The organism is Streptomyces shenzhenensis (genome assembly GCF_021462265.1).
Classification (GTDB): Bacteria; Actinomycetota; Actinomycetes; order Streptomycetales; family Streptomycetaceae; genus Streptomyces; species Streptomyces shenzhenensis.
The window spans coordinates 1-57,176 of the sequence record NZ_JAJONF010000056.1; the positions used below are offsets into that span (position 1 = coordinate 1).

47 protein-coding genes are annotated in these 57,176 nt (G+C 71.9%); 24 read left to right on the forward strand and 23 right to left on the reverse strand.

Annotated features, from left to right (window positions below):
• Positions 1-10: 10 nt before the first annotated feature.
• A complete protein-coding gene (locus tag LQ326_RS41175; protein WP_234544200.1) occupies positions 11-1,381 on the reverse strand; it encodes a 6-phospho-beta-glucosidase in 1,371 nt (456 codons plus the stop codon).
• A complete protein-coding gene (locus LQ326_RS41180; RefSeq protein WP_181805806.1) occupies positions 1,378-2,163 on the reverse strand; it encodes a DeoR/GlpR family DNA-binding transcription regulator in 786 nt (261 codons plus the stop codon). Before LQ326_RS41180 ends, LQ326_RS41175 begins: the two co-directional genes overlap by 4 nt.
• 136 nt (positions 2,164-2,299) lie before the next feature.
• On the opposite strand from LQ326_RS41180, the gene LQ326_RS41185 reads away from it, so the two are divergent.
• The 4 genes from LQ326_RS41185 to LQ326_RS41200 all read left to right on the forward strand — a co-directional run bounded on the left by LQ326_RS41185 (position 2,300) and on the right by LQ326_RS41200 (position 6,577).
• Complete coding sequence (locus LQ326_RS41185; protein ID WP_234544201.1) at positions 2,300-3,253, forward strand: carbohydrate kinase family protein; 954 nt, start codon at positions 2,300-2,302, stop codon at positions 3,251-3,253.
• A 156-nt stretch (positions 3,254-3,409) separates the two neighbouring features.
• Positions 3,410-4,798 carry an extracellular solute-binding protein gene (locus LQ326_RS41190; RefSeq protein ID WP_234544202.1) on the forward strand — a complete coding sequence of 463 codons (1,389 nt, stop codon included), beginning with the start codon at positions 3,410-3,412 and terminating at the stop codon, positions 4,796-4,798.
• 13 nt (positions 4,799-4,811) lie between these two features.
• Positions 4,812-5,759, forward strand: coding sequence for a carbohydrate ABC transporter permease (locus LQ326_RS41195; RefSeq protein WP_234544203.1), 948 nt, complete (start codon positions 4,812-4,814; stop codon positions 5,757-5,759).
• Positions 5,756-6,577 carry a carbohydrate ABC transporter permease gene (locus LQ326_RS41200; RefSeq protein ID WP_234544204.1) on the forward strand — a complete coding sequence of 274 codons (822 nt, stop codon included), beginning with the start codon at positions 5,756-5,758 and terminating at the stop codon, positions 6,575-6,577. Before LQ326_RS41195 ends, LQ326_RS41200 begins: the two co-directional genes overlap by 4 nt.
• Positions 6,578-6,682: 105 nt before the next feature.
• On the opposite strand, the gene LQ326_RS41205 is transcribed toward LQ326_RS41200, so the two are convergent.
• Complete coding sequence (locus LQ326_RS41205) at positions 6,683-8,314, reverse strand: MFS transporter (RefSeq protein ID WP_234544205.1); 1,632 nt, start codon at positions 8,312-8,314, stop codon at positions 6,683-6,685.
• Between the two features lie 213 nt (positions 8,315-8,527).
• Positions 8,528-9,304 (reverse strand): IclR family transcriptional regulator, encoded by a 777-nt coding sequence (locus LQ326_RS41210; protein WP_234544206.1) that lies wholly within the window; start codon positions 9,302-9,304, stop codon positions 8,528-8,530.
• 65 nt (positions 9,305-9,369) lie between these two features.
• Here LQ326_RS41210 and LQ326_RS41215 point away from each other — a divergent pair, with 65 nt between their 5' ends.
• Genes LQ326_RS41215 through LQ326_RS41230 form a run of 4 tightly spaced genes read left to right on the forward strand, consistent with a single transcriptional unit; the run spans position 9,370 to position 13,297 of the window.
• A complete protein-coding gene (locus LQ326_RS41215; protein WP_234544207.1) occupies positions 9,370-10,530 on the forward strand; it encodes a cupin domain-containing protein in 1,161 nt (386 codons plus the stop codon).
• Positions 10,531-10,532: 2 nt separating this feature from the next.
• Positions 10,533-11,360, forward strand: a complete 828-nt coding sequence (locus LQ326_RS41220) for a fumarylacetoacetate hydrolase family protein (protein WP_234544208.1) — start codon at positions 10,533-10,535, stop codon at positions 11,358-11,360.
• Positions 11,357-11,992 carry a maleylpyruvate isomerase N-terminal domain-containing protein gene (locus LQ326_RS41225; RefSeq protein ID WP_234544209.1) on the forward strand — a complete coding sequence of 212 codons (636 nt, stop codon included), beginning with the start codon at positions 11,357-11,359 and terminating at the stop codon, positions 11,990-11,992. The genes LQ326_RS41220 and LQ326_RS41225 overlap by 4 nt, the downstream gene beginning before the upstream one ends.
• Positions 11,993-12,046: 54 nt before the next feature.
• Positions 12,047-13,297: an FAD-dependent oxidoreductase gene (locus LQ326_RS41230; RefSeq protein ID WP_234544241.1), complete on the forward strand. Its 1,251-nt coding sequence runs from the start codon at positions 12,047-12,049 to the stop codon at positions 13,295-13,297.
• Positions 13,298-13,420: 123 nt separating this feature from the next.
• On the opposite strand, the gene LQ326_RS41235 is transcribed toward LQ326_RS41230, so the two are convergent.
• A complete protein-coding gene (locus tag LQ326_RS41235) occupies positions 13,421-13,609 on the reverse strand; it encodes a hypothetical protein (protein WP_234544243.1) in 189 nt (62 codons plus the stop codon).
• Here LQ326_RS41235 and LQ326_RS41240 point away from each other — a divergent pair.
• Positions 13,608-14,216: a TetR/AcrR family transcriptional regulator gene (locus LQ326_RS41240; protein ID WP_181809320.1), complete on the forward strand. Its 609-nt coding sequence runs from the start codon at positions 13,608-13,610 to the stop codon at positions 14,214-14,216. The two genes, LQ326_RS41235 and LQ326_RS41240, sit on opposite strands and share 2 nt — an antisense overlap.
• 24 nt (positions 14,217-14,240) lie before the next feature.
• On the opposite strand, the gene LQ326_RS41245 is transcribed toward LQ326_RS41240, so the two are convergent.
• Genes LQ326_RS41245 through LQ326_RS41260 form a run of 4 tightly spaced genes read right to left on the reverse strand, consistent with a single transcriptional unit; the run spans position 14,241 to position 17,668 of the window.
• A complete protein-coding gene (locus LQ326_RS41245; protein WP_234544210.1) occupies positions 14,241-15,161 on the reverse strand; it encodes a LysR family transcriptional regulator in 921 nt (306 codons plus the stop codon).
• A gap of 10 nt (positions 15,162-15,171) precedes the next feature.
• Positions 15,172-16,314, reverse strand: coding sequence for an NAD(P)/FAD-dependent oxidoreductase (locus tag LQ326_RS41250; RefSeq protein ID WP_234544211.1), 1,143 nt, complete (start codon positions 16,312-16,314; stop codon positions 15,172-15,174).
• A complete protein-coding gene (locus tag LQ326_RS41255) occupies positions 16,311-16,499 on the reverse strand; it encodes a ferredoxin (RefSeq protein ID WP_234544212.1) in 189 nt (62 codons plus the stop codon). The genes LQ326_RS41250 and LQ326_RS41255 overlap by 4 nt, the downstream gene beginning before the upstream one ends.
• Positions 16,496-17,668 carry a cytochrome P450 gene (locus LQ326_RS41260; protein ID WP_234544213.1) on the reverse strand — a complete coding sequence of 391 codons (1,173 nt, stop codon included), beginning with the start codon at positions 17,666-17,668 and terminating at the stop codon, positions 16,496-16,498. Before LQ326_RS41260 ends, LQ326_RS41255 begins: the two co-directional genes overlap by 4 nt.
• A 242-nt stretch (positions 17,669-17,910) precedes the next feature.
• On the opposite strand from LQ326_RS41260, the gene LQ326_RS41265 reads away from it, so the two are divergent.
• Genes LQ326_RS41265 through LQ326_RS41290 form a run of 6 tightly spaced genes read left to right on the forward strand, consistent with a single transcriptional unit; the run spans position 17,911 to position 24,710 of the window.
• Positions 17,911-18,885, forward strand: a complete 975-nt coding sequence (locus LQ326_RS41265; protein WP_234544214.1) for a phosphotriesterase family protein — start codon at positions 17,911-17,913, stop codon at positions 18,883-18,885.
• Between the two features lie 49 nt (positions 18,886-18,934).
• A complete protein-coding gene (locus tag LQ326_RS41270) occupies positions 18,935-19,888 on the forward strand; it encodes a phosphotriesterase family protein (protein WP_234544215.1) in 954 nt (317 codons plus the stop codon).
• A gap of 12 nt (positions 19,889-19,900) precedes the next feature.
• Entirely contained in the window at positions 19,901-21,016 is a 1,116-nt protein-coding gene (locus LQ326_RS41275) for an FAD-dependent oxidoreductase (protein ID WP_234544216.1), read from the forward strand.
• A 5-nt stretch (positions 21,017-21,021) separates the two neighbouring features.
• Complete coding sequence (locus LQ326_RS41280) at positions 21,022-21,942, forward strand: alpha/beta hydrolase (RefSeq protein WP_234544217.1); 921 nt, start codon at positions 21,022-21,024, stop codon at positions 21,940-21,942.
• 47 nt (positions 21,943-21,989) lie between these two features.
• Positions 21,990-22,928, forward strand: a complete 939-nt coding sequence (locus tag LQ326_RS41285) for an MBL fold metallo-hydrolase (protein ID WP_234544218.1) — start codon at positions 21,990-21,992, stop codon at positions 22,926-22,928.
• Positions 22,929-22,946: 18 nt separating this feature from the next.
• Entirely contained in the window at positions 22,947-24,710 is a 1,764-nt protein-coding gene (locus LQ326_RS41290; protein WP_234544219.1) for a CocE/NonD family hydrolase, read from the forward strand.
• Here LQ326_RS41290 and LQ326_RS41295 read toward each other — a convergent pair.
• Positions 24,652-25,392, reverse strand: coding sequence for a FadR/GntR family transcriptional regulator (locus tag LQ326_RS41295; protein ID WP_234544220.1), 741 nt, complete (start codon positions 25,390-25,392; stop codon positions 24,652-24,654). The genes LQ326_RS41290 and LQ326_RS41295 overlap by 59 nt on opposite strands.
• A gap of 105 nt (positions 25,393-25,497) precedes the next feature.
• Here LQ326_RS41295 and LQ326_RS41300 point away from each other — a divergent pair, with 105 nt between their 5' ends.
• The gene (locus tag LQ326_RS41300) at positions 25,498-27,243 is read left to right on the forward strand and encodes an IlvD/Edd family dehydratase (RefSeq protein WP_234544221.1); all 1,746 of its coding nucleotides are present in this window, start codon (positions 25,498-25,500) and stop codon (positions 27,241-27,243) included.
• Between the two features lie 46 nt (positions 27,244-27,289).
• Positions 27,290-28,477 (forward strand): fumarylacetoacetate hydrolase family protein, encoded by a 1,188-nt coding sequence (locus LQ326_RS41305; RefSeq protein ID WP_234544222.1) that lies wholly within the window; start codon positions 27,290-27,292, stop codon positions 28,475-28,477.
• 112 nt (positions 28,478-28,589) lie between these two features.
• Here LQ326_RS41305 and LQ326_RS41310 read toward each other — a convergent pair whose 3' ends face one another.
• From LQ326_RS41310 to LQ326_RS41325, 4 genes are all read right to left on the reverse strand, one after another.
• Positions 28,590-30,971: a beta-xylosidase/alpha-l-arabinosidase gene (locus LQ326_RS41310; protein WP_234544223.1), complete on the reverse strand. Its 2,382-nt coding sequence runs from the start codon at positions 30,969-30,971 to the stop codon at positions 28,590-28,592.
• A 279-nt stretch (positions 30,972-31,250) separates the two neighbouring features.
• Positions 31,251-32,147 carry a carbohydrate ABC transporter permease gene (locus tag LQ326_RS41315; RefSeq protein ID WP_234544224.1) on the reverse strand — a complete coding sequence of 299 codons (897 nt, stop codon included), beginning with the start codon at positions 32,145-32,147 and terminating at the stop codon, positions 31,251-31,253.
• Between the two features lies 1 nt (position 32,148).
• Positions 32,149-33,051, reverse strand: coding sequence for a carbohydrate ABC transporter permease (locus LQ326_RS41320; RefSeq protein ID WP_234544225.1), 903 nt, complete (start codon positions 33,049-33,051; stop codon positions 32,149-32,151).
• The gene (locus tag LQ326_RS41325; protein ID WP_234544226.1) at positions 33,048-34,358 is read right to left on the reverse strand and encodes an extracellular solute-binding protein; all 1,311 of its coding nucleotides are present in this window, start codon (positions 34,356-34,358) and stop codon (positions 33,048-33,050) included. Before LQ326_RS41325 ends, LQ326_RS41320 begins: the two co-directional genes overlap by 4 nt.
• A 601-nt stretch (positions 34,359-34,959) precedes the next feature.
• Here LQ326_RS41325 and LQ326_RS41330 point away from each other — a divergent pair.
• The 4 genes from LQ326_RS41330 (at position 34,960) to LQ326_RS41345 (ending at position 38,367) form a co-directional block, all read left to right on the forward strand.
• Positions 34,960-35,988, forward strand: coding sequence for a LacI family DNA-binding transcriptional regulator (locus LQ326_RS41330; protein WP_234544227.1), 1,029 nt, complete (start codon positions 34,960-34,962; stop codon positions 35,986-35,988).
• A 795-nt stretch (positions 35,989-36,783) separates the two neighbouring features.
• Positions 36,784-37,359: a DUF6529 family protein gene (locus LQ326_RS41335; RefSeq protein WP_234544228.1), complete on the forward strand. Its 576-nt coding sequence runs from the start codon at positions 36,784-36,786 to the stop codon at positions 37,357-37,359.
• On the forward strand, positions 37,356-37,673 hold the full coding sequence (locus LQ326_RS48960) for a Tn3 family transposase (protein ID WP_372497090.1): 318 nt from the start codon (positions 37,356-37,358) through the stop codon (positions 37,671-37,673). The genes LQ326_RS41335 and LQ326_RS48960 overlap by 4 nt, the downstream gene beginning before the upstream one ends.
• Before the next feature lie 121 nt (positions 37,674-37,794).
• The gene (locus tag LQ326_RS41345; RefSeq protein ID WP_372497091.1) at positions 37,795-38,367 is read left to right on the forward strand and encodes a GNAT family N-acetyltransferase; all 573 of its coding nucleotides are present in this window, start codon (positions 37,795-37,797) and stop codon (positions 38,365-38,367) included.
• 101 nt (positions 38,368-38,468) lie between these two features.
• Here LQ326_RS41345 and LQ326_RS41350 read toward each other — a convergent pair whose 3' ends face one another.
• Together LQ326_RS41350 and LQ326_RS41355 are read right to left on the reverse strand one after the other, a co-directional pair.
• Positions 38,469-39,743, reverse strand: a complete 1,275-nt coding sequence (locus LQ326_RS41350) for a cytochrome P450 (RefSeq protein WP_234544229.1) — start codon at positions 39,741-39,743, stop codon at positions 38,469-38,471.
• An 869-nt stretch (positions 39,744-40,612) separates the two neighbouring features.
• Positions 40,613-41,059, reverse strand: a complete 447-nt coding sequence (locus LQ326_RS41355; RefSeq protein ID WP_234544230.1) for a nuclear transport factor 2 family protein — start codon at positions 41,057-41,059, stop codon at positions 40,613-40,615.
• A 379-nt stretch (positions 41,060-41,438) separates the two neighbouring features.
• Between LQ326_RS41355 and LQ326_RS41360 the strand changes: the two genes are divergently transcribed.
• The 3 genes from LQ326_RS41360 to LQ326_RS41370 all read left to right on the forward strand — a co-directional run bounded on the left by LQ326_RS41360 (position 41,439) and on the right by LQ326_RS41370 (position 46,549).
• Positions 41,439-44,471: an AfsR/SARP family transcriptional regulator gene (locus tag LQ326_RS41360; RefSeq protein WP_234544231.1), complete on the forward strand. Its 3,033-nt coding sequence runs from the start codon at positions 41,439-41,441 to the stop codon at positions 44,469-44,471.
• A gap of 404 nt (positions 44,472-44,875) precedes the next feature.
• The gene (locus LQ326_RS41365) at positions 44,876-45,049 is read left to right on the forward strand and encodes a hypothetical protein (RefSeq protein WP_234544232.1); all 174 of its coding nucleotides are present in this window, start codon (positions 44,876-44,878) and stop codon (positions 45,047-45,049) included.
• A 195-nt stretch (positions 45,050-45,244) separates the two neighbouring features.
• Positions 45,245-46,549: a helix-turn-helix domain-containing protein gene (locus LQ326_RS41370; RefSeq protein ID WP_234544233.1), complete on the forward strand. Its 1,305-nt coding sequence runs from the start codon at positions 45,245-45,247 to the stop codon at positions 46,547-46,549.
• Between the two features lie 186 nt (positions 46,550-46,735).
• On the opposite strand, the gene LQ326_RS41375 is transcribed toward LQ326_RS41370, so the two are convergent.
• The 7 genes from LQ326_RS41375 to LQ326_RS41405 form a co-directional block, all read right to left on the reverse strand.
• Entirely contained in the window at positions 46,736-46,936 is a 201-nt protein-coding gene (locus LQ326_RS41375; RefSeq protein ID WP_234544234.1) for an MbtH family protein, read from the reverse strand.
• Positions 46,937-47,066: 130 nt separating this feature from the next.
• Entirely contained in the window at positions 47,067-48,149 is a 1,083-nt protein-coding gene (locus LQ326_RS41380) for a GntG family PLP-dependent aldolase (RefSeq protein ID WP_234544235.1), read from the reverse strand.
• Positions 48,136-49,659, reverse strand: coding sequence for an argininosuccinate lyase (gene argH, locus LQ326_RS41385; protein ID WP_234544236.1), 1,524 nt, complete (start codon positions 49,657-49,659; stop codon positions 48,136-48,138). The genes LQ326_RS41380 and argH overlap by 14 nt, the downstream gene beginning before the upstream one ends.
• A complete protein-coding gene (locus tag LQ326_RS41390) occupies positions 49,656-50,888 on the reverse strand; it encodes an ATP-grasp domain-containing protein (RefSeq protein WP_234544237.1) in 1,233 nt (410 codons plus the stop codon). The genes argH and LQ326_RS41390 overlap by 4 nt, the downstream gene beginning before the upstream one ends.
• Positions 50,885-51,946, reverse strand: coding sequence for a pyridoxal-phosphate dependent enzyme (locus tag LQ326_RS41395; protein ID WP_234544238.1), 1,062 nt, complete (start codon positions 51,944-51,946; stop codon positions 50,885-50,887). The genes LQ326_RS41390 and LQ326_RS41395 overlap by 4 nt, the downstream gene beginning before the upstream one ends.
• On the reverse strand, positions 51,921-52,928 hold the full coding sequence (locus LQ326_RS41400) for a GHMP family kinase ATP-binding protein (RefSeq protein ID WP_234544239.1): 1,008 nt from the start codon (positions 52,926-52,928) through the stop codon (positions 51,921-51,923). The genes LQ326_RS41395 and LQ326_RS41400 overlap by 26 nt, the downstream gene beginning before the upstream one ends.
• Before the next feature lie 124 nt (positions 52,929-53,052).
• A complete protein-coding gene (locus LQ326_RS41405; protein WP_234544240.1) occupies positions 53,053-57,066 on the reverse strand; it encodes a non-ribosomal peptide synthetase in 4,014 nt (1,337 codons plus the stop codon).
• Positions 57,067-57,176 lie beyond the last annotated feature (110 nt).

Here is a 57,176-nt window from a genome sequence, read left to right on the forward strand (position 1 = left end):
GACCTCCACGCTAGTCCCGCCCGCCCGCGAACACGGCCGCCACCTCGGGGATGCGGTCGACATAGCCGTCGAGGAGCTGACGGCCGACGTTGACCGAGTCGACCAGGGGGTGCAGCGAGAACGCCTTGAGCGCATCCGTGCGGGAGCCGGTCACGGCCGCGCTGATCGTGAGCCGCTCGACCGCCTTGACCTGCTGCATCAGACCGGCCTGGTGGAGGTCGGGCTGGGTGACGGTGAGCGGGTGCACGCCGTTGGCGTCGACCGTGACGGGGACCTCGACGACCGCGTCCTCGGGAAGCGCGGACACGGTCGTGCCGTTGCGCACGTTGAGGATCATCGTCGCGCGCTCGTTGCGGCTGACCGCGGCCATCACGGCGAGGGCGACACCGGCGTAGCCCTGGTGCGCGGGATCGGGCCGGAAGTCCGCGTCGGCCTCGGCCTCGCCCTGCACGGCTCCCTTGGCCTCGGCCATGTAGTTGGCGCTGCGGTTGGCCACGGTCTCCCGCCACAACTGCACCGCCGACCCCCCGGCCGCCTCGGTCACCCGCGCGTAGAACTCCCGCTGCTGACGGGCGAGGAACTCACCCCGGGTCTGCGGGGCGTCGAGGATGGAGCGTACGGCGTCCCGGTTGAAGTAGTAGTAGTACAGGTACTCGTTGGGGATCAGTCCGAGGTCGCGCAGCCACTCCTTGCCGAAGACGACCCCCTCCTCCAGGCCGCCGAGCCGCTCGTCGTCGGCGAGCAGGCGGGGCAGTACGTCCTCGCCGTCGTGCAGCACCCGGCGCATCCAGCCCAGGTGGTTGAGGCCGACGTAGTCGAACTGGGCCCGGGACGGGTCCAGCCCGAGCGTCGTGGCGATACGGCGGCCGAGGCCCGAGGGGGTGTCGCAGATGCCGAGGACGCGGTCGCCGAGGACACTCTGCATCGCCTCGGTGATCATCCCGGCCGGGTTGGTGAAGTTGATGACGTACGCCTGGGGCGCGAGCCGGCGTACGCGGTGCGCGATGTCGAGCATCACCGGGATCGTGCGCAGACCGTAGGCGAGGCCGCCGGGGCCGGTGGTCTCCTGGCCGAGGACGTTCAGGTCAAGGGCGACCCGTTCGTCGCACATCCGGCCCGTCAGTCCGCCCACCCGGATCGCCGCGAACACGAAGTCGCTGCCTTCCAGGGCGTCGTCGAGCGATGTGCTGACCGTCACCCTGGGGGCGTCGGGCCGGCCGTCGGCGAACCGGGCGAGGACCTCGGCCATCGCCTTGAGGCGGGCGGGATCGGTGTCGTACAGCCAGACGTCGTCGATGCGAGGGGTGCCCTGGTCGTGCAGCAGGGCCTGGTAGACGTACGGCACGCGGAATCCGCCGCCGCCGAGGACCGTCAACTTCATGCGAGTATCACCTTTCCACCCGCCTCGCGGCAGAGCTGGAGAGTGTCGGGATCGGCACCGCCGGTGGTGATCAGGACGTCGATGTCCGACAGCGGGCACACCCGCAGCGACCCGGTGCCCGGGAACTTGGTCTCCGCGGCGACCAGGACGACCTTGCCGGCCGTCTCGATCATGGCCTGCTTCAGGGGTGCCTCGACCGCCATGTTGTCGACCACGTGACCGCTCGGGCGGACCCCGGTGCAGCTGAGGAAGAGCAGGTCGGCGCTGACCTGGCGCAGTGCCTGTTCGGTCAGCGAACCGACCAGGGACTGGTAGTTGCGGCGCAGCACACCGCCGAGCATCACCAGGCGTACTGCCTCGTCGTGACGGAGTTCGTCGAGCACGGCCAGGCTGCTGGTGATGACGGTGACCGGACGACCGCGCAGCCGTCGCGCGATCGCCTGGGGTGTGGTTCCGATGTCCAGAACGACCACGCTGTCGTCCTCGACGAGCTTCACGGCCTCCTCCGCGATGGCCTCCTTCAGCGCCTGGTCGACGGTGGCGACGACGTCGAAGGGAATCTCGTCCACGGGCCCCCGCCCGGTGGCGTCCACCGTGGCGTGCGGGGACAGGGCGGCGCCCCCGTAGGTGCGCACCAACTCGCCGTTGCGGTCCAGTTCGATCAGGTCCCGGCGGATCGTGGACTCGCTCACCTGGAGCCGCTCGGCGAGCTCGCGCACCGAGGCCACCCCCGTCGTGCGCAGGGATTCCACGATCTTCGCGTGTCGATTGCGTGAAGTCACGCAGCGAAGATAGCACCGGATGACTGACTTCAGTCATCCGGGAGGGGAAACTTTCTCGTAACTGACTGACTCTTGTCATCTTGGCCAAGCGGTGCTCATAGTTGAGCACTTCCTGTGGCGGCACCAGACGGAGGCAGTGACCGTGCTCGATGTGCTCTTCGCCGGCGAAGTCTTCTGCGACCTCGTATTCGCCGGTATCCCGCACCTGCCCACCCAGGGCGGCGAGGTGTTCGCGGACCGGTTCGCCGTGGTCCCCGGCGGCACCGCCACCCGCGGTGTGGCCGCCGCCCGGCTGGGGCTGCGGACCGGCCTGTGTGCCGTGATCGGCACCGACTTCCTCGGCGACCACATCGTCGCCGAACTCGCCCGCGAGGAGAACCTGCGCCTCGCCTGGCTGCGCCGTGATCCGGCCGTACAGACCCCCGTCACGGTCGCGGCGGCCAACGAGCACGACCGCACCTTCATCACCTACGAGGAGGAGGGCGCCCGGCGCCCGGAGGTGTGGGACGGCGAGCTGCCCGACACCCGCTTCGTACAGCTCACCCTCGGCAAGCCGTTGCCCGGCTGGGTGGCCCGGCTGCGCGGCCGCGGCACCCGGGTCGTCGGCGGTGTCGGCTGGGATCCCACCGGCCGCTGGTCGCCCGACGTGCTCACCCGCCTGGGCGAGGTCGACGTATTCGTCTGCAACGCGGTCGAGGCCACCAGCTACACCCGCACGGACACGGTCGAGGAGGCCGTCAAGGTCCTGGACGGCCTGGTGGCCGACGTCGTCGTGACGGACGGACCGCGCGGCGCGGTCGCGGTGGCCGGTGACACCGGTGAACTCGTCCGGATCCCCGCTCCCCAGGTGCCCGCCGTCGACCCCACCGGTGCCGGCGACGTGTTCACCGCCGCCCTCATCACCGGCCTGAGTCACGGCTGGCCGCTGCCCACCCGCCTCCGCTTCGCCGGACTGTGCGCCGCCCTGTCGGTGCAGAGCCTCGGCGGCGCGGGCAGCGCGCCGCACCGGGCGGCCGTCGACGCGTTCCTCGCCGAGATCTCCGGCATCCCCGACGACGACATCGCCCGGATACGGGCGATCCTGCGCTGACGTGCGCCGGATCCGCTGTCCGGTGCCCCGGCAGCCGGCGCCACGCCGGGACTGCCCCCGAAACCCCACCGGCCGCCGCCTGGCGGCCACCTGGTTCCCGCCTCTCCGGGAACACCGCACCGCCCGCCGCTCCACCAGTACCAGGAGGACCACTCCATGATTGAGAGAACCCAGGGCCGTTCCGCCCGGCGCGTTGTCGCCGCGACCGCCCTCGCCACCGGCCTGCTGACGGCTGTCGCGGCCTGCTCACCCGGCCCCAGCGGCACCTCGTCCGCCGGCGGGGCGAACAAGACCGCCGGCCCGGTGTCCACGGACGTCGCCAAGGCGGGCAAGGTCACTCTCACCGAGTGGGACCAGAACACCGACCCGGGCACCGACGCCTCCACCGAAGCACTCAACAAGGCGTTCATGGAGAAGTACCCCAACGTCACGATCAAGCGGGTGTCCCGGTCCTTCTCCGACCTCAAGACGACGCTCAAGCTCGCCCTGTCCTCGTCGAACCCCCCGGACGTCGTCCAGGCCAACCAGGGCTACCCCGACATGGGCGCATTCGTGAAGGCCGGCCTCCTCCAGCCCGAGGACAGCTATGCCAAGGTCTACGGCTGGGACACCTCCTTCCCGTCCCAGCTGCTCGACCTCAACCGCTTCTCCTCCGACGGCAAGACCTGGAAGACCGGCAACCTGTACGGCGTGTCACAGACCGGCGAAATCGTCGGCATCTACTACAACAAGGCCAAGCTCAAGTCCCTCGGGCTGCCCGTCCCCACCACCCTCGCAGGTTTCGAGACCGCCCTCGCCAAGGCCAAGTCGTCCGGACTGCGGCCCATCTCCTACGGCGACGCGGACAAAAGCCCCGGCATCCACATCTTCGGCGTCGTGCAGGCGGCCACCGCGGGCAAGGCGGAGGTCCGCAAGCTCGTCTTCGACGGGGGCGGCGCCAAGTGGACCGACGCCGGAAGCCTGAAGGCGGCCACCACCCTGCGCGGTTGGGCCGACAAGGGCTACCTGGGCTCCGGCTTCAACGGTGAGAGCAAGGACCAGGCGGTCGCCGACTTCGCCGCCGGCAAGTCGCTCTTCCTCGTCGACGGCACCTGGCAGGCCGCCGTACTCGAGCCCAAGATGAAGACGAACGTCGGCTTCACCGCGCTCAGCCCCGCCGCCGGCCAACCCCCGCTCACCCAGGGCGGCGAGGGCCTCGCCTGGTCCATGACCGCCAAGTCCAAGCACCCCGACGTGGCGGCCGCGTACATCAACTTCCTCGTGGACGGCAACGGCATGAAGGTCCTCGCCGACAAGGGCAACCTGCCCGCCCTCCCGCAGGCCGGCTACCAGCCCGCCGCGGGCACCGTCGACGCCGACATCCTCGACGAGTGGAAGGCGGTCAGCGAGAAGGACGGCCTGCTGCCGTACCTCGACTACACCACGCCGACCTTCTACGACACCCTCACCGCGGCCGTCCAGGAACTGACCGCCGGACAGCTCTCGCCCCAGGCCTTCGGGGCCCAACTCCAGTCCGACTACGCCTCGTTCCAGCAGAGCAGGTAAGGCCGCAGACCTCATGGCTGTCACCGCGCACCGCCCGACGGCACGCAAGCGCCAGGCCGACACCCCCAGCGGGCGTCCGGCCCGGCGCCGCGGCCGAGTCCAGTGGAAGGGCTACCTCTACGCCCTTCCCGCCCTGGCGGTCCTCACCGTCTTCCTTCTGATCCCGCTCGGCCAGTTGGTCCAGATCTCCCTCTTCCACTGGGACGGCATCTCCGCCTCCACCTGGGCCGGGTTGTCCAACTACACCGAGATCGCGCGCGACCCGCGGTTGCGCGCCGGCTTCCTGCACTCCCTGGTGCTGATCCTCTTCTTCTCGGTCCTGCCGATCGCGCTCGCCCTGGCGCTGGCGGCGATCACCACCCGCGCCGCACGGCTGCGCGGGGTCTCCGTCTTCCGCGCGCTGATCTTCCTGCCGCAGGTCGTCGCCATGGTCGTCACCGCGACCGCCTGGACGGCCATCTACGCACCCGACGGCGTCCTCAACACCGCCCTGCGCGCGATCGGCCTCGACGCGGTGGCCCGTCCCTGGCTCGGCGACTTCTCCACCGCCCTGCCGTCCGTCGGACTCGTCGGCACCTGGCTGGAGATCGGCCTGTGCCTGGTGCTGTTCATCGCCGGCATCGGCCAGATCCCGGGGGAGTTGTACGAGGCGGCCAAGCTGGACGGCGCGGGTCTCGTACGGGAGTTCCTCGCCGTGACGCTCCCCGGCCTGCGCGGGCAGATCACCGTGGCACTCACCCTCACCGTCATCGCCGCGCTGAAGACCTTCGACCTGGTGTACGTCGCCACGCACGGCGGTCCCGGCAACGCGACCAGCCTGCCCGCCTTCGAGGTGTACAACCGGGCCTTCGGCACCGGCCAGGTCGGGTCGGCCTGTGCCATCGCCGTGGTGCTGACCGCGGTGATCCTGCTCATCACCTTCCTGATCACCAAGCTCCAGCCCGAGGAGGACGGGACATGATCTCCGCACGTGAACGCGTGCTCAACTACGTGGTTCTGACCGTCTTCGCCGGGCTCGCCCTGATCCCGCTGATCGGCGTGGTGGCGTCCGCGCTGAGCCCGGCCGCCCAGGCGTCCCCGTCCTTCACCTGGCCGCACCACCTCGACTTCGGCAACTTCGCCGCCGCCTGGCGACAGGGCCACTTCGCCACGTATCTGGGCTCCAGCGTGCTGGTGGCGGTGTCCGTCGTCGTGCTCACCGCGGTGCTGGCGATCCTGGCCGGTTTCTCCTTCGCGCACTTCGACTACCCCGGCCGGTCGTTCCTCTTCTACGTCACGCTGATCGGCCTGATGGTGCCGCCCGAGGCGTTCGTCATCCCGCTCTACTTCAACCTGCGGGACGCCGGGCTCGCCGACTCCTACTGGGCGCTGATCCTGCCGCAGACCGCCCAGTCCCTCGCTTTCGGCGTCTTCTGGATGCGCAACTTCTTCCGCTCGGTACCGGTCAGCGTCATCGAGGCGGCACGGCTCGACGGCGCGACGGACTGGCGGCTGCTGTGGCGGATCCTGGTCCCCACCAGCCGCCCCGCCCTCCTGACCATGGCCATGCTGGTCTTCATGTGGACCTGGAACGAGTTCCTGCTCCCGCTGGTCATGATCACCGACGAGAGCAAGCGCACCGCGCCCCTGGGACTGGCCTTCTTCCAGAGCGAGCACACCACCCAGTACTCCCTCCTGGCAGCGGCCTCGATCATCGTCGCCCTGCCGGTCGTCGCGCTGTACGTCTTCCTGCAGCGGCACTTCATCTCCGGCATGCTGTCCGGCGCCGTCAAGGCGTGAGAGCAGGCCTCTTCCCCGTACCGGCCCGTCCGCCCCCTTGCGCGTGGCGGACGGGCCCGTTGCCTCCCGGTCGCGTCCTGATGCGGTGGCCGGGCCATGCCGGGATCAGGGACGGGCGGTGCCGGCAACGGGTTCGGGGCTGTCCTCGTGGCCGGTCACCTCGTGCCCGGCTCCGCCGTGGGGGTGGAGGCCGATCATGCCGAAGGCGGTGAGTGCCGCGGCGACGGCGGCTGCCACCCCGCACACCAGGTACGCGGTGGAGAAACCGCTGCCCAGGGCGTCGAGGGCAAGGCCGTGGGCAGCGGAGCCCGGGGCGGTGGGCGGCAGACTGTTCACGGCGAGGGGTCCGTCGGTCGCGGCGATCTCGCGTGCCGCCGCCCGCTGGGCGGTCGGCAGGCCGGCGCCGGAGAGGTTCGTGGCGAACGTCGATCCGGCATTGCTGAGGGCGACAGCGCCGACGACGACCGGGCCGAGGACGAAGCCGAGGTCGCGCAGCATGTTGGTGGTGGCGCTGGCCATGCCCGCCAGGTTCGGGGGCACGCTGTTCAGCGCCACCGCCGTCACCGAGCTGATGCTCAGGGCGAAACCGATGCCGATCAGCAGGGCGGGAGCGATGAAGGCGCCGAGCCCCGGGTCGTTGACGTCCAGGCGGGTGAACAGCAGGCAGCCGGCCGCCATCAGAACGAATCCGGAGGTCAGCAGCCAGGCCGGGGCGACCTGGTGCAGGAGACGCGAGACGACCGGGATGAGCACGAAGGCCGGCCCCTGCAGGAGCAGGAAGAGGATGCCGACGCGCATCGGGTCCTGGTGCTGTACGGGACCCATCCACATGCTCGTCGCGAAGCAGGCGCCGAGGAAGGCGAGCATCCCGATGACCGCGGCGGCGGACGACACGGTGAACGCCCGGTTGCGGAACAGCTTCAGGTCGAAGATCGGGGAGTCGGCTCCCAGTTCCACCACGACGAACCCGGCGAGGAAGCAGACGCCGAGCGCGAAGGAGAGCATGACGGGCAGGGTGCCCCAGCCCGACTCGGGCCCTTCGACGGCGCCGAACAGCACCAGGACGAGACCGACGGCGAAGGTGATCTGACCGGACACGTCGAACCTGCGGCTCTGCGGCGCCTTCGACTCCGTGGCCAGCACCATGGTGAGCACCATGCTGACCAGGGCGAGTCCGACGAGCACCCAGAAGGAGCCCCGCCACGACCCGATCTTGGCGAACATGCCGCCGACCAGGGGCGAGACGGCGGCGCCGGCGGACAGGAAGCCGCTCCAGAGCGCCACCGCGTGCGCCCGCTGCCGCATGCCGCGGGACAGGGCGGTGATCGCGGTGAGCGAGCCGGGGAACATGGCGCCGGCGCCGAGGCCGTTCAGACCGGCGCCGATCCACAGCACCTGGACGGTGGGTGCGAGTGCGGCGACGGTGCTGCCCACGGCGACCAGGGCCGTGCCGGCCACGACGAGCCTGCGCCGCCCGAACAGGTCACCGAGGACACCGAAGGTGAACTCGAAGCAGACCACGGCGATCATGAACGCCGCGGTGATCCAGGTCAGCTGGGATCCGTGGGTGTGCAGGTCCTCCTGGAAGAGCCCGTTCAGTGAGGCCGGCAGCGCGTTCGCGACCTGGGCCACGAAGACGGCGCCGCAGGCGGCAGCCAGTGTTGCCGCGTAGCCCGGCGTCCGGGCGGCCCCCGCGGTTGGGCCGGGGGACACGACTGTCCCGTTGTTGAGCGTCATCGCTGTTCTTTCTGGCTGGGGAAGTAGGGCGTCCCGGGACGGGAGCCACGAGAGCGTTCAAGGGCTCGGCTCTGCGTACGCGGTGGGGGGAGCGGGGGCGCGGCGCGAGTCGGGCGCGATGCCGTGGAGAATGACACTCGCTTTACGTCACGTCAATGATATATGCGATCTAGAAAGAAAGCAGAGTCACTGAAAGCTGAATGAGTGAGTTGTTCACTGGTGTCGCGGCAGGTCCCGCTCCAGCGCGTGTGCGGCGGCCTCCAGGGCCGTGACCAGGGGCTGGAGCTGGTGCGGGTCGTAGCGCACGCTGGGCATCGAGACGGAGAGGCCGGCCACCGCGGTGCCGTCCCGGTCGCGCACGGGGACACCGACGGCGACCAGACCGCGTTCGGACCGCTCCCTGTTGACGGCGAAGCCGTTGCGCCGCAGTCGCTTCAGCTCCGTCCGCAGCCGAGCGAGGTCGGGACGGTCTGCCGGGCGGTCGCGGTAGCGCTCGGGGGCGTAGACCTCCTCCAGTTCCTCGTCGGGAAGGTCGGCGAGGAGGAGCAGGCCGGCTGTGGTGCGGTGCGCCGGGAACACCATGCCCTCCCGGGAGCCCACCCGCAGGGCCTGCCGGGACTCGACGCTGGCGATGAACCGGGCGGTCTCCCCGGTCCGCACGATCAGGTTCGTGGTCTCGTCGAAGAGATCGACGATCCGGTGGAGATGCGGGAGGGCTGCCGCGCGCAGCCGTGACACGAGAGACCGGGAGTGCGCGGCCAGTTCCAGTACCGGGCCCGCCCGGTAGACGCGGTCCTCGCCCTGCACGGCGAAGTCCCGGTAGACGAGCATCGCCAGGACGCGGTGGGCCGTCGACCGGGCGACCCCCAGGCGCTCGGCGAGCTGCGCCACGGTCGCGTCGCCTTCCATCTGCAGGATGGTCGCCGCCCGCAGTGCGTGGTCCACGCTGGCGATGGGATAGGGCGGCGGCGTCTTCAGCGGCTTGTCCATGGTGGCTCCGTTCTGCTCTCCAGAATCTCCATGCTCCCTCAGCAGACGCGCGGCACGCTGAGTCCGTGACTGAGTCCTCCCTCACCCAAGACACCGCCGCGGGTTCCCCGGTCCGGCTGCAGGCCGTCGGCACGGACGGACAGCCCGAGGTCACCCCCGCCCTCGAAGCGCTGTACCGGGGCTTCGAACAGGAACTGCTCGTCCCGCTGTGGACCGAGATCGGTGACCTGATGCCGGCCCACCCGCGCTCGCGCGCCGTGCCGCACCTGTGGCGCTGGGAGCGGCTGCGGGAACTGGCCGCGCGCGCCGGCGACCTGGTCCCGGTCGGCCGCGGCGGCGAGCGCCGGGCCATCGCGCTGGCCAACCCCTCGCTCGGCGGCAGGCCCTTCGCCACGCCGACGCTGTGGGCGGCCATCCAGTACCTCATGCCCGGAGAGGACGCCCCGGAGCACCGGCACACCCAGCACGCCTTCCGCTTCGTCGTCGAGGGCTCAGGGGTGTGGACGGTCGTCGGGGGAGACCCCGTGCCCATGAACCGTGGTGACTTCCTGCCGCAGGCCGGCTGGAACTGGCACGCCCACCACAACGCCAGCAGCGAGCCGATGGCCTGGATCGACGGCCTGGACATCCCCTTCCAGTACCTCACCGAGGCGCAGTTCTTCGAGTTCGGCCGGGACGAGATCAGCGACGCCGAGCGGACCACCCCGCAGCGGTCCCGTTCCGAGAGGCTGTGGGGCCACCCGGGCCTGCGCCCGCTGTCGGCCGCCCCGGCCGCACCGGGCAGCCCGCTGCTGTCGTACAAGTGGGAGCACACCGACGCCGCCCTGCGCGACCAGCTCGCGCTGGAGAAGGCGGGCTTCGGCGGCACCGTCGAGCCAGGCCATGCCGCGGTGCGCTACTCCAACCCGCACGACGGCTCCGACGTCCTGCCGACCGTCCGCGCCGAGTTCCACCGCATCGCCCGTGGCACCGAGACCGCGCCGGTGCGCGAGACCGGCTCCTCGGTCTACCAGGTCTTCGACGGCTCAGGCGTCGTCACCGTCGGCGACAGGTCGTGGTCGGTGACGCGCGGCGACCTGTTCGTCGTCCCCTCCTGGGAGCCGTTCGCCGCCAGGTCCGAGGCCGGTACGACCGACTCCGACGAGGCCGCCCTCGACCTCTTCCGCTTCTCCGACGCGCCCGTCTTCGAGGCGCTCCACCTCCACCGCACCCAGAAGGACGCCTGACGATGAAGCTCGCCACCCTCCGCACCGCCGACGGCACCCGGGCGGTCCGCCTCGACGGCGACCTCCTGGTCGACCTCGGCTACGCCGACCTGGGGGAGTTGTTCGCCGAGGACGACTGGCAGGACAGGGCCGCCGCCGCGTCCGGCACCGCCTACCCGGTCGAGGGCGCGGACTTCGCGCCGGTCGTCCCGAACCCCTCCAAGGTCGTCTGCGTCGGCCACAACTACACCAACCACATCAAGGAGATGGGCCGCGGGCTGCCGGACTACCCGACGCTCTTCCCGAAGTTCACCGACACCCTTCTCGGCGCCGGCGACGACATCGTCAAGCCGGCCGAGACCGGCGCGCTGGACTGGGAGGTCGAACTGGCCGTCGTGATCGGCAAGGCGGTGCGCCGCGCCGACGAGCGGCAGGCCGCCGACGCCATCGCCGGTTTCACCGTCATGAACGACATCTCGGTGCGCGACTGGCAGTTCCGCACCATCGAGTGGACCCAGGGCAAGATCTGGGAGGCCACCACCCCGGTCGGCCCCTACGTCGTCACCCCCGACGAGATCGGCGGCGTCCGCCCCGCGCTCCAGGTGAGGACGACCGTCGACGGCCAGGTCATGCAGCAGGACGACACCGGCACGCTGCTGTTCGACCCGGTCTTCCTGGTCCAGTACATCTCCACCGTCATCACCCTGCGCCCGGGCGACATCATCGCCACCGGCACCCCGGCCGGCGTGGGCAACGCCCGCGACCCCAAGGTCTTCCTGCTTCCCGGCCAGACCGTGGTCACCGAGATCGCCGGCCTGGGCGCCTGCACCAACAAGGTCGTCGAGGCATGACCACCGCCACGCGGACCCTCACCGACGCGCGCGCCTGGGCCGGCGCCGGCACCGAGTTGCTGCTCGACGCCGTCGCGGGCCTGGACGAGGCCGGTTTCTCGGCCCCCAGCGTGCTGCCGGGCTGGACCCGCAAGCACCTCGTCGCGCACGTCGCCGCCAACGCCGACGCCCTGGGCAACCTCGTCCACTGGGCGGCCACCGGTGAGGAGACGCCGATGTACGCCTCTGCCGAGGAGCGCGCCGCCGGCATCGACAAGGGGCCGGCCCTGTCGGCCGACGAACTGCGCTCCTGGCTGACCGCGTCCGCGCACCGGCTCGCCGCAGGGCTCGGCCGGCTCACCGACGAGCAGTGGCGGCACCGGGTCGTCACCGCCCAGGGGCGCACCGTCCCCGCCACCGAGTTGCCCTGGATGCGCGCCCGCGAGGTATGTGTCCACGCCGTCGACCTCGGCACCGGCGTCGTCACCTTCGCCGACCTGCCCAGGGGCTTCCTGGTCGCCCTGGTCGACGAGATCCGCGCCAAGCGCGGTCTGACCGGGCTGCCCGAAGGTCCCCTGCCCGCGGTCGCCGCCTGGCTGGCCGGCCGCCCCCACTCGCTCGCCGACGCCCCTGAGCTCGGCCCGTGGCTCTGAGGAGTGAGTCCCATGTCCCATCCTGATGTGCCTGATGTACCTGATGTGCCTGATGTGATCGTCGTCGGCGGCGGCATCGGCGGCCTCGGAGCGGCGTTCTCGCTGACCCGCCGGGGCCTCGGCGTCCGCCTGCTGGAGAGTGCCCCCGCCTTCGGCGAGGTCGGCGCCGGCATCCAGCTCGCCCCCAACTGCACCCGCATCCTCGACGACTACGGACTCCTCGAGGAGGCCAAGAGCCTGGGCGTCGTCCCGGACACGATGGTCATGCGCGACGCCGTCGACGGCGGCGAACTGACCCGGCTCGACCTGCGGGACCTGGAGAAGCGCTACGGCTACCCGTACCTGGTCATCCACCGCAGCGACCTGCACGGCCTGCTGTTGCGCGCCTGCGAGCGCGCCGGTGTCGAGCTGATCAACGACGCGCACGTGACCTCGTACGAGAACACCGACGGCGGCGCCCGGGTGACCCTGGCCGCCGGCGGGACGCACGAGGCCGGTGTCGTGATCGCGGCCGACGGCCTGCACTCCGTCGCCCGCAAGCTGCTCGTCGACGACCAGCCCGTCTCCTCGGCGTACGTCGCCTACCGCGGCACCGTTCCCGCCGAGCTGGAGCGGGTGAAGTCCGTGGACCTCGGCGAGGTCGTGGTCTACGTCGGCCCCGGCTGCCACTTCGTCCACTACGGCCTGCGCGGTGGCGAGATGCTCAACCAGGTCGCGGTCTTCGAGTCGCCCAAGGCGCTGGCCGGCCAGGAGGACTGGGGCACCCCGGACGAGCTCGACGCCGCCTTCGCCAGGACCTGCGGTTTCGTGCGGGACGGCCTGCCGTTCATGTGGCGCGACAAGTGGTGGCGGATGTTCGACCGCGACCCGGTCATGAACTGGGTCCACGGCCGGATCGCCCTGCTCGGCGACTCCGCGCACCCGCCGCTGCAGTACATCGCGCAGGGCGCGATCATGGCCATCGAGGACGGCTGGGTCCTGAGCGAGCACGTCGCCCGCCACCGCGCCGAGGACGGCACGGTCGACTGGGACGCCGCTCTCGCCGCCTACCAGGCGGTCCGCCCGGAGCACTGCCGCCGTGTGCTGAGCACCTCCCGCAAGTGGGGCGAGCTGTGGCACCTCGACGGCCTGCGCCGCGAGCAGCGCAACATGCTGCTGCGCGCCCGGGACACCTACGACTACTCGTTCGTGGACTGGCTGTACGGTCCGACCGCGCTGACGCCGGACCAGGAGCCGCCCATGTTCGAGCCGGTCCCACTGTCCTCCGCGGCCCCGCTGACGGCCGTGGAAGGCAGCGCGGCGTGAGCGACGCCTGGCTGTCGCCGACGGCGCCGGCGAGGACGGCCGCGACGTCGGCCACATGACACGAGGCCGTACGAGGCGAAGCGGCTCGCCAGGTGCGCCGGTGCGCCACTTCACCCCGTCACTTCAGCGGCAGGCCGCGCCGCTCGCCGGAGCGCCGGTGAGCGTGCCCGCCACCACCGTGAAGCGGCGGTGCGGCTCCGGCCCCGGCGCGGCGATCACCGCCTCGCGCAGCTTTACAGTCCGGCAGTGATCCATGCGGGGTGTGCGGCCGCAGACCGGTGTGTACGGCCGGCGCGTTAGGATCTCCGTCATGGCGAACCTTCGACAGGCGCAGAAGCAGATGACGCGCCGCCTGCTGCTGGAGTCGGGGCTCGAACTGTTCACCACGAAGGGATACGCCGCCACCAAGGTCGACGACATCGCGACCGCCGCGGGCACCACCCGGGTGACCTTCTACGCCTACTTCCCCTCCCGCAGCGACCTGATGAAGGCGCTCATCGACGAGCGGCTCAACGAGGCGCTGCAGCGCGTCCGTTCTCCCGAGCACGGTTCCACGGCCCAGGACCTGGTCGCCACCGTGGCCGCGGGGACCCCGGCGGCGATCAGCACCTGGCTGCGACGCACCGCCGCCAGCTGGCCGGAGATCCGGCCGATCATCCGCGTGGGCCGGGACGCCGCGGCGGTCGATCCGGAGCTGCGCGACCTGGTGGAACGATGGCTGGAGGAAGCCATCAGCGACATCGAGGACGGCCTGACGGCGGCCGGGCGCTTCGCCCCCCATCAGCGCCGCTTCCGGGGAGTGCTGGCGATGGCCGAGCTGGACTACGTCGCCCAGCACTGGGGCGATGCCGACTGGAAGCTCACCCGCGAGCAGATGCTCGACGAGCTCAGCGCCAGCTGGGTGCGGCTGCTGTCCTGACCGCCACCGGCGGGACCGGCCGTCTCACCGTTCGGCCGCGGCGTCGCACAGCAGCGCCCGCAGCCAGGCGACGAAGTGGCGGTCGGCCAGCCGCGGGTTCCACACCATGTCGATGCCGAGCCCGGGCAGCGGGAACGGGAACTCCTCGATCCGCAGGTCGGCGAGGGTGCGCATGGTGGCGGCCACCCGGTACCTCATCAGGGCGACTCCGCCGGCGCGGGCCACGTGGAACGGCACCAGCAGGAAGTCGGAGATCCACAGCCCGACGCGGTAGGGGATGCCTTCGTCCTCCAGCACCGAGTACGGGAAGACCCGCCGGTCGGTGTCGACGACGACATGCGGTTCGGTGGTGAGCAGGTCGAGCGCGCTCGCCTGCGGCGGGGTGTCCGGCGCGGCCACCACCACACAACGGTCGTCGTACAGCCGCTCGCGCGGATACGGCGAGACGTGCGCCTCGGAGATCAGCACGACGTCGACGCCGCCTTCGGTGAAGGTGGCCTCGGTCGGCACGGTGATCGTCCGCACCCGCAGCGTGGCGTGCGGCGCGCGCTCGGCGACGAGCCGGGTCAGCCGGGGGCCGACGACGAACGCCGTGCTGTTCGTCATGGCGACCGTGATGACCCGCTCGTCCGTGGCGGGGTCGAAGGAGGGGAAGTCGACGATCTGCGCGGCCTGTTGCAGCGCGCCGCGCAGTGGCGCGATCAGCTCCAGCGCCCGTGGGGTGAGCGTGACGCCGCTGCCGTGCCGGACGACGAGCTCATCGCCCAGCAGGCGCCGCATCCGGGTCAGGGCGTGGCTCATGGCCGGCTGCGACAGCCCGACCCGCTCCGCCGCCCGGGTCACCGACTGTTCCTCCAGCAGCGCGAGGAGGGGCACCAGCAGGTTGAGATTGACCGACGCCAGCCGGTCCAGTCCCGACGCCGTGGTGTCCTCCTCGCCGCTCATGGCGCACACCCTATGCGGGCGTCCGGGTCATGCGGCGCAGCCGGGGGACGGGGATGCGGTAGTCCAGCGCGACAGCCGTGGTGCTGCCGTCCTCCTGCTGCCAGGCCATCAGCGCCGGACCGCTGCCGGGTTCCCCGTCCACGTACACCGGTTCGCCGGCCGCAGGCAGCGGCCCGACCGCCTTGAGGGTCCGGCCGAACTGCTCGGTCCAGAAGTACGGCTGGAACGACATCGGCGGGGCGTCGTCGCCGTGGACGAGCGCCCGGGCGGCCGACTTCCCCTGGTCGATGGCGCTGCTCCACAGGGGGACGCGGCGCCGGCCCCGCGGGGTGGGGAAGGCCGCGAGGTCGCCGACGGCCGCGACACCGGGCCGGGCGAGCCCGCGCGTGTCGACCGGGACGGCGCCGTTCACGACGAGCCCGGTGCCGGCGAGCCATTCGGTGTTGGGGATGTCACCGACGGCGGTGAGCAGGACCTCCGCCCGCAGCACCGTGCCGTCGTCCAGCGCGACGTGGACGTCGCCGGCCCGCCCCGCGACCCGCGCCGGACCGGTTCGGACCACGGTGAGCCCCCGCTCGCGGGCGGCGGTGGTGAAGACGCCGGCGAGGTGCGGACCGAGCTGGGCGGTCAGCGGCTCCCCCTGCGAGACGAGGGTGACCGGACAGCCGGCGGCCAGGCACCCCGAGGCGATCTCCATGCCGAGCGGACCGCCCCCGACGACGAGGACGGAGGGCCGGCCGGCCAGCCGGCGGCGCAGCGCCAGCGCGTCGTCGAGCCCGCGCAGGGTGACCTCGTCGGGCAGTCCGGACAGCCTGCGGGCCCGGGAGCCGGTGGCGAGGACGACGCCGTCGTACGGCAGGCTGGTGCCGTCGTCGAGCGTGACGAGCCGCCGGTCGGGGTCGAGCCCTGTCGCGCGCACGCCGAGCAGTTCCCTCGCCCCGTGCGAGGCCGGGGGCAGCGTGTGCGAGGACAGGGTGTCGCCGTCGAGCAGCAGCGCCTTCGACAGGGCGGGCCGGCTGTACGCCGGGTGGATCTCGTCGCCGACGATGGTCAGCTCGCCGTCGAACCCCTCCTCGCGGAGCGTGTCGGCGGCGGTGAGCCCGGCGATGCCGTTGCCCACGACGACGACACGCTTCAGGGCGACGGTGCTCATTGGACCCTCAGCGCGGCGACGGGACACACCCGCGCGGCGGCCTTGGCGAGCGCGACGTCGCCTCCGTCGATCTCCTCGAGGTCGAGCACCAGCTCGCCGTCGTCGTCGAGGTGCATGAGCTGCGGGGCAGCCTCCTCGCACAGGCCGTGGCCCTCGCAGCGGGGGCGGTCGAGAACGATCTTCATGCGGGGATCACCTCCAGGACGGGGAGCTCCTCGATGCTCCGGGTGATGTTGCCGGGAACGCGGACCTCGGGCCCGACGACGAGGCGCTTGACGCGCCGGGAGAGCGCCTCGATGACGGCGTGGGCCTCCAGGCGGGCGAGCCCCTGGCCCGCGCAGCCGTGCGGGCCGTAGCCGAAGGACAGGTGGTCGGCCGGGTTGCGTTCGACCAGGAAGGAGTCGGGGTTCTCGTAGTGCCGCGGGTCACGGTTGCCGGCGCCGAGCAGCACCGCGATCTGCGCGCCCGCCGGGACGACGGTGCCCTCGATCGCGACGTCCCGCGTGGTGGTGCGGCCCCAGACGTTGACGGGGGGCCAGTACCGCAGCACCTCGTTGAACGCTCCTGGTGTCAGGGACGGTTCGGCGCGCACCTTGTCCAACTGGTCGGGGTGCGCGGCGAACAGGGCGACGACGTTGCCGATCGCCGCGACCGTCGTGTCGACGCCGGCGCCGAGGTACTGGTGGATGATGTGGCCGGCGGTCCCCGCGGGGATGGCGCCGCGCGTCTCGGCGTCGAAGATGCCGCGGCCCACGGACCCCTCCGCCAGGTCGTCGGCCGTGACCTCGGAGCACCAGGCGTACAGTTCGCCGGCGACGGGGAAGTTCTCGGCCGTGCGCTGGTTCATCGGCCCCAGCACCTGCATGGCTGCCTGGCCCCAGCGCAGCATGTTGTCGCGCGCATGGCCGGTGAAGCCGATGAGGTCCGCGACGACCTCCAGGGGGAAGGCGCGGGCGAGGGCGTCGACGGCCTCGAAGGAGCCCCGTTCGACGAGTTCGGCGACCAGGGTGTCGGCCTTCGCCTCGATCCGGCCCTTCAGGCCGCGCAGGGCGCGGGGCGAGAGGTTCTCGGTGAGGGCGGCGCGCAGCTGGGTGTGCACCGGCGGGTCGGACGCCAGTGAGGTGCCGGTCAGGGCCTGGTTGGCCGCCGGGTTGAACGCGATGGACGTCGAGGAGAACGACTCCCAGTCGGCGAGGGCGTCCCGGATGACGTCGTACCGCGTCAGTGCGTAGACGTCGTTCTTCGGCAGGTGGACCACGGGACCCAGGTCCCGCAGCTCTGCGTGGACGGGGTGGGGGTCGAGGACGACGTCGTCGGCGAAGAGGTCGACGTCGGAGGTGTGCGGTGTGCTCATGCCTTGATGAAAGTGGCCCATGTCGCATCCATCAAATGAATGATTCGCATGAGCTTTCATGCGCGAGATGCATAAGGGCCGCGTCTGTGGCTGCGGCGGTCCGGGAATCCCGCCCCAGCGCTACTAGCAGCTCAATATTTTTTCGTGGTGTTCGTTTCATTGACGCGATGTAAACCGAATGACTACCGTGAGGGAAGCCCGAGGGTGCGCCGCCGCACCCGCACCGCAGACGTGAGGCAGTCATGAGCGTGAACAGCAACACCGTCAACACCGTCCTGGGCCCGGTACCAGCCGGGGAGTTGGGTGTCGTCTCGGTCCACGAAGCGCTGCTGTCGGTGCTCCCGGGCGCCGAGCACGCCTTCGACATCACCCTCGACCGCGCCGAGATCTTCGAGACGCTCGCCGGCAAGCTGCGGGAGTTCCGAGCCCACGGCGGTGGCACGGTCGTCGACAGCACCGGCATGTTCCACGGCCGGGACGTCAGGCTGTACGAGGCCCTGTCCCGCTCCACCGGGGTGCACATCGTCGCCTCGACCGGGCAGGGACCCGAGGAACTGCTCGGGGGCTACTTCCTGACCCCGCAGACCAACCCGCCGACGCCCTGGCCGGCCGAGAAGTTCGCCGGCCTCTTCACCAAGGAGATCACCGAGGGCATGGTGGTCCCGCGGGTGGAGCGCCGCGGCCCCGCCGGACTGGTCACCGCCGCGGTGTCCCGCGCGGGCATGACCGCGACCGACGAGAGCCTCCTGCGGGGCGCGGCCCGTACCGCCCTCGCCACCGGTACGGCCGTCTCCTTCCGGTTCGGCGCCGACGCCGTACGGGAACTCGACGTCGTGCTCGACGAGAACCTGCCGGCCGACCGGGTCGCCGTCGGCGGACTGGACCGCAAGGACGCCGTCGCCGCCGGAGCACCGGAGAGGATCGCCGCCCGTGGCGCCTACGCCGTGCTCGACCACGTGGGCACCGACGACGCGGAGCACCTCGCCGACACCGAGCGCGCCGTCCTCGTCGCCGGCCTCGTGCGGGCCGGACACGCCGACCGGATCCTGCTCTCCGTCGGCGCGACCGGGGTGGCCAAGGGGCATCCCGCGAACGACCTGCCGTACAGCCACCTCCTGACCGCCTTCGTACCCCTGCTGAAGGCGCACGGCGTCGGCGAGGACGACGTGCGGCGCATCATCGAGGCCAACCCGCGCCACCTGCTCGCGGTGCGCTGAACGCGCCGGCCCGAACGACCGTCAAGATCTTTTCTCGAAGGTGAGTGTTGTGTCGCGAGTGAACACCGTGCTGGGGCCGATCCCCGCCGAGGAGCTGGGCTTCGTGGCGATCCACGAGCACATCGGCTACGGCATGCCAGGCTCCGAGCTGGACACGCAGTGGTGGAAGACCCCCGAGCAGCGCTACGAGGAGACCGTCCCGAAGCTGCGCCGCTTCCACGAGCTGGGCGGCGGCACCTTCGTCGACGTGACCGGCATATGCAACGGCCGCGACGTCGACTACTACAGGTCGCTGTCCGCGAAGACCGGCGTCCACATCGTCGCCTGCACCGGTTTCGTCGGTGGCGACACGGCGCTGCCGCACTTCGCCCGCGCCGGGGTCGACTACCTGACGCGGCAGTTCGTCCACGAGATCACCGTGGGCATCGGCGGCACCGGCAGCCTCGCCGGCGTCATCAAGGTCGGCGTGAGCCGGGGCGGCCGTATGACCGACCTGGACAAGCGCATCTACCGTGCCGCCGCGCGCGCCGCCCTCACCACGGGCGTGCCGGTCCTGACCCACCTCGCCATCGACGCCGAGAACGCCGTCGCGATCTTCAACGAGGAGGGACTGCCGCTGGACCGCGTGCTGTTCGGGCACGTCGACGACGGGGTGAACGCCGGCAAGACGCGCGACGTCTGGATCGCCGAGCAGGGCGGCCGCATCGGCTTCGACACCTTCGGGTACGAGACCGAGCTGCCCGACCCGCCGTTCTGGGCCCGTCCGCGCAAGGAGCGCCTGGACCACTTCCTGCGGTTCGTCGGCGAGGGCCGCCTCGGACAGGTCCTCGCCTCCGCCGACGCCAACTGCAGCCCGCTGGGCTGGCCCGGCGTCAAGGGACACACCGTCAACTACATCTTCGAGGACCTCGTCCCGGACCTCCGCGCCGCCGGCCTCGACGAGGCCGCGATCAAGACGGTCTTCGTCGACAACCCGGCCGGCTTCCTGACCCTCCACAAGTAAGAGAGAACGACCATGCAGTCCTCGGACCTGAAGAACCTGAAGATCGCCGTCGTCGGCGCGGGCTACGGCGGCGCGGCGGCGGCGAAGGCACTCAGCCTCCTGGGCGCCGACGTCGACGTGTACGAGCAGGCCTCCCAGATCCGCGAGGTCGGCGCCGGCATCGGTCTGCGTCCCTCGACCATGAACCGCTTCCGCGAGTGGGGCATCTTCGACGCCATCGCGAAGGTCACCTCACCCAGCGAGTTCTTCGAGATCCTCACCGCCGACGGCGCTCCGATCATGAAGGAGACCTGGCCGGCCGACGGCGAGCAGACCCACACCCACCTGGTCCACCGCGGCGACTTCATCGACGCCCTCCTCGGCGTGCTGCCCGAGGGCATGGTCCACCTCGGCCACAAACTGGAGAGCGTCCAGGACAACGGCGACCGCTCGGTCCTCACGTTCGTGGGCGGCAAGACCGTCGAGGCCGACCTCGTCGTCGGCGCCGACGGCATCAGGTCCGTCGTACGCCACCAGCTGTTCAGCCAGGCCGGTCCGGTCTTCTCCGGCGAGCACGCCTACCGCGCCGTCATCTCCGTCGACGACGCCCAGGGCATGGTCGTCGACGACAACCTCCGCATGTACATCGGCCGCGGCACCAAGATCTACCTGCTGCCGCTGCGCCACCGCGGCCAGGTGTCCTTCGACATCACCGCCCTGTGCCCGGACAGCACCTGGTCGCCCCAGGTCACCAAGGACGACATGCTGGCGACCGTGACCGGCTTCGACGAGCGGCTCGTCGAGATCACCCGGAACCTGGACATGTCCACCGTGAACGTCCGCGCCGTATACGACATCGACTCCGTCGACACCTGGCACTCCGACTCCGTCGTCCTCGTCGGCGACGCGGCCCACTCGATGCTGCACCACCAGGGCCAGGGCGCGAACTCCGCCATCGAGGACGCCGGCGCGCTCGCCGACGCCCTGCGCGAGGCGGACTCCGTCAAGGAGGCGCTCGCCCGCTACCAGGCCACCCGCAAGCCGGTCACCGACAAGCTCCAGGCGATCTCCCGCCAGGGCTGGTCCGAGGACGAGATCAACGACGTCTTCCCCGGCCAGAAGCCCGCGGCCGCCGCGTCGGCGGAGTGACGCCGATGCCCCTGCACCCCGAGATCGCGAAGTTCCTCGCCGCCCTGCCCGCTCCGCCCCAGGGCCCGCTCGACCCGGCCGCCCTGCGCGCCGGCGACGAGGCGCACGTCGCGCCCCTCGCCGAGCGCCTGCCGCTGCACTCCGTGGAGGACGTGGCGGCGCGCATCGCGTCCGGCGAGGTCCCGGTGCGGATCTACACCTCTGCCGAGGCGGACCGGTACGGCTTGATCGTCTACTTCCACGGCGGCGCCTTCTTCCTCGGCAGCCTGGAGACGCACGACCACGTCGCCCGCTCACTGGCCAGGGAGACCGGGCTGAAGGTGGTCTCCGTCGGCTACCGCCTCGCGCCCGAGGCAGCCTTCCCCGCCGGCCTCGACGACTGCCACGCCGTCGTGCGCTGGGTCGCCGAGGAGGGCGAGAGCCTCGCCTGGGACGGCATCACCCTTGCCGTCGCCGGCGACAGCTCCGGCGGCAACTTCGCCGCCGCCGTCGCGGCCCGCGCCCACGACGAGGGCTTCGAGAAGATCACCCACCAGATCCTCTACTACCCCTCGCTCGACCTGGACTTCGACGTCGACCGCTACGCCTCCCTGCGGGAGAACGCCAGGGGCTACGGGCTGGAGACGGCGGGGCTCAAGCCCTTCAACGCCTTCTACCTCGACAGCGGCGCCGACCCCGCCGACCCGCGCGTCTCGCCCATCAAGCGCGAGGACCTCAGCGGGCTGCCGCCCGCCCTCGTCGTGACCGCCGAGTTCGACCCCCTGCGCGACGAGGGCGAACTCTACGGCCGGCGGCTGCGGGAGGCCGGGGCCGAGGCCACGGTCAGCCGCTACGACGGAGCGGGCCACGGATTCGTCCAGCACTTCTCCTGGATCCCGGAGTACCACGCGGTCTTCGCCGAGACGCGGGACTTCCTGCGGCGCTGACCCGCCGCGCACCACCCCGCCCCGCGCACGACCTCGAAGAGAGAGCCATGACTGACGCAGTCAACGTCCACCCCCTGGTCTCACCGTGGGGCCGGTTCGGTCTGTACAGCTTCTTCATCGACGCACCCGAGCCGGCCGTCGTCGACACCGGGATCGCCTCCTCGCCCGCCGAGGGGATGGCTCCCGCGCTCAAGGCGATCGGGCGCCGTATCCAGGACGTGCGCTGGATCCTGCTGACCCACGGCCACATCGACCACGTCGGCGGGGCGTACGCCCTGTGGGAGCTGACCGGCCGGCGGGCCCAGGTCGTGATCCACGAGGCCGACGCCCCCCTGCTCCGCTCGCGGCGCGAGCACGCGGCGGAGTACCTCGCCGGCCGGGGCCGCTACCTGGGCGACCCGGCGGGCGAGGCGAAGGTGACGGCGGCCGCGAACGCCGTCATCTCCGGCGAGATGGAGCCCACCCTGCTGGTCAGAGGCGGGGAGACACTCTTCCTCGGCGGGGACGTCACCGTGTCGGTGCACGCGGTCCCGGGCCACACCCCGGGATCGGTCGCCTACGTCGTCGACGGACAGCGGTCGGTGTTCGTCGGCGACGCCGTCCAGGTCCACGGCGCCGCCAACGGGTTCCCCGGCTACACCGACCCGGCCGCCTACCGCACCAGCCTGGAGTACCTGCGCGACGAGGTCCGGCCCGAGCACCTCTACCTCGGGCACCCCTACCGCCGCGCCGACGGCACGCCGTACGGCGTCGAGCTGGACGCGGCGCAGGCCCGGGAGGCCATCGACCAGAGCCTCGCCGTCGAGGGCCGGGTCACCGCCGCCGCCTGCGGCTGCCTGGAGGCCGGCCTGAAGGAGACGGACTCGCCCTACTCCCCGTTCGCCCCCGTCGCCGAGGACCTCGGCTACACCGGCGACCCCACCCTCGAGCCGTCGCCGTTCTTCACCTCGATGCACGGCTACCGCACGCGCAACCAGAACGTGTGACACAGGAGCTTCGCACCCATGACTGACCTGCAAACCATCCGGGCGGGCCTGGAGACGATCGCCGTCCGCAAGGACCTCCGGGTCCCGATGCGCGACGGCGTCACCCTCGCGGCCGACACCTACAGCGGTGTGGCCGACACCCCGCGTCCCGCGCTGGTGGCCCTGAGCCCGTACGGCAAGGAGCTCCAGGCCCTGGCCCTCACCACGCCTCCGCAGCGCCGGCCCAGCCCGATGTGGGACGGCTGCATCGAGGCGGGCGACATCGCGCGCGTCGTGCGGGAGGGCTACGTCCACGTCATCGGCGACCTGCGCGGATCCGGCGCCTCCGAGGGCGAGCACATCGGCAACTACAACGCCGGCGGCGTCTCCCTCGGCCAGGACGCCTACGATTTCATCGAGTGGGTCGCCGCGCAGCCGTGGTGCGACGGCAACGTCGGCATGATCGGCATCTCCTACTTCGGCTCGATGCAGGTGCTGGCCGCGGCCGAGCGCCCGCCGAGCCTCAAGGCGATCTTCGTCAGCGGCGGCCACTACGACTTCTACGAGACGACGTACCACGGCGGCGTCATGTGGTTCATGCCGCGCGCCGCACGCGAGGGCCGCGGCGGCGACTCCGGCTGGGCCTTCACCGACGGCGTCAAGTCCCGCATGCTGGAGACGTTCTCCCCCGAGGAGATCAAGGAGAGGGTCGCCAAGCGGCTCCAGGACCCGGACGTGGCCGCCTGGCCCAACCTGGTCCATGTGCTGAACTACCCGAAGAACCACGAGGCCTGGTTCGACATCGTGATGAACGAGGTCGACGGCGAGTGGTACGAGGAGCGCAACCCGGTCACCCTCGCGCCCAGGATCGACATTCCCGTCTGGCTCCAGATCGACCAGGGCCGCGGCTGGACGATGGACGGCACCATCGAGGTCTTCCACGCGCTGAAGGGCCCGAAGAAGCTCGACATCGGCCCCTACCCGCCCATGCAGTCGCGCCCCTTCGTCGAAGAGCACGACAAGATGTTCCGCTGGTACGAGTACTGGCTCAAGGGCGTCGACAACGGGATCATGGACGAGCCCGCCGTCACCGTCCACGTGGAGGGCTCCCGCGAGACCGTCACCGCCGCGCAGTGGCCGCCGAAGGACGTCGAGTACAGGTCGCTGTACTTCCGTCCGCGCCGCAAGCTCTCCTGCGAGCCCGAGCCGATGGGCGCCGAGTACGCCGCCCCCGACGGCTTCTACCAGGCGCCGCTGACGGTGACCGACAAGGTGGAGATCCTCAGCTGGTCCACCGGGCCGTTCACCGAGCCCACCGAGATGATCGGGCAGGGCGCGGCACACCTCTTCGTGGAGATCGACCAGCCCGACACGAACTTCGTCCTGCGCATGTGGGACGAGGCCCCGGACGGCAGGCGCCGGCTCGTCACGACCGCCTACCTCAAGGCCTCGCACCGCGAGCTGGACGAGGAGCGCACCACCGAGGGCGACCCGTACCACCCGCACACCCGAGCGGTGCCGGTCGAGCCGGGGAAGACCGAGGAGTACGTGCTCCGGGTCTACCCGTTCGCGGCGACGTTCCTGCCGGGCCACAAGCTGGTGGCGGAGCTGTCCAACGCCGAGCCGCCGGCCGACGAGCACAACTCCCTGCTCCCGCCGGACGCCTTCCACCTGCCGGTCGGCCGCCCCGTCACCCACAAGATCTACCGCGACGCCGCGCACCCCTCCCGGCTCGTGCTGCCGTTCACGACCGGCTCGGCATTCCGGGGGAGCGGGCGATCTCCTGTTCCGCGGCTTCGATGATGGCCAGGACCGCGGCCGCCGCGGCCGCGGGATCGCGGGCCTCGACGGCCCGCACGACGGCGCGGTGACCCGGCAGCGAGGCCTCCGCCGCGCCGGGGGTCCGGGTGCTGATGAGGAAGCTGTGTTCCAGCGCGATGTCGACGGCGCGGCCCAGCGAGCCGAGGAGACGGTTGCCGCTGGCGTCGAGCAGGGCCCGGTGGAAGGCGATGTCGGCCTCGACGTAGCCGCCGCGGCCGGGTTCCGCCGCCGCGGCCTCCATGGCCGCCAGGCAGTCGTACAGGACCCGTACGTCGTCGGGGCCGGCCCGGCCGGCGGCGAGCCGGGCCGCCTCGGGCTCGACGATCCGGCGCAGTTCACCCGTGTCACGCAGCAGAGCCGTGGCGTCCCCGGCCTGCTTCCAGCGCAGCACGTCACGGTCCAGGTGGTTCCAGTGCTCCGGGGGCAGCACGCGCGTCCCGGTGCGCGGGCGTACGTGCAGCATCCCCTTGGCCACCAGCGCCTTGACCGCTTCCCGCACCACCCCTCGGCTGACGCCGGTCCCGGCCGCGAGCGCGTCCTCGACCGGCAACGCATCCCCCGGCGCCCACTCGCCGTTCACGATGCGCCGCCCGAGTTCGTCGACCACGCGCTGGTGCATGGTCAGGAAGTGCACCACGATCTCTGCCCACCCCCTGGACGCCATTCATCGAATCATTTAATGATTGCGTCACAGGGTACGGCCCACGGGTCCGCACCCGGAAACGCCCCATCGCGAAGCGGACGACGCCGGAGCCACGGGAGTGCCCACATGACCGACGGTCAGAAGACGAGCCGCCGCAGCCAGGCATGGTTCGGCGCACAGGGCCGCAGCGGGATGCTGTACCGCTCCTGGATGCGCAACCAGGGACTCGGGCACGAGGTGTTCGACGGGCGTCCCGTCATCGGCATCGCGACCAGCGCCTCCGAACTCGCCCCGTGCAACACCCATCTGACACGCGTCGCCGAAGCCGTCAGGCGCGGTGTGTGGCAGGCGGGCGGCCTGCCGCTGGTGTTCCCCACCATGGCCACCGGCGAGACCCTGATGCGCCCCACCGCCATGCTGTACCGCAACCTCATGGCCATGGAGGTCGAGGAGCTGATCCGGGCCAATCCGCTCGACGGTGTCGTGCTGCTGTCCGGCTGCGACAAGACGACCCCCGCCATGCTCATGGGCGCCGCCAGCGTCGACCTGCCCGCCGTCATGGTCACCGGCGGGCCGATGCTCAACGGCAAGTACCGGGGCCAGGACGTGGGATCCGGCACCCACGTCTGGAAGTTCGAGGAGGACCTGAAGACCGGCCGGATGACCGAGGAGGAGTGCTTCTTCGCGGAGGGGTGCATGGCCCGCTCCAACGGCCACTGCATGACGATGGGGACCGCCTCGACGATGGCCTGCATGGCCGAGGCGCTCGGCATGCAGTTGCCGGGCTCGGCAGCCTGGCCCGCGGTCGACTCCCGGCGGATGGAGACCGCGCAGGCGGCCGGGCAGCGCATCGTGAGGATGGTGGAGGAGGAGCTGCGCCCCTCGCGGATCCTGACCCGGGAGGCGTTCGAGAACGCCATCCGGGTCAACGCGGCCATCGGCGGCTCCACGAACGCCGTCATCCACCTCACCGCCATCGCCGGACGCGTCGGCGTCGAGTTGAGCCTGCGGGACTTCGACGACCTGGTCCGCGCGGTGCCGACCCTGGTCAACCTGATGCCCAGCGGCAAGTACCTCATGGAGGACTTCTGCTACGCGGGCGGCCTGCCCGCCGTCATGGCCGAGCTGCTCCGCGGCGAGCTGCTGCACGGCGAGCAGATCACGGTCACCGGACGCACCGTCGCCGAGAACACCGGGACCACCGAGAACACCGAACGCGTCGACTCCGACGTCATCACCGCCCTCGACGCCCCCTTCCAGCCGGCCGGCACCGGTATCGCCGTCCTGAGCGGCAACCTGTGCCCCGACGGGGCCGTGATCAAGCAGTCCGCCGCCTCACCGCACCTGCTCACCCACCGCGGCCCCGCGCGCGTCTTCGACTCCCCCGAGGCCTATCACGAGGTGGCCGACGACCCGGACCTCGACATCGACGAGGACACCGTCATCGTCATCCGCAACGCCGGCCCCAAGGGCTACCCCGGCATGCCCGAGGTCTCCAACGTGCCGCTGCCCGCCAAACTGCTGAAGGCCGGTGTCAGGGACATGGTGCGGGTCTGCGACGGCCGGATGAGCGGCACCGGGTACGGGACGGTGGTCCTGCACGTGGCGCCCGAGGCCGCCGTCGGCGGACCTCTCGCCCTGGTGCGCGACGGGGACCCCGTCGTCCTCGACGTCCCGAACCGCACCCTGCGCCTGGACGTGGACGACGCCGAGCTCACCCGGCGCCGGGACGCGTGGCGGGCACCCGCTGAGCGGTACACCGGCGGCTACACCTGGCTCTACACCCAGAACGTGGAACAGGCCCACCAGGGCGCCGACTTCGGGTTCCTGCGCGGAAGCCGTGGTCACGAGGTCCCCCGCGACTCCCACTGAGTCCGCCCCAGGCGACCGCCCCCTCGGATCCAGGAGAGCATCGATCGTGGAATCGGCAGCAGCGCGCCCCCGTCCGGTCCTCACGCCCGGCTCCGTCCTGCCCGAGGACGCCGGCCGGGCCGCCCTCGTCGCGCGCGTCCACCACCCGGAATGGGACGGACCGTGTGTGGCCGCGGTCCGCGGTGAGCACGTCGTCGACCTGACGGCCGTCGCACCCACCGTCTCCGACCTGATGGAACGCGACGACGCGGCGACGGTCGTCCGCGAGGCCGAGGGCGGACAGACCTGGCGCCTGGACGAACTCCTGGAAGCACCGGCCGGCCGCCGTGACGTCGCGCATCTGCTGTCCCCCGTCGACCTGCAGGTGATCAAGGCCGCGGGTGTCACCTTCGCCCGGAGCCTGCTGGAACGCGTCATCGAGGAGCGCTCGGGCGGCGATCCGGCGCAGGCGGCACGGGTGCGGGCCCGCGTGCGGCAGGTGGTGGGCGGCGCGCTCGACGGCATCCGACCCGGATCGCCGCAAGCGGACCGGGCCAAGGAACTGCTCGTCTCCGAAGGACTGTGGTCGCAGTACCTGGAGGTCGGGATCGGGCCGGACCCGGAAGTGTTCACCAAGGCCCCGGTACTGTCCGCGGTCGGCACCGGCGCGGACATCGGAGTGCTCGGTGCCTCGGTGTGGAACAACCCCGAGCCCGAGGTCGTCCTCGTCGTGGACTCGCGCGGCCGGGTGCGCGGCGCGACGCTCGGCAACGACGTCAACCTCCGCGACATCGAGGGACGCAGCGCCCTGCTGCTGTCCCGTGCCAAGGACAACAACGCCTCCTGCGCGATCGGCCCGTTCGTCCGTCTGCTCGACGAGGACTTCGGCCTCGACACCGTACGCGGGCTCGACATCGGCCTGCGGATCGACGGCACGGACGGCTACGTGCTGCACGGCAGCAGTTCCATGCGCGAGATCAGCCGCGACGTACTGGACCTGGTGGCCGCCACCCACGGTCCGCACCATCAATACCCGGACGGGTTCGTGTTGTTCACCGGAACGCTGTTCGCCCCCACCGAGGACCGGCAGGCACCCGGCGCGGGCTTCACCCACCGGTACGGCGACATCGTGCGGATCTCCAGCCCGCGACTCGGCGCTCTGGTCAACACCGTCGTCCCCAGCGAGCAGGCCGCGCCGTGGACGTCCGGCGTACGAGCGCTGATGCGCAGCCTCGCCCGGCGCGGCGCGCTGTGAGCTGACCGCGCGCCCGGTCTCGTGGTCCGGTGTGAGCTGACCACGCGCCCGGTCTCGCGGTCCGGTGTGCGCAGCGCCGCCGCTGCCGCGGCGTGCGCTGCGCACCTCCGGTTCATGCCCGAGCGACCGGCTCCTGCCCGATCGTGGCGTGCAGGCGCCGCGTGTGGTCCACGTGGCGCTCGGCTCCGGTCAGCGTGACCCTGGCCGTCAGGCGCGGATCCGCGCTGGAGGCGGCCAACCGCACTTCCAGCTCGCCCGGTTCGACGACGCGCCGGCCGTCGCGTCCGGTGAAGGAGGCGAGGTCGGCCGGGAGCGTGACACGCAGGCGCCGGGCCTCACCCGGCCCGAGGCCGACCCGGGCGTAGCCGACGAGGCGCTGCACCGGCTGGACGACGGAGGCCACGGGGTCGTGCAGATAGAGCTGGACGACCTCGGTTCCGGACCGCCCGCCGGTGTTGCGGACGGTGAAGGAGAGGGCGAACTCGCCGTCCGTCGGAGCCTCCTGGACGTCCACGGTCAGGTCTGTCCAGTCGAACCGCGTATAGGACAGGCCATGACCGAAGGCGAACGCGGGGGTCGGGTCGATGCTGGACACCTCGCTGGCGTGGGCGAGCCGCGCCCCGAGGTACGTGGCCGGCTGGGAGCCCGGAGCGCGCGGCACGCTCACCGGGAGACGCCCGGAGGGATTGGTTCGGCCGCTGAGCACCCCGGCGATCGCGTGCGTGCCCTCCTCACCGGGGAAGAAGGACTGCACGATCGCGGCGGACTCCCGCACGGCGCGGCCGAGGGCGTACGGTCGCCCCGCGAGCAGCACGGTGACCACCGGTGTCTCCAGGTCCAGCAGGGTGTCGAGCAGCTGCTGCTGCGCGCCGGGCAGCACCAGCGCGTCCGCGTCGCACCCCTCGCCGCTGGTGCCCCGCCCGAAGAGCCCGGCACGGTCGCCGAGCACCACCAGCGCGACGTCGGCCTCGCGTGCCGCCTGGACGGCCTCGGGGATGCCGGAGAGATCTCCGTCGTCGATTCCGGTGCCGCGGGCGACCGTGATCTCGGCGTCGGGGAACTCGGCGGCGAGAGTGTCGCGCAGCGTGGGCAGTTCGATGCCGAGTGGGGTCCCGGGGTGGCGGACGCCGATGTGCTGGGGGAAGGAGTAGCAGCCCAGTACGGCGACGGGGTCGTCGGCGTTGGGACCGAGCAGGGCGATGCGACGCGGCCGGGCCAGCGGCAGGGTGCCGTCGTTGCTGAGCAGGACGACCGCCTTCTCGGCGATCTCGCGGGCCAGTCGACGGTTCTCGGGCGTGTCCAGGTCGACCTTGCCGCGCAGGGCGGCCGGGTCGTCCAGGTCGGCCCCGTCGAGCGCGGCCGGCACGGGGTTCCAGTCCGGGTCGAGCAGACCGAGCGTCGCCTTCTGGGTGAGTACCCGGCGCAGGGCGCGATCGACCAGCGCCTCCGGTACGCGGCCGTCGGCGACGGCCTCGGCCAGCGGCGCGCCGTACGTCTTGACATTGGGCAGTTCGACGTCGATGCCCGCGCGCAGCGCCGCGCCGGCGGCGTCGGCCCAGTCGGCCGCGATGCCGTGCAGGGTCTTGAGGAAGCCGATGGCGAAGTAGTCGGCGACGACAGTGCCGTCGAAGCCCCACGTGTCGCGCAGCAGCCCGGTGAGCAGGTCCTCGTCGGCCGCGGAGGGCATGCCGTCGGTGTCGGTGTAGGCGTTCATCACCGACCGGGTGCCGCCTTCCCGGATCGCCATCTCGAAGGGAGGCAGCAGAACGTCGGCGCGCTCACGCGGGCCCACGGAGGAGGGAGCGAGGTTACGGCCGGCGCGCGAGGCCGAGTAGCCGGCGAAGTGCTTGAGGGTGGCGACGATCCCGGCGGACTCCAGGCCCCGCACGTATGCCGTCCCGATGGTGCCGACGAGGTAGGGGTCCTCGCCGATGGTCTCCTCGACCCGGCCCCAGCGGGCGTCGCGCACCACGTCCAGGACGGGCGCGAGTCCCTGGTGGACGCCGACGGCACGCATGTCGCGGCCGATGGCGGCGGCCATGCGCCGCACCGTGTCCGGATCGAAGGTGGCGCCCCAGGACAGCGGAACGGGATAGGCCGTCGCCCCCCAGGCGGCGAAGCCGGCCAGACACTCGTCATGCGCGAGGGCGGGGATGCCGAACCGGTTGGTGGCGGCGATCCGGGCCTGGGTGCGGGCCAGGGAGAGCGCGCCCAGGGCGGGGTCGACCGGGACCGTGCCGAAGGGCCGGGTCAGCTGGCCCAGTCCGGTGGGCAGGAGTGCGTCGAGATCGACGGCCTCCTCCATCTCGTGCTGATGGGGGGCCACCTCACCGCCCTGGTCGGAGGCGCCCACCCACACGCCGTACAGCTGGGCGGTCTTCTCCTGAAGGGTCATCGCGCCGATCAGGGCGTCGATTCTCGCGGTGACGGAAAGGGCGGGGTCGTTCCAGAGGGAGATTCCGGCGGTGTTCTCTTCGGCCACGTTGGCGTTCACTTTCCTCCCACGCCCGTCCGGCCCCTGACCGGGGCGCGACGGGCGAACAGGTAGACGAGCGGGACACAAGGCGGGGCGGATCGCGTCCGGGCTCCGGCATCGGCCCGGATCCGCTTGGCCCGCCGATCGGGGGACGAGGCTGCCGATGCTTCCAGGGCTGCCGCGGGCCGAGCCGGCTTGCCGCGGCTCACCGCGTCCGGCCGGAATGCGATCCTGGAGCGCACAGAACGTCTCGGACCGCAGGCCGGCCACCGGCCACAGCGTCAGCGGCTGCGTCGGTCAGCGGCTGAACCCGGCGGTCAGACCGCTCAGCAGCTGGCGGCGGCCGAACGCGTACAGAACGAGGACGGGCAGTGTGGTGAGGACGACGGCGGCGAGAACGGCAGGGACATTGACCCCGTACTGGCCCTGGAAGGTCCACAGCGCGAGCGGCAGGGTCCGGCGGGCAGGGCTCTGGGTGAGGACCAGCGGCAGCAGGAATCCGTTCCAGATGGTCAGTGCGTTGAAGATGGTCACGGTGAGGATGGCCGGCCGGGTGAGCGGTGCCGCCAGCCGCCACAGCGTCGTCCATTCGGTTGCGCCGTCGACCCGCATCGAGTCGAACAGCTCTTTGGGCACGTCGCGGACGAAGTTGGCGAGCACCAGCACGGACAGCGGGATGGCGAAGGCGATCGACGGGAGGATCAGCGCCAGCAGACTGTCGTACAGACGCAGTCTGATGATGATCAGGTAGATCGGGATCACCGTCGCCTGCAGCGGGATGGCCAGGCCCATGAGGAACAGCCCGTTCACCGCGCGAAGCACCCGCATGCGCCAACCGCGAACGATCGCGTAGGCCGCCATGAAGGAGAACACGACCGCCGGGACCACGGCGCCGGCGGTGACCACGACGCTGTTCACGAAGTAGCGGAGGAAGTCGGACTCGATGACCAGCCGGTAGTTGTCCAGCGTCGGGTCGCCCGAAGGCACCAGCGGGTTGCTCGCGTAGTAGCGGCTCTGGGCCTTGAGGCTGGTGATGAGGGCCCAGTAGAGGGGTACGGCGACGACGACGAGCCAGATCCATCCGGCCAGGCCGCCGGCCCAGTTGCGCCGGCGGTCCCCCTGACGGAAGTGGCGTTGCGGCTCGCGGTCGGTGGCCCGCTGCGGTCGTCGTGGCGCGGTCGGCGTGGTGGTCACGTCAGGCCCCCTCGAGTTGGCTCGCGCCGGCGTCCCGGCCCCCCAGCCGGCGCAGCAGCAGGGCGAGGGCCAGTCCTACCAGGACCAGGATGACCGCGATGGCGCTGGCCGGTCCCATCAGGCTGGCCTGGAATCCCTGCTTGTACATGTCCAGGGCGAGGACCCGGGTGGCGTCGCCGGGGCCGCCCTCGGTCAGGACGAAGATGAGGTCGAAGAAGGTCAGCGACCCGACCACCATCAGCGTGGACGAGGTGATGACGGTGTATTTCAGCTGGGGCAGCGTGATGCTGAAGAACTGCCGGATCCGGCCGGCTCCGTCCAACTGCGCCGCCTCGTACAGGGACTTCGGGATCTGCTGGACGCCACCCTGGTAGATCAGGGAGTGGAACGGGACGAACTGCCAGGAGACGACGAAGATGACGACTCCGAACGCGAGCCCGGGCCGCCCCAGCCAGTCCTGGCTGAGCACCCGGATCTTGAGTCCGGCACCGAGCCCGAAGTTGGGGTCCAGCAGGGCCTTGTACGCGATCGCGATCGCCGCGGAGCTGAGCGTCAGCGGGACGAAGTACACCACGCCCAGCACCGCACGGTAGCGCTGGCGGCCTGCCAGGAACGTGCCGAGCAGAATGCTCAGCGGCGTCTGGACGGCCCAGGACACGGCCATCACCAGAAAAGTCACCCAGAGGGCGTGCGGCAGCCCGGGATCGGTGAGCACCGCACGCCAACTGGTCAGCCCCGACGGGTGGATGGCGCCGATCCCGTCCCACGTGGTGAAGCTCAGCGCGAAGACACCGACGAGCGGAATCACGGCGAAGCCGACGAAGACCACCAGCGCCGGCGCTGCCAGCCACGGCAGGATGCCGCGCGGTTCGCGACGCGGCGGATGGCCGGTGAGTGCGCTCATTTGCCGGTGACCGCGTTCAGGTTGCTGGCGAACTGCTGCGGTGAGATGGACAGCTGGAACAACTTGGCGATGTTGTCCAGCAGGCTCTCGGCGGCCGTCGGACTGAGCGCCTGGTCCCAGGACTGGCCGAACACCTTGGCCTTGCTGGCGATGTCGTAGGTGAACTGCAGGAAGTCGGCGCTCTTGGAGGCGGCCAGCAGCTTCTCCGTGCCGAGCCGGATCGGGACCGACCCGGTGTCGATCCACTTCTTCACCTCCTCGTCCTGGAGGACGCCCGTGGCGAAGAAGTCCTTGGCGATCTTCTTCTGCTCGGCGCTCGCCTTCGAGGAGATGGACAGGTACTGGGCGGGGTTGCCGACGGTGTCGCTCGGATCGCCCTTGCCGCCTTCGACGGGCGGGAAGGTCATGTAGCCCAGCGCGCCGCTGGACACGAAGTCCCCGCCGTCGGACTTCTGGATGCCGTACGACCACGCGCCGTGCAGCATCATCGCGGCCCTGCCGGTGTACAGCAGCGCCTGGTCGGCGTTGGAGTCCGCGGTGATCGACGAGAAGCCCTTGACGAACCCGTGGGCTTTGACCAGCTCCTGCATCTTGGTCAGCGCGGTGATGGCGTCCGGGTTGGACCAGGCGTTCTTCTCGCCCTCGATGATGGCCTGGAACAGCTGGGGACCGCCGATGCGGTCGAACAGGAACTCCAGCCACATCATGTTCGTCCACCGGGACTGACCACCGAGGGAGAACGGTGCTATGCCCTTCGCGTTGAACTTGGGCACCAGCGCCATGATGTCGCCCCAGGACTTCGGCGGTTCCACGCCGACCTGGTCGAAGACCTTCCTGTTGTAGTAGAGGATGATCGGCTGCACGGCCTCGCACGGCATCGCGTAGATCTTGCCGTCGACGGTCGCCGCGCCGAACGAGGACGGGAACAGCCGCTTCTTGACCTCGGAGTGCTCGCCGAACCACGAGGTGAGGTCCTCGACCTGGCCCGCTTCCACGTAGGTGCGCAGCGTCCCGCCGCCCCAGCCCCAGATGATGGTGGGCGCCTGCCCGGCACCGATGGCGGTCTTGATCTTCGTCTTGTACGCGTCGTTCTGGAAGGTGGTGTCTTTGATCTGCTCCTTGGGGTGGGCCTTGTTGAACGCGTCCACCGCGCCGGCTCTGACGCCTTCCTGCGGCTGGCCGTTCAGGTACCAGTACGTCGCCTCGTCGCCGCTCTTGCTGGGGCCGGACGAGCCGCAGGCCGCCAGTGCCGCGGAGACCGGCACGCCGGCGGCCAGGCCGAGGAGGGTACGTCGGGAGAGCGCCATGTTCTTCTCCGCACTCGAGAGCCACCGGCTTCTCGTGAGTCAGGGTGAAAGGTTTTCGAAATAGCGTTCTTCGAGCTGTGTTCGTGCAAATTAGGTTTCGGGCTGACGCGGTGTCAAGACATGTGCACGTGCGTTGTAGGACTGCCGCCAGCTGCGTAATATCGGGCTGGAACGACCCTCGAAAAATCTTGTCAGGGACCGAAACATTTCGAAATCGACCGGGTGGGAGCGAGGGCGATGCGATGGCCGCGGCTGACACACTGTCGGTGCAGGTCATGCCGCGCCGGCAGGGCCGGGTGCCGCCCGTGCCGGACCGGGGCGCTGCCCGGCCGGCTGAGATGACGGTGGTGGGCAACGCCGTGCGGCGCGGCCGAAGGCGGCGACGGACAGGCGGGGAGTCCGCAAGCGGCGCCTGTGCGGCAGGTGTTCGCGGGCCCCGGTATCTCACGCGAACCGTCAGGGGTGCCGGGGCCGAAGGGCCCGTCGGCACCTCCCGGGACGAGCTCGGTGCCGGGTTGCCGTAAGGTTGACCGGTTCCACCCGCGTTGCCGGCCCGACCGGCGGCTCACCACACCGGTGGACGTACAGCTGGGAGGAACCGATGCGACCGAACGCCAGGCGCACCACCTTGGCGGACATCGCCCAAGCGGCTGGGGTCTCCGTCGCGACCGTGTCCAAAGTGGTCAACGGCCGCGGCGACGTCGCGCCGCACACCCGCACCCGGGTGGAGGAACTGCTGCACCAGCACCACTACCTCGCGCCCGTGTTCCGCCACACCGAGGCCGCCGAAAGCCCCACCATCGAGGTGCAGTTCCAGGGCGGCCTCAAGTCGTACGTGGCCGAGACCCTGGAAGGCATCATCGACTCCGCCGCCGAACTGGGGGCCTCGGTGGTGATCAGCAAGGCGTCCCATGCCCCGCACTGGGCCCGGGACCTGGTCTCGGCCGGGCGCCGCGCCGTCATCGCGGTCACCAGCGTGTACACCACAGCGCACCTGAACGAACTGGCCCGGTCCGGGCTGCCGCTGGTCGTGCTGGACCCCCTGCACCTGCCCGACAGCCGGGTCAACAGTGTGGGGGCGACCAACTTCGCCGGCGGCCTGGCCGCGACCCAGCACCTGCTCTCCCTGGGCCACCGCCGCGTCGCCTATCTCGGCGGACCGGCCATGGCCGTGTGCAACCAGGCGCGCATGCACGGCTACCGCGCCGCCATGGAGGCGCAAGGAGCGCAGGTACCCGACGCCTACGTCCGGCCCGGAGAGTTCACGTACGAGAGCGGGTTGCTCGGCGCCGCGGCGCTGCTGGGCCTGCAAGAGCCACCGACGGCGATCTTCGCAGGCAACGACGAGATCGCCCTCGGTGTCATCGAGACCGCCCGCGCCCGAGGCCTGCGCATCCCCGAAGACCTGAGCGTGGTCGGCTTCGACGACACCAGCCTCGCCCAGATGGCCTCACCGCCACTGACCACCGTGCGCCAGCCTCTACGGGAGATGGGCGGTGCGGCCCTGCGCACCGCCCTCCGGCTGGTCAACGGCGGGAAGGTCGAGTCCCACCACATCGAACTCGCCACCCAGCTCGTGGTACGCGCCTCGACGGCGCCGCCCCGCGACAAGACTACGGCGCATGGCTGATCTGTCCTGGCCACGGCCGACGTCCACCTGACCCTGCACGACGAGGTCTCCAACGGCGAGCTGGCGTTCTGGGCGTCACCCAGCTGTCGAAGTCCCAGGTCAGCTCGATGGCAAAGCGCGACTGCCCGGGCGGACCAGTTGGAGTGGACAGGATCCAAGCACCCGGGGCCAACTGGGAGAAGAGGTCCGCTGGGGTCGTTTCCCGCGGCTGCCCGGATGCGCCGTCCGAGACCATGGAGCGCTCATGAAAGGAATGGCCGCGGCGACGGTGCCGGCGGTTTCCGCCATGCCGCCGTCTGCTGCTGCAAGCGGCTGTCCCGGCCGGACGGTCTCGTCCGCCTGCGCCGGGCCCACATCTGGAGCGCTGTCAGCGGGCATCCCCTGGTACATCGGCTCGGCCGCAGCCGGCAGCGCGGCCCCCGCCCCAGGCGCGGCCACGGTGCACTTCAGCAAGCCCGGCCCCGTCCTGGACCACGCCAAGGGGCGGACGCTCCACCTCCCCGAAGCCGTCAGGTCGACCACGCCGGCCGACGGCGGAGCGTGTGCGGCTGCCCGGCCGCCGCTCACCTCCGGCACGCCCAAGGCGACCCCGTTCGCCAGGAGCGATCTGATCAGTACCTCGGAACGCTCCGACGGCATCACTCGAGTGGCCTGCATCGGGCACCCGCTGCACTGCTTCGCGGGTGACACGACGGCCGGTGACACCCATGGCGAGGAATCCAGCGCGACCGGCGCCACAGCGGTACGTGGTCAACGCGTCCGGCAGCAAGGTCGACCCCGATTGATCGGGGACTGATGACCGGGCACCCGGGCGCGCGGATGCGGCGTCCCACACGAAAGAGCGCCGGCTTTCTGGCTGCTCTGCTGCCGGTCGCGGTCGCGGTGGGGGTGTACGCGTTCGGCCGCACGCACACACCCGACTACACCAGCGGCCTGTTCGGGCAGCACGGCGTCGGCGTCTACGAACTCAAGGCGCGCCTGGGCAGCGCTCTGATGGCCCTCGCGGTCGTCCAGCTGCTGCTCGGGCTGTGGATGTACCGGCGCCTACCGGGAGCGGGGGCCGCGCCGCACCGGGTGCACCCCGCACACCGGCTCATCGGCCTTCTTGCCTTTCTGCTCTCGCTGCCCATCTCCTACCACTGCATCACCGCCTACGGAGTCGAGTTCACGAGCAGCCGAGTGGCGGTGCACTCCATCACGGGCTGCGTCCTGTACGGCGCGTTCGTCGCCAAGGTGCTGGTGGTACACAGCCGCCGACTGCCCGGTTGGGCGCTTCCGGCCGCGGGCGGCGCCCTGGTCGCCGCCGTTGCACTGATGTGGTACACAGCCGCCTTGTGGTTCTTCACCGGCTCCGCCCCCGGCCTCTGGTGAGCCGACAGCTCACGGTGCAGGAGTTCCGTCACAAGCCGGCCCGGGAGGTCTGCCACGGCAAGCGCAGGCAGATCATGCAGGCGTACCGCGAGGGGCAGGAGGACCAGCTCCGTGCGCTCGGCCTGGTCCTGAAGGCCGCGGTGCTGTGGACGCCCCGCTGTCCGGTGCCGCTGTCACCGCTTCGCGGGCACGGCCCGCCGGCCAGCGCCGGCACGAGGTCCAGTACGGGGACGTCGCCCGCCTGTCTCCCCGCCAGTACGCGAACCTTCAACCGCCTGGGCCGCTACGGCTTCCGCGCCGCTGTCCCCGGCTGACGGGACCTGCGCCCGCCGCGCGACCCCGCCGCTCCGGACGACGACGCCGATCAGCGGTGAGTCAGAGCACCGCGGGCAACATCTGCCTCGGCGTGCCTCTCGGCCTCGCGCACACCGCAGTGTGATCAAATACGGCATGGCATCGTCCTGGACTGGTGAACGGGTACGTCTACGCGCCATCGAGCCCGACGACTGGACAGCGTTCACGCGCTTCGCCGACGGTGACGGGCGGCGAGGAAGCCGGCTGGATCTACCGCGGTCCGCCGAGAGCTACCGTGCCTGGACGACGGAGCAGGCCGTTGCCACGTGCGATGACGACCGCTTCCGGTTGGCAGTCGAAACGACGGCCAGGGGAGAGCTGGTCGGCACCGTCGGCTCACATCGCACCGGCCCTCGGTCAGGGTGGTTCGAGTTCGACGTCTCGATCGGCACCGACCACCGGCGCAAGGGCTACGCGGCAGAAGCCGTGGTGTTGCTGATGCGCTTCATGTTCGCCGAGCGGCGCTATCACAAATGCCTGGGCGCGGTCTTCGCCCACAACGAGGCATCGCTGGCACTTACCCGTCGGCTCGGCTTCACCGAGGAGGGGCGCTTGCGGGAACACGTCTACTCCGCCGGCCGGTACCACGAACTCGTCATGATGGGCATGCTCGCCGACGAGTTCGACGAGCGACACGCGATGAGCGAACCATGAGCCGGTCATCCAAGCGGGTGCGGAACAGCACTCGAACTCGGTCAACGTTCGCGGTTCGCGGGTGGGAGGCGGCCTGCCTGTCACCGCAGGCAGGACTGCTCTCAGCCGCGCAAAGTGGCACGCAGGCGCAAGCCGACCGTTGCGAGACCTTCCAAGGTGGTGACCTGGTAGCCGGGTTCCGGTCCGCGCGGCTCGCTCAGGTGGCAGCGGCGGGCGGTCTGCGCAGTCAGGAGCGTCAGCATCGCCATGGCCAGGGCGGCGCCCTCGCAGGCGTGCGGCCCGGTGCCGAAGGAGAGGAAGACCCCGGGTTTTGCCGGCGAGCCCGAATCATCGAGCCAGCGCTCGGGCTGGAACTGGTCCGGATCGGTGTGCTCCCGTGCGTCGCGTTGGGCGGTGTACGGGCAGACGAGAACGGTGGATCCGGCGTCGACGGTGTAGCCGGCGAGCTCGGTCGGCCGAGTGACGCGCCGGGTCAGCAGCCAGCTCGGGGGGTGCAGTCGCAGCACCTCGCGTACCAGCGCCTGGGTGTATTGCAGGCGGTCGAGGTGGGTGCTGGTCGTCGCGGCCGGGTCCGCGGGCAGCAAGGCGGCCTCGGCCGCGACGCGTCCCGCTGCCTGGGGGTATCGGGCCAGGTGGAGCAGGATCCATCCGGCTGCCCGGGAAGGCGTCTCGAAGGTGGCGACGGTGATCCCGGGAAGAGTGTCGAGAACGGCCTCTTCCGGCAGCAGGCCGTAGCGGGCGGAGGGCCGGAGCATCTGTCCCAGCATGTCGTCACCGAGCCGGCCCGATGAACGGCGCCGTTGGACGATGGGCCGCAAAGCGTTGGTGAAGGCCGTTTGCTGCCGTGTGCGGAACCGCCGTGCCGGTGTGGGGATCCAGGGCGGCCATTCCCAGTGCGAGGGGCGTACGAGCACCTCGCGGGCCAGGAAGAGCTGTGAGGCGAAGGGCAGCAGGGTGGGAGCGTCTTCGGAGAAGAGGTAGCGCACGCCGATCTCTGCCAGGGCGTGCCGGACCGGGGGGAGAATCTCGACGTCCTGGCCCGTGGGCCACTGGTCAGCGAACCGAGCGGCACCGGGCGCGATCTCACCGATCCGGGCTGCGACCGCCTGCGGGCGCAGTCCGCGCATGCGGGCGGCGTGAGCGCGCGCACGCTCCTCGGACGTCGGTGCTCCGGTCGACCGCTTCAACGGCGGGAAGAGGGGTGAAGACGCCTTCGGGAAGTCCTGCGCGCGGCGCAGTACCGCTTCACACGGCCCGGCCGTAGCGGCTACGTAGACACCCGGCTCCAGCTGCCAGACGTCGCCGCACTCGTCAGCGCCACGACGTGCCGTCGCCAGCCGGTCGCGGCTCCAGGCCGCGAAGCTGCCTTCGGGCAATCGCGGCGGCTCATTTGTTCGGCCCATGAGATCGTGCCTGACTCTCGTGCCTTTCCAGGTCGATGTCGTCGGCAGCGTGGCCGGGAGCCGGCGGGCGCGCGGAGGCGCTCGCCGACAGTGCGGTCAGACCGAGTCGTCGCCGGCGTACGCATCCCATTCGTGGGCCCCGTACGCACCGTAGTGGCGGGCGAAGGACAGTCTGCGGAGCAACTTGGCGATCATGATGCACTCCTCTCGCCTGTCTGAAATCTCCCGGTCGAGCGTTCAGCAAGAAGTTCCCACCGGGCGCTCAATGGCACATATGCCATTTTGTCACAGTTGCTCCATATGTCATATTCGGGTCGTTGTCAATCCGCACGCATGGACCTGGTCGCATCAGAACCTTCGGCAACCGGTGCGGCGGCCACCGAGCGCGTGGTTCAGCCCACTGTCGGTCGATCCGCGCAGGATCCTGACCGGTACGCGCGCCACACTCGGCCTGCCGGGTCCTCCGGCTCGCGGCGACCCGGAAAGGGCCAGGTCGGCAAAGGGGTGCGGGCTGCCCGGCCGAGAGCCGGCGTGCAAGGCGGGCTCGATCGAGAGCGGGCTGAGCGAAAGGTGTCTGACGGGCGAAAGTCCAGGTCAGGCGCCCTTCTGTAGACGTCTGGAAGAAGCCCGGCCTCTGGCGACCGCGGACGGAGCCGATTACGTATGACGGGAGATCGACTTCGGGTTCCCGGCCGTGCCGGAGGCGGGGCCGTGGCGGGATCACGAACACGCCGGCCGCGGCGGCGACAGCGGACCGGTCACCGGACCTCCGCCGTCCCGGGCCGCCGCCGGAAGCCGTGCCGTCGGCGCGGACACCGCCGGGACGGGTGCCGTGCGGCGGCTCACTTCGAGGCGGACGTCTCCCGGTGCGGCGGCAGCCCGTCGGGCGGGCGGGTGTAGTAGTAGCGGCGGCACCCCCGTACCAGGCTCTGCCCGGACAGGGAGAACACGTCCGCGAATTCCACGCTATGAGACACCGGTTGCCCGGCCTCCCCGGCCTGACGCGCCACCCGGCCGAGCACCACCACGCGCTCCTCGTCGGCGATCACGGTGTCCAGTTCGTGCCGCCTGAGCAGCGTCGCTTGCCCCGCGAGGGCACTGAGCACCGCGTCGCGGCCCCGGCGCGGCGGAGCATCGGGGTGGTCGAGCGTCACGTCCTGCTCCGTCAGGGAGGCATACCCGTCGATGTCCCCGATGTCCAAGTAGTGGTAGGTGAGCAGCACATGCTTCACGCCGGCCGCCGTGATCAACGAACCGGCTGGGTACATACGGGGGTTGTCGCTGTCCATGGCTGGATGACCGACCTCTCGCTCTCGGTGGACGGACGCGGTGGCGCCGACGGCTCCCACCGGGGGATCGTCCGGCGGGCCGCTAACCTGCCGCTATCACCTCGCTATCCCATCCGCGTGCCATCGCCTTGCGCTGCTCCGCCGCTGGTCACAGCCGGCCGCCCGGGAGGGCCGCGCGCTCGCGGCCGGCGGGCGTGTCACGTCACAGCGGCGATCCGGGCCCCGGTGCACCTTGGGGCCGTCGCCGTTCAGCTGGTGCGCACGCCGGTGGACAGCCGCGTCCGGGCCGTAGACTTGGCGGTCAGGCGCGCTGTGGCCTGCTGTGTCTGATGGGGAGGGGTTCATGGCCGGAGTGCACCTCGAGTCGCGTGATCGGGCAGTGGGATTCACCTTTCAAGTGCTGGGCGAGCTGAAGGTGTTCAGTGACCAGGGCGCCGTGCCGATCACCGCGGGCAGGCAGCAGGTCGTCCTCGCCGCCCTGCTCCTGGAGAACGGAAGACTCCAGAACCGCGACCACCTCATCCGGCTGCTGTGGGCCGAGGCCCCACCCGACACCGCCCGCACCCAGGTGCAGATATGCGTGTCGCGGATGCGCAAGACCCTGGCCGCCGCCGCCGTCGGGGCCGCCATAGAGACCCGTCCCCCCGGCTACGTGCTCCAGATCGAGGACTCCGCGCTCGACCTGAACGTCTTCCGGCGGACGGTGGCCGAGGCCGCCGCGCTCGGCGGCCAGGGGCGGACCGCCGAGGCCGCGGCCCTGCTGCGCGCGGCGGTCGGTCTCTGGCGCGGCCCCTGCCTGAACGGCATTCCCAGCGAGGCGCTCGCGAGGGTCGCCGAGCACATCGACGAGGAACGCCTCGCGGCCACCGAGTCGTTCATCGAGCTGGAGCTCGCGCTGGGTCGTCACCACCAACTGACCGCCGAAATAGCCCGGCTGGTGGGCGAGAACCCCTTACGGGAAAGATTCCGCGGGCAGTTGATGCTCGCCCTGCACCGCTCCGGCCGCCAGGCCGAGGCCCTGGAGATCTACCGGCAGGGCCGCACCCTGCTCATGGACGAACTGGGCCTCCAGCCCGGAGAGGACCTGCGCCGGCTGGAGCAGGCCATCCTGACCGAGGACGCGTCCCTCCGGCTCGAGCGCCCACCCGGCACGGACCTGCGGGCCGCCGAGCCGTCGCCGGCCCCGCCCGCCACCGGCACGGAACCGGACCCGGTCCCCGCCGAGGACGGCCGCGGCGCCGCCGCCCGCACCGCCGTCCCCCGCCAACTCCCCGTGGACACGGCCGACTTCGTCGGCCACCAGCAGCTCGTCGCGGAGGCGGAGGGCGTCCTCACGAACGCCTCGCCCGACCGGGCCACGGGCATCGTTGTCATCACCGGCCGCTCCGGCATCGGCAAGAGCACCTTCGCCGCCCGGGTCGCCCACCGCCTCGCCGAGTCCCACTTCCCCGACGGCCAGCTCTATTGCCAACTGCGCGGCGGACGGGCGGATCCGGTCGACCCCCGCGAGGTCCTCGGCCGGTTCCTGCGCGCACTGGGCCTGCCCGGGCCCGCCATACCCGACTCCCTGGAGGAACGAGGCGAGATCTACCGCAGCATGCTCGCCGCCCGGCGGATCCTGGTCGTCCTCGACGACGCCGCCGGCGAGGAGCAGGTCTTCCCGCTGCTGCCCGGCGGCCGCTCCTGCGGGGTGCTCGTCACCAGCCGGGTACGGCTCACCGCACTGCCCGGGGCCCATCGGCTGACTCTGGACATCCTCGACGAGCAGGGCTCACTGGAACTCATCGGCAACGTTGTCGGTGCCGACCGCGTACGGGGCGAACCGGAGGCCGCGAAGGCGCTCGCCGCCGCTGTGGGAGGGCTGCCGCTCGCCCTGCGCATCGTCGCCGCCCGGCTGGCGGCCCGTCCGCACTGGCCGCTCGCCTCGATGGTGCAGCGCCTCGCCGACGAACGCCACCGCCTCGACGAACTGGCCCACGGCGAGATGACCGTCCGCGCCGGTCTCTCCCTGACCTACGACGGGCTGGCCGGCACCGACCGCAAACTGCTGCGCCTCCTCAGCCTCACCAAGGGGTCCACGTTCCCCAGCTGGATCGGCGGCGCCCTGCTTGACGCCCCGCACTCCGGCCCGTACCCGTCCGACCTCATGGAGCCCCTGGTCGACGTGCAGATGCTCGACGTCGCCGGCGTCGACGCCACCGGCGAACTGCGGTACGGCTTCCACGACATCATCCGGCTGTTCGCCCGGGACCGGCTGGCCGCCGAGTCGGACGCGACCGAACGGCGGGCCGCGATCCGCCGGGTGGGCGGCGCCTGGATCGCCCTCGTCGGCGAGGCCCAGCAGCGCGTCCTCGGTACTCAGTACATCAGCGGGCCGGCCGTCCGTTGGAACCCGCCCGCCGGCCACGTCAGGACCATCCTGGCCCGCCCCCTGGAATGGCTGGACACCGAACGCGAGAACCTCAGCCTGACCGTGGAGAGCCTCGCCCAGGAGGACGAGGACGAGTACGCCTGGGAACTCGCCGTCAGCCTGGCCCCGTTCTACGAGGCACGCGGCTATCTCGACCACTGGGCCCGAACCCACCGCAAGGCGCTGACCGCCGTGCGCCGCAGCGACAACCGGCTCGGTCAGGCCGCCCTGCTGGCCTCCCTCGGATCCATGCACCTCAACCGCCGCAACCTGCCCGAGGCCCGCCGGACGCTGACGGCCGCGGCCGGCCTTTTCGAGGCGCTCGGACACACCAAGGGCCTGGGGCTGTGCCGCCGCGACCTCGGCCTCCTGGAACGGCTCGCGGGCGACGACACCGCTGCGATGCGGCTCTTCGACGAGGCCGAACAGGACTTCGGCCGCGTCGGGAACCACTGGTCACGCGCCTCCGTCCTCGTCCAGCGCGCGGCCATCCTGCTGCGGCGCGGCGACGTCCGCCGGGTGGAGACCGAACTCGACGAGGCGCTGGAGATCTGGCGTGACCTCGGCTACCTCGGCGGGCAGGCCCGGGTGCTCCAGCGCGCGGGCCAGTTGCACCTGTACCGCGAGCAGTACGACGACGCCCGCCAGGTGCTGTCCGAATGCCTCAGCATGGTCCGGGACGACGGCGACGTGATCGGCGAGGGGTACATCCTTCACGACCTCGGCCGGGTCCACGCCCGCCTGGGCGAACTCACCGAGGCCGCCTCGTACTTCGCCCGGGCGCTGTCCGCGCGCGAGGACATCCTCGACCAGGCGGGCGCAGCCTCCGTCCGCGTCGACCTCGCCGACCTGTCCCTGCGCGCCGACGACACCGCCGAGGCCGGAGGACTGCTCGCCGACGCCCTGGAGGTGTTCGGCAGGCTCGGCATGGCCGAGGAACAGGAACGCGCCGCCCACCTGCTCGCACGGGTGACGGCCGACGGCACCGCCGAGGACCGGTGACGCCGACGCCGCAGCCGGGCACGTGCCAGGGAGCGCGCACCTGCCAGAGGTACCGGTCCCCCCGGTGAGTCCGCACCGCGCTCCGGCGGCCGGCCGTCGACCCGCCGCACGCCCCCTTCGTCGCCGGGCGCACCACCCGGCAGGCGGTGGTTCGGGAGCGCACGCTGTCGTCCAGCACCGCCTCCCGCCGCTTTCTGAAACGCGGTCTGGAACAGGTGTGCTGGCATCCGCCCGGGTTCACGGCTGCCCCCGAGCACGTCCGCATGGTCGGGGCCACGCGGCGAACATGCAGGTCACGGCGGCTATCCAAGGGGGATAGCGGCGTCAAAGCGGCGTGATTGCAGCGACTCCTAACTTTCCTTCCGCAAGCCCGGCAAGAGCCGACGGAGAGGAAGGAAGCCACCATGAACAGCACCTTCGCACCGGTCATGAAGTCCGTGAGGACCGCCGTCGTCGTGATCGCGGCTGCCGCAGCCCTCATGGGCGCGGCGACGGCCGAGGCCGCGACGCACCCGCAGCAGGCGCCCACCGTGCGGGCCGACGGCGGCTCCACGGACGACACGAACCCCTGGAGCTGACGACGCGCCGCCCGGGTCGGGCGCCGACGCGGCCGGGCCGACGGCCCCGGCCCCCGGCCCCGGGCCGCGTCGGCACCCGGCATCCACCGGCGATGCCCAGGAACGACACCGGGGAACGGCACCGGGCGACCCACTCGGACGGCGTCCCGCCCACCGGTCCCACCAGCACCTCGGAACGGCCCACCGGAGCACGTCATGAACGACATCCGAACCCAGCCGGACCTCGGTGTCCTGCTGAGAGACCACCGCCGGCGCGCCGGACTCACCCAGCGGCACCTCGCGGACCTCACCACCGTCAGCGTGCGCGCCATACGCAACCTGGAGCAGGGCAAGGTCCTCTCCCCACGACTGGACACGGTCCGGCTGCTGGCGGACGGGCTGCGGCTCGGCGCCGGCCAGCGCGAGACGTTGCTGGACGCGGCACGGCGCCGCCCGGGCGCCGGCGGCCGGCACCCCGAGGACGGGAGCGGTGCCCCGACGCCCTGGCTCGTCCGGGGCCCACTGATCGGCCGCGACACCGAAACGGCGGCCCTCACCGACCTGCTGAGGCAGCCCGACGGACGGCTGGTGACCGTCGTCGGCATAGGAGGGGTCGGCAAGTCACATCTGGCCGCCGAGGCCGTGCGCCGCGCCGCCGCCGACGGCACTCGGGTCCTGTGGCGGGATCGCGGCGAGGACATCCCCGCCGGTGAACTCGCCCACCACAGACCGGGGGAGCGGGCCGTGCTGGTGCTGGACGACGCCGACCTCTCGGCCGGCACCGGCCGGCTGGTCGCCCTGATGCGCGCCAACCCCCGGCTGCGGATCCTGCTCACCGGGTGCGGGCCCTGCGGCGTCCCCGGCGAGCAGATCCTTCGGCTCGCCCCCCTGCCGGTGCCCGGACCCGGCGCCGAGACGGACCCCGCGCGGCTGGCCGAGGTGCCGTCCGTACGGTTGCTGAGCGCGCACATCCGCGCCGGCAACCCCCTGTTCCGGCTGGACGACACCGACGCCCCGGTCGTCGCCGAGCTGTGCCGTCGCCTCGACGGACTGCCGAGGGCCCTGGAGTTCGCCGGCCGCTGGACCCTCGTACGCTCCCTGCCGGAGCTCTTGGCCGAGGTGGAACGCAGCCCGTTCGGTCTGACCGCCCCGCCGATGACCTCGGACACCTCACGCGATCTCGTGGTCCGGCTGCGCCGCACCCTGGGCCGGCTCAGCCCGGCCGGCGTGTCCTTTCTCGCCGCCGTGGCCCGCGACCACCGCAGCTGGTCGGTGGCCGAGGCGGCGACCGCCGTCGGGACGTCCGGCGCCGACGCCGCCGTCATCGTCTTCACCCTGCTGACGTACGGCCTGGTGCGGCCCGAGGGCCTCGGCGGCGACGAACCCCGTTTCTCGGTGCTCAACCACGTGCGGCACCTGTACGCCGAGGCACGCCGCGAAACCCGGCGCTGCGGGGCGGCCGTGATGCACCGGACCGGCCCCGAGGACCGCGGCCGGAAGGTGGCGGTCGGCGAAGGCTGACGAGGACGCGCGGCCCGCCCCCGTGAGGCGGGCCGCCGGCCTGAGCACGGTCGTCGCGTTCGCAGATCCCGTGGAACGTGTCCCGCGGCAGCCCCGCGGTGCGGCGGCCGAGCAGAAGGCGACTCCGACGCGTCGGCCGTACGGGGGTGCCGGCGGACCGGGCCCGCCGGCACCCCGCGTCCAGCACTACGCCGCGGCGGTCGCGGTGCGCAGGCTCAGCGGGCGCATGTCGGTCCAGACGCGCTCGATGTGGTCGAGGCAGTCCTCCTTCGGACCGCTGACGCCGACCGCGCGCCAGCCCTGCGGGATGCTGCGGTCGGCCGCCCAGACCGAGTACTGCTCCTCGTCGTTGACGACGACGAGCCACTGCTGGGAGTTCTGCTGCATGACGATTCTCCGATCGTGTTCTGAGGGCGTTTCAGGACGGGTGTGACGCGGGTGGTGCCGATGGGTCGTGGAAAGGGTCCGTAGGACCAGGTGGCCGGTGGCGGCGCGCGGGCCGGTCGCGGGGTACGGCTCAGGCGGCGGTGGTCTGCGGTACCAGGAGGCCGTGGAAGACCGCCAGGGCGCGGTCGACGCCGGCGTCGTCCACCCCGGCGTGGGTGACCGCCCGGATCCGGCCGTGGCCCAGCTCGGCGAGGCGCACGCCCTGCTCCCAGGCCAGCTCGATGAACCGGGCCTGCGTCAGGCCGGCCGTGTCGACCCGGAAGAAGACCATGTTGGTCTCGACCGGCTCCACGACGACCCCGGGCAGTGCGGTGAGCCCTGCGGCCAGCCGGCGCGCCGTGGCGTGGTCCTCCTCGAGCCGGGCCGTCATCTCCCGCAGCGCGACCAGTCCGGCGGCGGCGAGCACCCCGGCCTGCCGCATGCCGCCGCCCAGCATCTTGCGGATCCGGCGCACGGACCGGACGAACTCGGCGCCGCCCGCGACCATGGAGCCGACGGGCGCGGACAGCCCCTTCGACAGGCAGAACTGCACCGAGTCCGCATAACCGGCGATGACACGCACGGGGACGCCGAGGACGAGCGCCGCGTTGAAGATGCGGGCCCCGTCCAGATGCACCGCCACCCCGCGGGCGCGGGCCAGTGCGCGGACCTCGGCCAGGTACTCCAGCGGCAGTACCCGCCCGCCGCAGCGGTTCTGCGGGTTCTCCACGCACAGCAGGGCGGGCAGCGCGAACTGCGGGTCCTCGGGGTCCTCGGGGAAGGCGGCCTCGATGTCGGCGAGCGCCATCGTGCCGTCGGCCCGGTTGGCCACCGGTTCGACGATCACGCCGCCGCAGTAGGAGGCCCCGCCGGCCTCGTAGACGTAGATGTCGGACTCGGCGCCCGCGAGGGCCTTGGTGCCGCGCGGGCAGTGGGCGAGCAGGGCCGCCAGGTTGCCCATGGTGCCGCTCGGCATGAAACAGGCGTCCTCCATGCCGAGGACACCGGCGGCCAGTTCCTCCAGTTCACGGGCGGTCGGGTCCTCGCCGTACACGTCGTCGCCGAGCGGTGCCCTCGTCATCTCCTCCAGCATCCGGGCCGTCGGCAGGGTGAAGGTGTCGCTGCGCAGTTCGACGACGGGCGCCGGGGACGCGTCGCGGTCAGTGCTCCTCATGGAAGTCCTCCTCGGGTTCGGGTCCGGCGGCCGGGGCGGTGTTCCCGGTCCCGCGGTGCACCAGGGCCACGGCGTCCCGCAGGCGCTCATCGGCGTCGTGCCAGCGGGCGGTCTCCTTGGCGAGCCGGGTGCGGTGGTCCTCCCAGCGCAGGGTGAGCGGTTCGTGGCAGCGCCGGAACGAGGCGGGTCCGGGGCCGCCGCCGAACTCGGCCGCCCGCCACACGGCCTGCGGCCGCAGACCGGCCGACTCGCCGGCCGGCGCGTGGCCGTGCGCGTCGAGGGCCGCGCCCAGTGAGCCGGCCCGCCCCTCCACGACGGCGAGGGCGGCCTCCCCGACCTGGTGGTGGGCCCGCCGGAACGGCACCCCCTGCCGTACCAGCCACTCCGCGGTGGCGGTGGCGTGCGTCAGCCCCTCGGTCGCCCGGACGGCCATGGCCCGGGGCACCGGCCGGGCTCCGTCGTAGGCCAGACGCAGTATCTTCACCGCGTCGACGGTGGCGTCCAGGGCCGGCATCACATGGGTCATCGCCTCGGTGCCGACCGCGATGGAGTTGGTGAACGGCGTGCCCCGCATCGCGCTCGCGGCGGCCGTCAGACCGCCGAGGGCGGCGGCGGACTTGCCCTGCACATGTTCCAGGACGAACGCGTTGCGCTTCTGGGGCATCATCGAGCTCGACCCGACCAGCCCGTCGGGGATCGACACCAGCCCGAACTCGGCGCTCGACCACATCAGCAGGTCGAGGGCGGCCCGGTCGAGGGTGACCCCCAGCACCACGGCCGCCGACAGCATCCGCAGCGCGGTGTCGCGGGTGGCGATGGCGTCGACCGAGTTGCGCACCGGCTCGCCGAAGCCGAGGAGCTCGGCCGTGCGCGCGGGGTCGATCGGGACGGTCGTCCCGCCGATCGATCCGGCGCCCAGCGGGCACCGGTCCAGCCCCTCACCGGCCTGGGCCAGGGCCCGGGCGTCCCGCTCGAAGGTCTGCGCCAGCCCCAGCAGGTAGTGGCCGTAGGTGACGGGCACGGCCGCCTGGAAGTGGGTGTAGGCGGGCATCAGCACCTCGCGGTGCTCGTGGGCGCGTTCCAGCAGCACCCGGCCCAGCTCGCCCAGTTCCTCCGACAGCCGGCGGTACGGTTCGCGCAGCGCCAGCTGGAGGCAGGTGACGCCGAGGTCGTTGCGGGAGCGGCCGGTCTGGAGGACTCCGCCGGTCTCGTCGCCGAGGGTGTCGATCAGATGGGATTCGTAGGCCAGATAGAGACCGCGGGGGGCGGGCCGGGTCTCCAGGGGTTCGTGGTCCCGCTCGCGCAGTTCCGTGATCGCCGCCAGCAGGGTCGAGGCGGTCCGTGCGCCGATGATCCGGCGCTCGGCCAGCATGACGACGTGCGCGAGGTCGACATGGGTGATGCGGTCGAGTTCGCTCTTCCAGGCGGGCCTCGGCGGGTCGCGCCGCTCCAGGAGCATGCGGCGTATCTCGGGGGAGGCGGCGCTGCGCAGGCGGCCGGAGTCCGTCATGCGGGGACCTCCTGACGGACGGCCAGGGACGGCCGGATGCGGCGCAGGCCCTCGTCGGCGGCGACCGCGGCCTCGGCCGCGGACGCGCCCCGGGCCAGCACGTGCCCGATCCGGTCCCGGAAGTCACCGGCCACGACGATCTCCGCGCCGGGCTCCCGGTAGGTCTCCACGTCGACCACGCCGGGGACGGCACAGGCTTGTGCCACCCCGTCGACGGAGTGCAGCCGGCCGCTGTCCGCGGCCACGACGAACCGGATCGCGGCCCCCCGGGCGGCCGTGGCGGCCACCGGGGCCGGCCGGCCGCTGAAGGCCGCGACCGTCCCCAGGATCAGGTCGGTCCCGGTCGCCTCCCGCACCAGCCGGGGGATCCAGCCGCCCGCCAGCCGCGGGTTGACCTCGATCAGCACCGGGCCGTCGGGGCCGACGCGCAGTTCCACGTGCGCGGGGCCGAGGGTGATCCCCAGCGCCCGTACGGCGGCCTCGGCCGCCTCGGTGACGGCGCCCTGGTCTCTCGGCGCGAGGGGGGCGGGGAAGTCGTGCCCGGTCTCGACGAACAGGGGCGGTGCCCCGAGGTGCTTGGCGGTGACCCCGACCACGGTGCCGTCGAGGACCTCCGCCGAGTACTCCGGGCCGCTGACGAACTCCTCGACCGTGACCCGGCGCGGCACCGGCCGGCCGCGCTCGTTGAAGGCGCGGTCCAGCGTGGCCCGGGCGTGCCCGGCGGCCTCGGCCGGGTCCGCGCACAGCAGCACCCCGAGGCTGCCGCTGCCTGTGACCGGCTTGATCACCACCGGGTAGCCGGTCTCCTCGGCCGCGGTCAGGACCTCCTCGACCGTGCCGGCCACGGTGAACCGGGGCACCCGGACCCCGGCCGCGGCGAGCCGGGCACGCTGCGCGCCCTTGTCGCGGACCGACGCGAGGTCGGCGGGGGCGTTCGCCGGCAGGCCGAGGGCGGTGGCCGCGGCGGCCGCGGTCTCCACGTAGTAGTCGGAACTGGTGGCGACGCCCGCGATCCGACGTGCGGTGCCCAGCCGCCGGCAGGCGTCGACCACCGCCTCGACGCTGTCGGTGTCGGCACGGACCACCTCGGCACCGCCCACCGAGGCGTACCGGGACGGATCGGCGGTGAGCAGCACCGGGTGGAGGCCGAGCGTGCGGGCCGCCGCGGGGAACAGCCGCCCCGTCCCGGTGGTGTTGCTCTCGACGAGGACGAAGACGTCCCGGTTCATACGGTCACTCCTTCCGTGAGGGCGACGACCTCGTCACGGGTGCGCCGGTGCCAGGGGAACCGGGACCAGCTGCCGGCGACCTGGGAGGGATGGTCCAGCGTGCGGGGCGCGCCGGGCGGCGGCGCGGGGAGGAAGCCGTTGCGACGCAGCCACACGTCGTTGTGCACGGTGTTGGTGTAGCGGTGGCCCTCGTCGGGGAAGAGCGCCATCACCCGCAGCTCGGGGTGGCGGTCGGCGTACCACTGGGCCACATGGTGTGCGGCGCCGCTGGTCGGCCCCATGTACAGGGCGTGCTCGGCGTGCAGCCGCCGGGTCGCGGTGAACGCGGTTCCGGCGTCCAGCCAGTGGACCTCGTCGAACAGCGTGTGCTCCAGGACGGGCGGCACCAGGCCGTTGCCCAGACCGCGCAGTCGCCGGGGCCCGGCCGGGGCGCCGAACAGCACACTGCCCGGGGTGTCCACGCCGATCAGCTTCAGCTCCGGGTTCAGCGCCCGCAGGAAGGAGCCGATCCCGGAGGACGAACCGCCCGAGCCGACCGGGCAGACCAGCGCGTCGAACGTGCCCATGCTCTCCAGCAGCAGTTCGGCGACGGCACCGTACGACACCGGATTGAGCGGATTGTCGTACTGTCCGGGTGTGTAGTACGAGTCCAGCCGCGCCTGGAAACGGGCGACCCGGTCCAGCCGGGCCTGCTGCACGCCCCGGGCGCGCAGTTCGGGCCCCGAGACGATGCTCACCCGGGCGCCGAGCGCCTCCAGCCGCCGGCGCAGCGGCGGTTCGATCGCCGGGTCGCCGACGAGGACCAGCGGGATGCCCTTGAGCCGGCACACCATCGCGAGCCCCAGCCCGAAAGTGCCGGACGTGGTCTCCACGACCGTGGTGCCCTCGGTGAGTTCACCGGTCTCGATGGCACTGGTGAGGATGAACTGCGCGGGCAGCAGCTTCATCAGATGGAAGGCGGCCCCGTACACATTGGGTCCGACCTGGATGACCTTGGGCAGGACGTGGCCGTCGACCACGCTCGCGAAGGCCCTACGACTGGTGTGCGTACGGGACATGAGAGTCGCTCCCGGCGATGTAGCGCCAATGGTCGGTGACACGCAGTTCGGCGAGCCGGCGGGCGGCCAGCGCCGTGCGCTGCTCCAGCCCCGGCTGGTGGGGTGCGAAGAGCAGGGCGGCGACCGTGCCGCTGTGGGCCACCTGCACGCCCAGCGCCTCGGTCTCCTCGGCGATCTCCAGCACGCGGTCGAAGCGCGGTACCGGCAGGAACCGCTGGTTGATACGGGCGCTCGCGGTGGCGATCCGGCCGAGCTCCCGGTGGTCGCCGCGGGCCACGGCCCGGCGCATCAGGCCGCGCAGCGCGCGGAAACACTCGATCTCCCAGGCGTTGTACCGCGCTCTCGGCAGCGCCAGGGTGTCGATCTCCTTGTCCGCGGCGGAGAAGCCGAGCACCGCCAGCGGCGGCACCGGCCGGTGGAAGTCCTCGATCACCGCACCCTCGCAGTGCGCGAACAGCAGCATCCGGTCGAAGTAGATCAGGGGGTCGGTGGCGGCCTCCGCGGCGACCGCGATCCGCGCGATCCGCTCCGGCGCGAGGTGACGGCCGGCCGCCGCCAGCACCGCCAGGATCGCCGCGGTCACGTCACTGGTCGACGAGCCCAGGCCGCGGCCCACGGCGACATCGCCGCGCAGCTCCAGCTCACCGCCGTAGGCGCCCATGCCGAGCACCTCCAGCGTGGTGCGCGCGGCGTCGAGGGCCTTCGTCTTCCATGACGGGGTGACCGTCAGCTCCCGCTCCCAGCGGCTCAGCCGCACCGTCGCGTTGCTGGCGAACAACGGGCAGGGCAGCGTGACCAGGCCGCGGCGGAGCCTGCCGTCGTCCTCGAACACCCCCTGGAGCAGTTCACCGTGGTGGCTGGGGGCGGTTCCGGTGCCCATGAGCACGCCGTGCTCCAGGTGCGGGGGCACCAGTTCCATCTGAGCCTGGCCGTGCGCGTCCTGTGCGGACAGCACGTCCTGGCTCTGCACGCCGATCTTCACCTACGCCTCCTCGAACGTTCGAGTCTGGGAATGGGGGTGACATGTACGTGTCTCGTCCCGCGGGGCGGCAGGGGCCGGGGAGCGGGGCCGTGCGGGCCCCGCGTCCTGCCGGCGTCGTTCGCTCTCACGTGTCCGCGGACGGCCGCGCGGCACGCCCCGCGGCCTGGTGGGGGCGGACGATCTCGGTGATCCGCGCGGCCAGTTCACCGACGTGCGGCGGGTGCACCATGTCGTGGTGGTTGCCCGGCACCGGGAAGGTGCCGACCCGGCCGCGGGTCAGCGCCCGCCACGCGTCCGGGTCGACGGTGGGGCTCTTGAGGGTCGGGTGGGACTCGGAGACGGTGAACAGGTGGACGTCCGCGTCGACGACCGCGCCGGGCCGGTACCGCGCGGCGGCCTCCCCGTTGGCGCGGGCCACCTCGACCATGCGGCGCACGGCCGTCGACTCGATCCGGTCGGGCAGCCGGCCGGCCTGGTGGGAGTGGCGGACCAGGGCGGCGATGAGCGCGTTGTCGTCGAGCGCGTCCATCTCGTGGGAGGACATCCCGGCATCGGCCCCGAACCGGGAGAGCACGTCCTCGTCGCCGACGAGGTCCGCGGACCCGGGCACCGGGGAGTCCAACAGCACCAGAGCGCCGACCTCGCAGCCCGCCCGCTCCAGTCGCACCGCCATCTCGAACGCCACGACACCGCCGAACGACCAGCCGCCGAGCAGTACCGGCCCCTCGGGGGCCAGTTCCGCGATCTCGCTCAGATAGCGCTCGGCGATCTCCTCGACCGTACGCAGCGGGGCCGCGCCCGTGTTGTAGCCGACCGCCTCGACGCCGTACAGGTCGACACTGCCCTCCAGCTCCCGGGCCAGCCCCATGTAGGAGCTGACGCCGCCGCCGTGCGGATGGACCAGGAACAGCGGCGAGCGGGTGGCGGGCGAGACCGTCGCCAGGGGCACCAGCAGCCGCTCGGACACGGCGGACACCTCGGGCAGCGCACCGCACAGCGCCTCGATCGTCGGCGTCCGGAAGAACGTGCTGAGCGGGACGCTCACGCCCAGCTCCCGCCGTACCGCCTCGACCAGTTCGAACGCGCTCAGGGAGTTGCCGCCGGCGGCGAAGAAGTCGTCCCGCACGCCCACCGGGGACCGGCCGAGGACCCGCTCGCAGATCGAGGTGACCCGCAGCTCCAGCGAGTCCCGGGGCGCGACGGGCTCGGCGCCCGCCTCCGCGGCGGGCTCGGGCAGCTGCTTGCGGTTCACCTTGCCGTTCGGCGTGAGCGGCATCCGCTCCAGGCCGACCAGTACGGCCGGGATCATGTACTGCGGCAGCCGTTCCCGCAGGAAGGCGCGCAGTCCGGGCTCGTCGGGCTCGTCCCGCCAGGAGACGTAGCCGACGATCCGCCGTGCCATGTCCTCGCCCGCCGTGATCACCGCGGCCCGGGCCACCGCGGGGTACCGCTGCAGCACCGCCTCGATCTCGCCGAGCTCGATCCGGTGGCCGCGGATCTTGACCTGGCTGTCCTCCCGGCCGATGTATTCCAGAGTCCCGTCGCTCCGCCGGCGGGCCAGGTCCCCGGTGCGGTAGAGCCGGCCGCCGGCACCGAACGGGTCCGGTACGAACCGTTCCGCGGTGAGTGCCGGCCGCCCCGCGTAGCCGCGGGTGACGCCCGATCCGCCGATGACCAGTTCTCCGACGGCGCCGATCGGTACCAGCCGCATCCGGTCGTCCACCACGTGCACCCGGGTGTTGGCGATCGGCAGGCCGATGGAGACCCGCTCCGCACAACCGTGCGGGTCGATCCGGTGCAGGGTCGAGTAGACGGTGGTCTCGGTCGGTCCGTACAGGTTCCACAGCCGCGACACCCGCGGCGCCAGCTCCCGGGCCAGCTGCGGGGAGAGCGCCTCGCCGCCGGTGACCGCCTGGAGGCCGCCGCCCTGCCAGCCGCTGAGCAGCAGCAGGTGCCAGGTGGCCGGGGTCGCCGCCATGACTGTGGCGCGGGCCGCCGACAGGGCCTCGGCCAGCGCGGCGCCGTCGGAGGCGGTCTCGCGGTCCACGACGACCAGCCGGGCGCCGCGCACCAGCGGAACAAACAGTTCCAGCACCGACGCGTCGAACGCCACGGTGGTCACCGTGCACAGCACGTCGTCACCGGAGACGTCGAGCGCGCGGGCGATGTCCTCGGCGAAGTTCACCAGGCCGCGATGGGGGACCATCACGCCCTTGGGACGCCCGGTCGAGCCGGAGGTGTAGATCACGTACGCCAGGTCGTCCGGCCGTGCCGGCGCCGCTGTCCGCTCGGCGCCGGCGGGCACCGGCGGCGGCGCCCCGATGTCGATGACCCGCACGTCCGTGTCCAGGCCCAGCCGCGCCACCAGCTCCGGCCGCCCCAGCAGCAACCGGGCCCCGCTGTCGGCCAGCACGTACGCCAGCCGGTCCACCGGATAGTCGGGCTCCAGGGGGAGATACGCCGCTCCGGCCTTGAGGATCGCGAGCAGCGCGACCACCAGCTCCGGGGACCGCTCGACCAGCACACCCACCGGGGCGTCCTGGCCCGCGCCCTCCGCCCGCAGAACCGAGGCCAGCGCCGAGGCCCGCCGCACCAGCTCGGCGTAGGTGACCTCGTTGCCGTCGAGATCCCGGACGGCGACCGCGTCCGGGGTGCGCTCGGCCTGCCGGTCCACGAGGTCCGGCACGAGCAGCGGCGACTCCGGGACGGCGGTGTCGTTCCAGTCCGAGAGCAGCAGCCGTTCCTCCTCCGGCGCGAGCAGGTCCAGATCCCCGATCGGGGTGTCCGGCCGCGCTACCGCGTGCGCCAGGATCCGCCGGTAGTGCTCGGCGAACCGGGCGACGGTCCCGGCCTCGAACAGCTCGGTCGCGTAGGAGATCAGCACCTCCATCCGCGGGCCCCGGGTCACCACGGTGACATCGAGGTCGAAGCGGGCGGTGTCGGCCTCGACCGGCAGCGACCTGACCGACACCCGGGGCAGCCGCAGCTGCGAGGTCTGTTCCTCGACCAGGTTGAACAGCAGCTGGAACAGCGGGTTGCGGCTCAGGTCGCGCTCCGGCCGCAGCTCGTCGACCAGCACGTCGAACGGCACGTCCTGGTGCTCGTACGCCTCCAGTGTGGTGCCCCGGACCCGGGAGAGCAGTTCGGCGAACGTCGGGTTCCCCGCCAGGTCGGTGCGGAGCAGCACCGTGTTGACGAAGAACCCGATCAGGCCCTCCGTCTCCTGGAGCGTACGGCCGGACATCGGGACGCCGACCGTCACGTCCCGGCTGCCGGTGTGCCGGGACACCAGGGCGGCGAACGCCGCGAACAGCACCATGAACGGCGTCACGCGGTACCTCTGGGCGAGCTCCCGCACCCCGTCGGCCACCGCCGGGTCGATCACATGGGACACCCGGGCGCCCGCGCCGCCGCGCACCGCGGGCCGCGCCCGGTCGCCGCGCAACTCCGTCGGGGTTGCCCCGGCCATGCTCCGCTTCCAGTGCTCCACCTCGGCGGCCGCCTCGGGCGTCGCCAGCTGCCGGGCGGCCCGCTCCGCGTAGTCCGCGTACTGGATCGGCAGTTCGAGCAGCTCCGGACGGCTGCCCGCGGTCAACGCCGCGTAGCCTTGCGACAGTTCCTGCCAGAGGATCTGCATCGAGGCCGCGTCGACCGCGATGTGGTGCACGACCACCGTGAACAGGTAGCGCTGCTCGGGCAGTTCGGTCAGCCGCGCCCGCAGCCACGGACCGGCGGCGAGGTCGAACCGCCCGCTGATGTCCGCGTCGCGCAGCCGGTAGGCCTCCTCGTACGCCGGCCCGACGGCCAGGTAGCGCAGGTCGGTGCGGCGCAGCCGGACCGCCGATGCCGGGCCGACCCGGAGCCTCGGGCCGCCGGCGGCGTCCTGCACCACGCGGGACCGCAGGATGGTGTGCCGCTCCACGACCAGCCGCAGCGCCGCGTCGAGCGCGTCCGCGTCGAGCGGGCCGGACAGCTCGAAGACCTGCGCCATGTTGTACTCGACGAGATCGGGACGGAGGTGTTCGAGCAGCCACACCCGTCGCTGCGCCGCCGACAGCGGCGCGTCCCCGGCAGGACCGGAGCCGGTCTGCCGCCGCACGGTGTCCACCGCGCGTTCCACGATCGGACTTGTCGTCATCAGGGCGTCCTCCGGTCGGTCGTACCGGATGCGGGCAGGAGGTGCCCGACCGCTTCGGCCATGGTGTGGATGGTGGGGTTGTCGAAGACGAGGGCGAGCGGGATGTCGGG

Coding starts and splice junctions, on each gene's coding strand:
- LQ326_RS41175 (WP_234544200.1), bottom strand. CDS start 1,381: ATGAAGTTGACGGTCCTCGGCGGCGGCGGATTCCGCGTGCCGTACGTC.
- LQ326_RS41245 (WP_234544210.1), bottom strand. CDS start 15,161: ATGAGCGGCGAGGAGGACACCACGGCGTCGGGACTGGACCGGCTGGCG.
- LQ326_RS41335 (WP_234544228.1), top strand. CDS start 36,784: ATGACCGGGCACCCGGGCGCGCGGATGCGGCGTCCCACACGAAAGAGC.
- LQ326_RS41200 (WP_234544204.1), top strand. CDS start 5,756: ATGATCTCCGCACGTGAACGCGTGCTCAACTACGTGGTTCTGACCGTC.
- LQ326_RS41210 (WP_234544206.1), bottom strand. CDS start 9,304: ATGGACAAGCCGCTGAAGACGCCGCCGCCCTATCCCATCGCCAGCGTG.
- LQ326_RS41280 (WP_234544217.1), top strand. CDS start 21,022: ATGCCCCTGCACCCCGAGATCGCGAAGTTCCTCGCCGCCCTGCCCGCT.
- LQ326_RS41375 (WP_234544234.1), bottom strand. CDS start 46,936: ATGCAGCAGAACTCCCAGCAGTGGCTCGTCGTCGTCAACGACGAGGAG.
- LQ326_RS41300 (WP_234544221.1), top strand. CDS start 25,498: ATGACCGACGGTCAGAAGACGAGCCGCCGCAGCCAGGCATGGTTCGGC.
- LQ326_RS41265 (WP_234544214.1), top strand. CDS start 17,911: ATGAGCGTGAACAGCAACACCGTCAACACCGTCCTGGGCCCGGTACCA.
- LQ326_RS41190 (WP_234544202.1), top strand. CDS start 3,410: ATGATTGAGAGAACCCAGGGCCGTTCCGCCCGGCGCGTTGTCGCCGCG.
- LQ326_RS41220 (WP_234544208.1), top strand. CDS start 10,533: ATGAAGCTCGCCACCCTCCGCACCGCCGACGGCACCCGGGCGGTCCGC.
- LQ326_RS41325 (WP_234544226.1), bottom strand. CDS start 34,358: ATGGCGCTCTCCCGACGTACCCTCCTCGGCCTGGCCGCCGGCGTGCCG.
- argH (WP_234544236.1), bottom strand. CDS start 49,659: ATGACGGACTCCGGCCGCCTGCGCAGCGCCGCCTCCCCCGAGATACGC.
- LQ326_RS41285 (WP_234544218.1), top strand. CDS start 21,990: ATGACTGACGCAGTCAACGTCCACCCCCTGGTCTCACCGTGGGGCCGG.
- LQ326_RS41290 (WP_234544219.1), top strand. CDS start 22,947: ATGACTGACCTGCAAACCATCCGGGCGGGCCTGGAGACGATCGCCGTC.
- LQ326_RS41250 (WP_234544211.1), bottom strand. CDS start 16,314: ATGAGCACCGTCGCCCTGAAGCGTGTCGTCGTCGTGGGCAACGGCATC.
- LQ326_RS41275 (WP_234544216.1), top strand. CDS start 19,901: ATGCAGTCCTCGGACCTGAAGAACCTGAAGATCGCCGTCGTCGGCGCG.
- LQ326_RS41195 (WP_234544203.1), top strand. CDS start 4,812: ATGGCTGTCACCGCGCACCGCCCGACGGCACGCAAGCGCCAGGCCGAC.
- LQ326_RS41395 (WP_234544238.1), bottom strand. CDS start 51,946: ATGTCCCGTACGCACACCAGTCGTAGGGCCTTCGCGAGCGTGGTCGAC.
- LQ326_RS41240 (WP_181809320.1), top strand. CDS start 13,608: ATGGCGAACCTTCGACAGGCGCAGAAGCAGATGACGCGCCGCCTGCTG.
- LQ326_RS41205 (WP_234544205.1), bottom strand. CDS start 8,314: ATGACGCTCAACAACGGGACAGTCGTGTCCCCCGGCCCAACCGCGGGG.
- LQ326_RS41295 (WP_234544220.1), bottom strand. CDS start 25,392: ATGGCGTCCAGGGGGTGGGCAGAGATCGTGGTGCACTTCCTGACCATG.
- LQ326_RS41405 (WP_234544240.1), bottom strand. CDS start 57,066: ATGACGACAAGTCCGATCGTGGAACGCGCGGTGGACACCGTGCGGCGG.
- LQ326_RS41260 (WP_234544213.1), bottom strand. CDS start 17,668: ATGAGCACACCGCACACCTCCGACGTCGACCTCTTCGCCGACGACGTC.
- LQ326_RS41370 (WP_234544233.1), top strand. CDS start 45,245: ATGAACGACATCCGAACCCAGCCGGACCTCGGTGTCCTGCTGAGAGAC.
- LQ326_RS41225 (WP_234544209.1), top strand. CDS start 11,357: ATGACCACCGCCACGCGGACCCTCACCGACGCGCGCGCCTGGGCCGGC.
- LQ326_RS41380 (WP_234544235.1), bottom strand. CDS start 48,149: ATGAGGAGCACTGACCGCGACGCGTCCCCGGCGCCCGTCGTCGAACTG.
- LQ326_RS41320 (WP_234544225.1), bottom strand. CDS start 33,051: ATGAGCGCACTCACCGGCCATCCGCCGCGTCGCGAACCGCGCGGCATC.
- LQ326_RS41390 (WP_234544237.1), bottom strand. CDS start 50,888: ATGAACCGGGACGTCTTCGTCCTCGTCGAGAGCAACACCACCGGGACG.
- LQ326_RS41235 (WP_234544243.1), bottom strand. CDS start 13,609: ATGACGGAGATCCTAACGCGCCGGCCGTACACACCGGTCTGCGGCCGC.
- LQ326_RS41365 (WP_234544232.1), top strand. CDS start 44,876: ATGAACAGCACCTTCGCACCGGTCATGAAGTCCGTGAGGACCGCCGTC.
- LQ326_RS41255 (WP_234544212.1), bottom strand. CDS start 16,499: ATGAAGATCGTTCTCGACCGCCCCCGCTGCGAGGGCCACGGCCTGTGC.
- LQ326_RS41330 (WP_234544227.1), top strand. CDS start 34,960: ATGCGACCGAACGCCAGGCGCACCACCTTGGCGGACATCGCCCAAGCG.
- LQ326_RS41355 (WP_234544230.1), bottom strand. CDS start 41,059: ATGGACAGCGACAACCCCCGTATGTACCCAGCCGGTTCGTTGATCACG.